We start from the raw sequence: 57416 nt of genomic DNA on the forward strand, positions 1-57416 counted from the left end.
ACGCATTCCGACAAGATCGACTATGTCAGCGTAGAAGAAGATTACGTGGGCGACCCCGCGTGTTTCAGCGAACGCTTGCTGAAATTACCCCGGAACGGACAGCCGTACCGGCCGTCGGTGTCGCTACCCAACATCGTGGCGGAGATTCCGCCGCCGCGCGATACGGTGGAAGTCGTCATCACGGCCAGCGCGATGAAACTCAATCCAGGCTTTCTCGCTGCATGCAACGAGATTGCTGCACGCGCGGTGACGCCGGTCGAATTTCATTTCATGAGCGGCGTGCCCGCCGGCCTCGCGCTCGAGCGAATGCGTCATGTAATCGGACAGGCGGTGCCGCGCGCTTTCGTGCACGGCTTTCACGACTACGCGGGCTACCTTGCGCGCGTGAACCGCTCGGACCTCTTTCTCAGCCCGTTTCCGTTTGGCAATACCAACGGCATCGTGGATGCGGTCACCCTGGGCCTGCCCGGTGTCTGCAGGAAAGGTCCAGAGGTTTTCGAGCGTATCGATGGCGCGTTGTTCGAGCGTGTGAGCATGCCGGCGTGGACCACGGCCGTGGGTACCGAGGCCTACATTGCAGCCGCCGTGCGAATGATCGACGGCCACGAAGAGCGGACAAACCTGCGACGGCATCTCATCGAGATGCGCGCCGTGGAACGTTGCTTCGAAGGAAAGCCGGAGATCTTCGGGGAACGCGTGTTCGAGTTGACACGCACGCGTCGGCAGCATCATGCGCAGGAGCCGGCCCAAGGAATCGTCGAGCAGGTTTGAGGAATCGTTGATAGGACGTGCCGCAGCTTTGGGCGCCCAAGTGAAATCGCGGCATCTCCTGCGAAAGCGGACCGCGACTAGTCAGCTGCTTCACTCGCAGCGGCATCGGGGGGAGCCGCGAGCTTTGCCGGCGCCAGCCAGCTGAACAGGTCCAGCGTTGAGCCATGAAAGGTGCACTCCGCGGCGGCGGCCGTAGTCGACTTTCTCGGCTTACCCGACTTGTCTAACAAGGAGACGGCGGCCGACGCGCTGCCAGCAGACGGCGCTTGCGCAGCAGACGCGCCAGATGCCGTTGCTGCGGCCGAAGCAGCGGCTGGCGAGGTAGCTGCGGAAAGGGTCGAGGAACCGGTCGTCAAACCGGTCGAGGGAGCAGCCGAAGCACGAGCCGAAGAAACCAGCGTTGCGCTTGCGGCCGAAGCCGCCGCATCGGCGGCCATGACTTCCGACGCATTCATCACGTGGTCAATCGATCCTTCCACCACCACGCGTGACCCGTGAATGGCCGCGCCCGTATGCGAGATCTTGAGTGTATCCGTCGACTGTTCTGCCAGCTTGCTTCGCATCAACTGTTCGCATGCGTCCGAGTTCTTGTAGACAGCCGTGCAGGCGGCCAGCAATGTGGCAACAGCCGTCACGCAAGCGATAGAGAGTGTCCGCATCTTCATTGATGTTCCGTTTTTCAAGCCGTCGGCAATTGTAGCTTACGGCCACGTTGAACGGCATCGACGGAAACGCACGCGGCCCGCTGCGCTACGAAACGGATAACTTGACCGTCATGGCCGGCATCGGCATTGTGTTGGCCGGCCTCTTCGCCGATCCCAACTCACGGGCGCGGCAAGGGTGACTAACAGCGCATTCACCGATTCCCTTCGCATGCTCAGTCTTGCCCTCCTCGCGATCGCGGCTTACGCGGCGACCAATATCGACAACCTGTTCGTGCTGTTGGCGTTTCTCGCTGACGCGAAAAGTCCTGGACAACGGCGTCGCGTAATCGCCGGGCAGTGCGCGGGCTCGCTGACCTTGATCGCGGCGTCGGCGCTGCTCGCCCTGATGTTGACGCGCCTGCCCGCCGGCTACGTCGGGTTGCTCGGGTTGTTGCCGATTGGCGTGGGGCTTGCGAAAGCCTGGGAGCGATTCGGGCCGGTGAAGTCCGGGGTAAAGCCGCCCGGGCCAGCCATGGCTGAAAGCAGCGAAACGGGCGTGCAGTCGGCGGATTCGGCAAACGCGAGCCATCCGTCAGACCCGCAACGCGTTACACGTTTTGCCGGAACCGTTGCATCTGCGTCAACCGCGAAGCACACGAATGACACCCTGCCCGCCGAGTCTGCCAAACATGCGGCCGCACCTGAACCTTCCGGCCACGCTCCCTCACCCAGCCGCAGCACGTCCTGGTGGACGGTCGCCTGTGTGGCCGTCGCCAACGGCTCCGACAACCTGGCGGTCTATGTGCCGCTTTACGCAGCTCATTCACATGGCGAAGGCGCACTGATTTCGCTGGTTTTCACCGCGATGATCGCGCTGTGGTGCGCAGGGTCCGTCTGGCTTGTCGAGCACCCGTTGCTTGGCGCGCCGATCCGTCGTTACGGCACTGCATTGCTGCCGTTCATCCTGCTTATCATCGGTGGATCGGTCATTGCAGAGAACGATACATTGCGTATCGTGTTTGGTGTCTAGCGACGGGTCCTTGGCGACTGATTTCTAATGGCGCATGGAGCCAGTCCGCACGGGCGTTTGCGTATCCCTAACATGGCCTACGCGTCAAAACATGCTACGCCCGCAGCCCGCTACAACCCGAACGGGCTACGGGGGCTACCACGCTACAGCAAGCGCTTCAATTCGACGGCGTCGGCGTTTGCGGCTGCACATACGTGCGCACACCGGCAAGCGGTGAACCATAGCCGCCGGCATTCGTGTTATTCGGCAAGCCATTCACTAGCTGTGCGCGCGGATCGGTCGGATTGAGGTTCATCTCCCCGGCCTGTTGGTTGCCGTGCGTAGGATATTCGCTGCCGCGCGCCGCGCCCGGCATCAGGCGAGTGCTGTTTTGCGGCGCATTCATGTCGTCCTGAACGCTCAAGCCCTGTGCGCCGGCGTGGGCGGCGATGCCGCAAACGCCTGCGTACACCAATGCCCGCACTACCCTCGACAGTTTCGATTTCTGTGCCATACCTACCTCCGGCAGAAGTAAACAGTTGAATATCCGCACGCCGACAGGCATTCACCGCAGCAGAGTGCGAAATGCTGAACACATCATTTATACGCGCCGCTTTGACTTTCGGATTCGGAAATCGACTTCCCGAAGCAAGGGGGAAGCAGGAGAGCGGGCGCTAGCGGACCACCCTGTCACCGCGGCATATCCTTATACCGATTGCCCATTTCACGGTGATCGCAATCGCGTTCCATAATGCACGTCATGAACCCAACAAACGCCAACCGTCCTTTCCGAGCCGGTGCGCCCGACCACGCGTCATGCGCCTACCGCACATCCGACGCACCGCGCCCACACCTGCGCCAATCTGCCGCCACTGCACTGTTCACCGTACTGACCACGCTCGCTGCAACGCTCTGTCTGACCGCCTGCACGGCGCCGGCGACGTCGGCCGCAACTTCGTCCGCACAACTCAACCCGTCGACGCTTGACGGCGCAATTTCCGGGCCGCAGCGTGGCGACAAAGCGCGCGAGCGCGACGTCTACCGTCATCCCCAGCAGACATTGCAATTCTTCGAACTCGCGCCGTCGCAGACCGTGCTCGAAATCGCGCCGGGCGGCGGCTGGTACACCGAAATCCTCGCGCCCTATCTGCATGCGCACGGAAAACTGTATGAGGCGGAATATGTCGGGCCGGGTGCGCCATCTGCGGAATCGCAGACGAGCCAGGCCGCTTTCGCGCGCAAACTGGCCGCGACGCCCGCCGTGTACAGCGGCGTCGTCGTCGGGACGCTGCACGATGGGCAATTCAGCGGTTTTCCGGCAAATGGGACCGTGGACCGGGTGCTGACCTTCCGCAATATCCATAACTGGATCGAGGATGGCCAGCTCGATGCGAACCTGCGCGCGTTCTACGCCGCGCTCAAGCCAGGCGGCCTGCTCGGCGTCGAGGAACACCGGGCGGCACCGGGCACATCGCTCGAACAGACGATTCAAAGCGGCTATGTCACGGAAGACTACGTGATCAACCACGCACAGGCGGCCGGTTTTCAGTTCGCGGGACGCAGCGAAGTGAACGCCAATCCGCGCGACACGAAGAATTACCCGAACGGCGTGTGGTCATTGCCCCCAACGTACCGAGGCGGCGACGTCGACCGGGCCCGGTTTGCGGCAATCGGCGAGTCGGATCGCATGACACTGCGCTTCGTGAAGCCCGCGCCGTGACAGAACGACCGGTCATGTTGCGCAGAGAAGCGGAAGACGGCGCTTGACGCCGCCCCGATAATATGGTCCCATCACGTCCTATGTACCGCGCCCAGACCACCCTATCGCTACTACTAGCCCGCTCTACCGGGCTAGGTCTGCTGCTGCGCGCTTCGATCTGAATTTCCTGAAGCATCGCTTGATTCCCCAGTAACTGACCCAGCCCCGGTTTCCGACCGGCGGCCTTGTTATTGTGTTTTCGTCGTCCGGTCGACACCCCGCTTTGTCGAACCCACGGATGATGAAAATGTTGAAAAACCCCGCCACCAAATACACCGAATTCAAGCCCGTCGACTTGAAGGACCGCCAATGGCCGTCGCGCAGCATCACACGCGCGCCGATCTGGATGAGCACGGACCTGCGTGACGGCAACCAGTCGCTGTTCGAGCCGATGGACGCGCAACGCAAAATGCGGATGTTCAAAACCCTCGTGCAGATCGGTTTCAAGGAAATCGAAGTCGCGTTCCCGTCTGCTTCGCAAACCGACTTCAACTTCGTGCGCGAACTGATCGAGGGTGGGCACATTCCCGACGACGTGACGATCGAAGTGCTGACGCAAGCCCGCGACGACCTGATCGAGCGCACTTTCGAATCGCTGCGCGGCGCGCCGCGCGCAATTGTCCACCTGTACAACGCGACCGCGCCCGAATTCCGCCGCATCGTGTTCGGCCTCGAAAAGAGCGGCGTGATCGAACTGGCGCAAAAGGCCGCGCGCACGATGAAGCGGATCGTCGACGCGACGCCGGAAACGAAGTTCACGTTGCAGTACAGCCCGGAAGTCTTCAGTGGCACCGAGATCGAATTCGCAAAAGAAGTGTGCGACGCCGTTTTCGATATCTGGCAGCCGACGCCCGAGAACAAGGCGATCGTCAACTTGCCGGCCACCGTCGAAATGTCCACGCCGAACGTCTACGCGGACCAGATCGAGTGGATGCATCGCCATCTCGCGCGCCGTGAGTCGCTGATCATCTCTGTCCATCCGCATAATGATCGCGGCACGGCGGTCGCAGCGGCGGAACTGGCGGTGATGGCGGGCGCGGACCGGATCGAAGGCTGCCTGTTCGGCAACGGCGAGCGCACCGGCAACGTCGACCTCGTCACGCTCGCATTGAATCTGTACACGCAAGGCATCGATCCGGGCCTCGACTTTTCGAACATCAACGAAGTCGCGCGCACCGCCGAAGAATGCACGCAGTTGCCGATTCACCCGCGTCACCCGTATGTCGGCGACCTGGTATTCACAGCGTTTTCGGGCTCGCATCAGGACGCGATCAAGAAAGGTCTCGCCGTGCAGAAAGCAGACGCGGTCTGGGAAGTGCCCTACCTGCCCATCGATCCGCGTGATCTTGGCCGTACGTACGACTCGGTAATTCGCGTGAATAGCCAGTCGGGCAAAGGCGGCATCGCCTACCTGCTCGAGCAGAGCTACGGTGTCGTGCTGCCGCGCCGCCTGCAGGTCGATTTCAGCTCCGCTGTGCAGCGCTATACCGACGACAGCGGCCATGAAGTCACGCCGTCGCAAATCTGGGAACTGTTTCAGCAGGAATACGTGCGCACCGTGGAGCCGATTCATTACATCGGTCATAGCCTGTCGGAGACCAACGGCCGCGAGCACATCAAGCTCACCGTCGACATCCACGGCAAGCGCCGCGTGCTGAGCGGCGAAGGCAATGGCCCGCTCGACGCCCTCATGCATGCGATCGACGCGCCGGTTCGCGTGCAGCATTATGAAGAACGTGCATTGACGCAAGGCGCGGACGCGCGCGCGGTCGCCATCGCTGAAATGGCGGGTGCCGATGTGGCCGGCAGCGCATTCGGCGTGGGTGTGGACGTCAATCTGGTGACGGCGTCGATCCGCGCAGTCATCAGCGGCGTGAACCGTGCCTATGTCCGTGCGAGTGACGACGCGAAGGCACGTTTCTTCGAGTCCGCATTGAACGATGCGGCAGAACGCGCGACGGTGTGATATCGCGTTGCTTCAACACTTGAGCTGGTGAAAAAAACAGGGCGCCGCGGCGCCCTGTTTTCGTTTGCACTTTGCACGTGCACTTCAGGCATGCCCTTCACACGCCCAGGCGCACGCGACTACTCCGTCCACGATTCCGGCAAACCCTGCGTGAGCGTGGACACGAACTGCGCCGTTTCCGGCTCGCGCGGATGCATGAAAATTTCGCGCGACGGTCCCGCTTCCACCACCGTGCCGTTGTTCAGGAACACCACGTCCCGCGCAATCGTTGCGGCAAGCCGCAGATCGTGGGTGGCCATCAGCATGGTCATGCCTTCGTTGGCGAGTTGCTTGAGCACTTCAACCACTTCCGCCGCGAGGCCCGGATCGAGCGCCGAGGTCGGCTCGTCGCACAACAACACTTCCGGCGACGGCGCCAACGCTCGCGCAATGGCGACACGTTGCTGCTGACCGCCGGAAAGCGTGGCAGGCCACGCATCCGCCTTATGAGCGATCCCGACTTTTTCGAGCAGTTCGTCAGCGCGTACGCGGGCTTTCTCCTTGTCCCACTTCTGCACTGTCAGCAGACCTTCCATGACGTTCTGCCGCACTGTGAGGTGTGGAAACAGCTGGAAGTTCTGAAACACCATGCCGGTGCGGCGGCGAATCGCCAGCACGGCGTCGCGCGAAGGCTTCTGGTCGCGGCTGAATTCCAGCTTCAGATCGCCAAGCTGCAGCGACCCGGACTCCGGAATTTCCAGCAGATTCACGCATCGCAGCAGCGTGCTCTTGCCACTGCCGGACGGTCCCACCAGCGCGGTGACATTGCCCGACGCGAGGTGCAGATCCACCGAATTCAGCACACGGTGGCCGGCGAAATACTTGTCGATTTTTTCCAGTCGGATCATCAGTTGCCTGCCTGGAATAGAGCGTGACGGCCAAATTTGCGCTCGAGCCTTGCCTGCGCCGACGACAACACCGAACTGAACACCAGGTACACCAGCGCGGCCTCGGTATAAAGAATCAATGGCTCGTACGTGACAGACGCGATGCGCTGCGCTGCCTGAAAAACTTCCGGCACGGTCAGCACCGCGGCAAGCGACGTGTCTTTCACCAGCGCGATGAACGAGTTGGACAGCGGCGGCAACGCCACGCGCGCCGCCTGTGGCAGGATCGCGCGACGCAACGCCTGCTCGCGCGTCATCCCCATCGAATACGCGGCTTCCCACTGCCCTTTTGGAATCGACTCGATCACACCGCGAATCACCTCGGAGTTATAGGCGCCCACGTTCAGCGAAAAACCGATGATTGCGGCCGTCAACGGATCGAGCACGACACCGATGTTCGGGAGTCCGTAGAAGATCACGAACAGCTGCACGAGCAACGGTGAGCCGCGAAACAGCCACACATAGAAGCGCACGATCGCAATCGCCCACTTCGGCCCGAACAGCCGGACGAGCGCAACGATGAACGCGAGCGCAAGCCCGATCGCAAACGACGCGAGCGTCAGCGGAACGGTAAAAACAAGCCCCGCGTACAGCAGAGGCCATAACGACTGCGCCATCAGATGCAACCATGCCGGCATGATTCAGACTCGCAAGTGGCGTTTAATTGGAGACGTCCTTGCCAAAGTACTTCTGCGAAATCTTCGCATAGGTCCCGTCTTTCTTCATGTCGGCGAGCGCCTTGTTGATCGCCGCCTGTAATTCGGGACTACCCTTGCGGATCAGCACCGCGGATTTGTCGCTGCTGTCCGCCGAGGTATCCAGCGCGGCGATCTTCACCTTCGCGTCCGGACGGTGCTTCTTGAAGTCGAGGAACGACAGCGAATCGTTCACGGTGGCGTCCACACGTCCCGACGTCAGCAGATCGACCGACTCGTTAAAACCCTGCACGGGGATCACATCCGCGCCATGCGCCGCCGCAATCTTGCCGAAGTTGCTGGTGAGCGTATTGGCCGACTTCTTGCCCTTCAGGTCGTCGAAAGTCTTGATCGTGTTGTTATCCGAACGCACGATCAGCGCCGCATGCGACGTGATGTAGGGGTCCGAGAAATCGTACTTGGCCTTGCGCGCGTCGGTCACGGCCACCTCATTGATGACGGCGTCGTAGCGGTTCACGTCGAGGCCAGCAATCAGGCCGTCCCATTTGCCTTCGACGAACTGCGGCTTTACGCCGAGGCGCTGTGCGATCGCCGTGCCGATTTCGACGTCGAAACCGGTGAGCTTGTTCGACGCGTCGTGGAATGTGAACGGGGCATAGGTGCCTTCCGTGCCGATGCGGAACACGCCGGCGGATTTGATCTGCGCGAGCTCGTCGGCGGCGAAGGCCGAGCTGACCGTCACCGCTTGCAGCAACGCGATGAGCAGAATGGAACGAATCGACTTCATCAGGGGGCTCCGAAAAAATTTGCCAGGTCGGTGGCTTGTCATGTGTCCAGCAGGGCCTGCCGGCATTTTGCGCCCGCAGGGTGGGCGGACTGTAGCAAACGGGCTACGTTTTTACAAAGGATCAGGTTTCCGATCAATATGCGCAGCCGTGCTAAGCCGACAGCCGTGGCCTCTGGTGTAACGTGGAATTGAACTTTACAGCAGATAAGACAAACGCGGGATGCATCGCAACACGGAAACCATGCCGGGCCCGATCAGGGAAAACGCGGGACGCGATTGTAGCCGCAAATGGGAGAACCCCAAAAAAAGCGGCGCCGTGTGTCAGCACGGCGCCGCTCATGAACCTGTACATCGCCCGGACCGCTCACCGCTCCACCGGATGCGGCTCCTTGCGCTTGTTGGCGACGCGGATCGCGTCGAAGTAAGCACCGTTAGGCGGACGCTTCAGATAACGGCCCGCGCCACGCACCGCGCGCAGGTCTCCATCGGTCCATGCAAGGGCGCCGCGCGTGAGCGTATGGTTGGCCACGCCCTGCACCGTCATCCCCTCGAACACGTTGAAGTCCACCTTCTGATGGTGCGTCTTCACCGAAATCGTTTTGCTCGCGTTCGGGTCCCACACCACCAGATCGGCGTCCGCCCCGACCCGCACCGCGCCTTTGCGCGGATAGAGGTTGAAGATCTGCGCCGCGTTCGTCGACGTGATCCGCACGAACTCGTTCGGCGTGAGCCGCCCGGAATTCACGCCGTGATGCCAGAGCACCGCCATGCGGTCTTCCACACCGCCGCAGCCGTTCGGGATCTTCGTGAAGTCTTCGCGTCCCATCGCTTTCTGCGACGCGCAGAATACGCAGTGATCGGTCGCCGTGGTATGCAGCTGACCGGCCTGCAAGCCGCGCCACAACGCCTCGCGATGTTCGGCCGAACGAAACGGCGGGCTCATCACGTGGGCGGCCGCGCGGGTCCAGTCCGGATCGCGGTACACCGCCTCGTCGATCACCAGATGGCCCGGCAACACTTCGCCGAACACGCGCAGGCCTTCACTACGGGCACGCGCGATCGCGTCGACCGCATCTTTTGCGGACACGTGCACGATATACACCGGCACGCCGAGCACCTGCGCAATCCTGATCGCGCGATTGGCCGCCTCGCCCTCCACTTCGGGCGGCCGCGACAACGGGTGCGCCTCGGGTCCGGTAAAGCCTTTGGCCAGCAACTGGCGCTGCAATTGAAACACCAGTTCGCCGTTTTCCGCGTGCACGGTAGGCAGCGCGCCAAGTTCGAGCGAACGCGAGAAGCTGTTCACGAGCACTTCGTCGTCGGCCATGATCGCGTTTTTGTAGGCCATGAAGTGCTTGAAGCTCGACACGCCGTGTTCATGCACCAGCGTGCCCATGTCGCGATAGACCGAGTCGTCCCACCATGTCACCGCCACGTGAAAGCCATAATCCGACGACGCTTTCTCCGCCCAGCCCCGCCACTGCCCGAACGCCTCCATCAGCGATTGCTTCGGGCTCGGGATCACGAAGTCGATGATGCTGGTGGTACCGCCCGACAGCCCCGCAGCCGTGCCGGTGTAGAAGTCGTCGCTCGCCGTGGTGCCCATGAACGGCAATTCCATATGCGTATGCGGATCGATGCCGCCTGGCATCACATACTGGCCACCGGCATCGACGGTGGTCGCGCCCGCCGGCGCTTCCAGGTCCGCGCCGATCTGCAGGATCGTGCCGCCGTCCTGCGGGTCCGCACACAACACGTCTGCACGATACGTGTTCTCCGCGTCGATGATCGTGCCGCCGCGAATCAGGGTCGTCATGTTGCCGCCTCCTTGTGAACTGCTGGTTTTCCTTGCTGACCACCTGCCTGAGCGCTCGTCATTCAGGCGCTCGCGACGCGCGCGCTCGGACCTTTGCTCAACTTCATCCATGCGCTATAGACAATCGACGCCAACGCGAGTCCGACGAACCATGCATACGTATAAAGCGTATTGAAGATTGCCGGCACGTTCGGGAACGCCGCCGGAAACGCGGTATGCAGAAAACCCGGCAGATTCGGCAATACGCCGACGAGAAGCGCCACCACCGCGCCTATATTCCAGCCGCCCGTGTAGCTGTATTCGCCATGCTCGTCGAAGAGCTCACGCTGATCGAGCCGTGTGCCGCGAATCAGGAAGTAGTCGACCATCAGGATCCCGGCGACCGGGCCGAGCAGCGCCGAGTAACCGACCAGCCACGTGAAAATGTAGCCTTGCGTGGTAGCGAGAATCTTCCATGGCATCATCACGATGGCGATAGTCGCCGTTATCATGCCGCCCGTGCGGTACGTAATGCCTTTCGGCCACAGGCTCGAAAAATCGTATGCAGGTCCGACGAGATTCGCGGCGAGATTGCAGCTCATCGTGTCGAGCGTCAGGATGATCAGCGCGACGCCTACGCCGATACCCGTCATGCGGCTCGTCAGATCGATCGGGTCCCAGATGGCCTTGCCATAGATCACCACGGTCGCCGACGTCACCACTACCGAGATCACCGAAAGCAACGCCATTGGCACCGGCAGGCCGATCGACTGGCCGATAATCTGGTCGCGTTGCGTTCTGGCGAAACGCGTGAAGTCGGGAATATTCAGCGCAAGCGTGGCCCAGAAGCCGACCATGGCGGTCAGCCCCGGCCAGAACGTGGCCCAGAACATACCTTCCTTTTTGCCGCCCGGCACGAATTGCGACGGCGCGGACAGCATCGAACCGAGGCCACCCGCTTTCGAGGTGGCCCACCACACCAGCACGACGCACATCACGATCTTGATCGGCGCGGACCAGCTTTCCAGCCAGCGGATCGAATCAGTGCCATGCACGATGAAGTAGATCTGCAATGCCCAGAATGCAAGGAAACACAGCAATTGCGCGACAGATATGTCGAGAAGCGGCAGCGCCGCGCCTTGCAAAGCGTTGCCCGTCAGAATGTTCAGCAACGTGTAGATCGCGCTGCCGCCAAGCCAGGTCTGAATGCCGTACCAGCCGCACGCGACGACCGCCCGCAGCATCGCAGGAAGTTTGGCGCCCTGGGTGCCGAACGACGAACGCACCAGCACCGCATACGGAATGCCGTGCTTAGCGCCCGCATGGCCGATCAGCAGCATCGGCACCAGCACGATCAGGTTGCCGAGCAGCACGGTGAGCACCGCCTGCCACGGCGACATGCCCTCCTCCGTCAAGCCGGCGGCCAGCATGTATGACGCGATATTCATCACCATCCCGACCCAGAGCGCCGCGAAGTGATACCAGCGCCACGTGCGCTGCGCGGCGCTGGTGGGCGCGAGGTCGTCGTTATAAAGACTGCTGCCCTGCGCGCCGGCCGCAAATTGCGCGTCGACGGATTCCGCTGTCTGCTTCATCGAAAGATCTCCGCTCTATCGTTGGGGACCCGCGCGGCTTCTGACGGCGCGTCGAGTCCTTGGGACAACCCATTCAATTCTGTCGAAGGGCGCTGTTTCAAGCCGCCCTGGCGGACGCATGCGCCGGCTCGGCCTGTTCGTTCTCCTGCGTATCTTCACGGGTGCCGGCGCTCACCCGGGCCGGGTTGTTCGGATGCGTCGTCCAGTTCGCGTATTCGCCGCTGTCCACGCGTTCCATCGTGATGCACTGTTCGACCGGGCACACGTGCATGCACAGATTGCAACCGACACACTCGGAGTCCATCACTTCAAAATGACGGACGCCATCTTTTTCTTTCATGATCGCCTGATGGGCCGTGTCCTCGCACGCGATATGGCACAGGCCGCACTGAATACACTTATCCTGGTCGATGCGCGCCTTGATATCGTATTTGAGGTTCAGGTATTGCCAGTCGGTGACGTTCGGCACGGCGCGACCGCGAATGTCGTCGAGCGTCGCGTAGCCTTTCTCGTCCATCCAGTTCGACAGACCGTCCGTCAGGTCGGAGACGATACGAAAGCCATAGTGCATCGCGGCCGTGCACACCTGTACGCTGCCCGCGCCGAGCACCATGAATTCCGCTGCATCGCGCCACGATGAAATGCCGCCAATGCCCGAGATCGGCAGATTTGGCGTTTCCACATCACGCGCGATTTCGGCGACCATGTTGAGCGCGATCGGCTTCACCGCCGGGCCGCAGTAGCCGCCATGCGTGCCTTTACCGTCCACCATCGGCAACGGCGACATTGCGTCGAGATCCACGGCGACGATCGAGTTGATCGTGTTGATCAACGACACGCCGTCCGCGCCGCCCTTGTAAGCCGCGCGCGAGCCGAGCCGGATGTCGCTGATATTCGGCGTGAGTTTCACGAGACACGGCAGCTTCGTGCCTTCCTTCACCCAGCGCGTCACCATCTCCACATACTCGGGCACCTGGCCGACCGCCGCGCCCATGCCGCGCTCGCTCATGCCGTGGGGGCAGCCGAAATTCAGTTCGACCGCGTCCGCGCCGGTATCTTCGACGAGCGGCAGGATCCATTTCCAGTCCGCCTCGTTACACGGCACCATCAGCGAGACGATCATTGCGCGCTCGGGCCAATCGCGTTTGACCTGGCTAATTTCCTTCAGATTGACGTCGAGCGGCCGGTCGGTAATCAACTCGATATTGTTCAGGCCTGCGATGCGTTGGCCGTTCCATTGCACCGCGCCGTAGCGCGAACTCACGTTGACCACATGCGGGTCGAGTCCAAGCGTCTTCCACACTACGCCGCCCCAGCCGGCTTCGAACGCGCGGTTCACGTTGTAGGCTTTGTCGGTCGGCGGCGCGGACGCGAGCCAGAAAGGGTTCGGCGACGTAATGCCGGCAATCGTACAGCGCAGATCGGCCATGTTCGGCTCCTAGGGGACTTGCCTGTTTTTATCCAGAGGTGTGCTGCGTGCTCTTCGTGCCGCTACGCGGCCTTGACGGCAGTGCGGGCAAACTGCGCGTCGATCGCGGCAGCCGCCACCTTGCCGTCTTGCACCGCCTGCACAGTCAGGTCGATGCCGCCCGTCGCCGCGCAATCGCCACCCGCATACACGCCGGCAAGCGATGTCGAGCCATCGGCTTCCACTGCAATGCGGCCGCCGTCCAACGTCAACAATTCGCGCCCGAGACCGACCGGCACGAGCGTCTGGCCGATCGCTTTCAGCACCATGTCCGCGTCGATAACAAAACGCTCCTGCTCGCCCTCGCTCGACGTACGGTCGAATTCGATTCCCGTGACCACGCCGTTGTCGCCGAGCAGCCGCATGGGCGTCGCATGGGTGACGAGTGTGACGCCGCACGTCCGCGCGAAGTCGCGCTCGGCCCAGGTCGCGCTCATTGATTCGACGCCGCGCCGGTAGACCATCGTCACCGACGTGGCGCCGAGCTTGCGGCTCTGCACGGCGGCATCCACGGCAGTGTTGCCGCCGCCGATCACGACGACGCGTCGCCCGACCGGCACCATGCCGAGGTCGCGCGCGCTGCGCACCTGCTCGATGAAGTCCACTGCGTTCATTACGCCTTGCAGGTCTTCGCCCTCCATTGCGAGCGCTCGCACACCGGCCAGTCCAATCGCGAGGAATACTGCATCGTGCTCCTTGCGCAGCGCGTCGAGTTCGATATCACGCCCAAGCGTTACGCCATGCCGGATGTCGATGCCGCCCACCGAGCACAGCCACTCGACCTCCCGCTGCGCGAAATCGTCGACGGTCTTGTAGGCGGCGATACCGTATTCATTGAGGCCGCCGGCCTTCTCATGCGCGTCGTAAATCGTCACGCGATGCCCGGCCAACGCCAGCCGGTGCGCGCATGCGAGCCCCGCCGGCCCTGCACCGACCACCGCCACGTGTCGGCCGGTCAGCGCGGCGCGTTTGAATAACACTTCGCCGCGCGCCATCGCCCAATCCGTGGCGTGTCTCTGCAGCGCGCCGATCGCAACCGGTTCGGCATCCTGATGATTGCGCACGCACGCGCCTTCGCACAGGATTTCCGTGGGGCACACACGCGCACACATGCCGCCCATCGGATTCGCCGACAGAATGTCGAGCGCGGCGCCCTTCAGATTGCCGTTGCCGATCTTGCGGATGAAACTGGGAATGTCGATCCGCGTCGGACATGCGTTCACGCATGGCGCGTCGTAGCAGTAATGACAACGGCTCGCGGCCGCGGCGGCAGCGCTCGCGTCGAGCAACGGCGCAATGTCGGAAAACTCGCACGACAGCTGCTCGGGCGACAGGCGCTGCGCGGCAATGTCGCCGGTTTGCTTGAGGGCCATACACCTTCCTTCTTCGATGTGAGGACTTAGCCGTACGTACCGGTCGCATGAGCGCACCATGACGGCGTGTTTTATCGGCACTTCGTTACGATGAAACTACGGCATCATGAAACCGGCTCACATGCCCGCTCCAGCATCGCATGCAGCAGGACGTTGGCACCGGCTTCGATCCATTCGAACGTAGCGTCCTCGATCTCGTTATGACTGATTCCGTCGACACATGGCACGAACACCATCGAGGTCGGCGCCACCTGCGACAGATAACATGCGTCATGTCCCGCGCCGGACACCATGTTGCGATGCGGATAGCCGAAGCGCTCGGCGGCCGCGCGCACGGACTTCACACAGGCTTCGTCGAACGCGACCGGTGCGTAGTAGAAAATCTGTTCGAGTTGAGTGTCGAGTCCGATGGCATTGGCGATTTCCGCGACTCCTTCACGCAATGCGGCGTCCATCTTCGCCAGCACGGCATCGTCGGGATGACGGAAATCGACGGTCAGGAATACGCGGCCCGGAATCACGTTGCGGGAGTTCGGGTAGACCTGCAGCATGCCGACGGTTGCACAGCCGAACGGCGCGTTATCCAGGCCAATGCGATTCACCAGATCGACCACGCGGGCCGCGCCGAGCAGCGCGTCGCGACGCCGTGGCATGGGCGTGGGCCCCGCGTGGGCCTCCTGCCCCGTCAGCGTGATTTCGTACCAGCGCTGCCCTTGCGCATCCGTGACGACGCCGATGGTCTTATCTTCGGCCTCGAGAATGGGCCCCTGCTCGATATGCAATTCGAACGCGGCGTGCAACGGCCGGCCACCGCACGGCAAATCGCCCGCATAACCAATCCGCCTAAGTTCTTCGCCGATGGTCTTGCCGTCCACGTCCTTGCGCGACAGTCCGTAGTCCAGAGTAAATACGCCGGCGAACACACCTGAGGCAACCATGGCCGGTGCGAAGCGCGAGCCCTCTTCGTTCGTCCAGATCACGACTTCTACCGGATGCTCGGTCTCGATCCCGTGATCATTCAGGCTACGGATCACTTCGAGGCCGCCGAGCACGCCATAAATGCCGTCGAAGCGGCCGCCCGTCGGCTGCGAATCCGCGTGCGAGCCGGTCATCACCGGAAGTGCATCCGGGTTGCGCCCCTCACGGCGCATGAAGACATTGCCCATCTGGTCGACACTGACCGAACAGCCCGCTTCTTTCGCCCAGCTCACGATCAGATCGCGCCCTTCCTTGTCGAGGTCGGTGAGCGCGAGGCGGCATACGCCACCTCTTGGCGTCGCGCCGATCTTCGCCATTGTCATCAGGCTTTCCCATAACCGCTTGCCGTTGACCTTGATCGACGTGTCGGGCTCGGTGTGCTTCAGCGCTTCGGATACCGCGTTCATTCGTCTCGCTCCTTTCGGTGAACCGACATGAAACTCGTGCAACTGGTGCATTCACGGCGGCTTTTGGGGCGTGCCCGCACGACTGCGGTGCACATTTGACGCCTTCGGCAGCCACTTATACAGAGGGCAAACCCCAGGCCGTCGCCCGCTTTCCCAATCCTGTCCAGTTGGACAGGTTGTAGCCGATTAAACCCGCTAAATCAATGCGTTTCGTACGGGGACATTCAGAGCGAGAAGCGTGCCATTGCGCCGCACCACGATCGGTTTTCAGAAAACGATGGTCCGTGTGGCCGCGGTGGCAAACGGCTAGAATGAGGCGCGACGCGGCACCTATGCCGCCGAAGGCAAACATGAGAGACGAGGACGTGGCGGCCAGCCTGCAGGAAAACGACGCAGCACGCGCCCCTTTGCGGCGGCGCAAGGCGCACATTCGCGAGTCGAACGAAGCGCATCTGCTGGCGTGCGCCGAAGCCGTTTTTGCGGAACGCGGACTCGACGGCGCCAGCACCGCGATGATCGCGGAACGCGCGGGCTTGCCGAAAGCCAATGTGCACTACTACTTTCCGACCAAGCTCGCGTTATACCGGCGCGTGCTGGAGGATCTGTTCGAAGACTGGCACCGCGCGGCGGACACGTTCGAATGCAGCGACGACCCGGTCGAGGCAATTGGCGGCTACGTGCGGGCAAAGATGGAGTTATCGCGCCGTCGGCCGCTTGGGTCGAAGGTGTGGGCAAGCGAGATCATTCACGGCGCAGAGCATATGGACGACATACTCACGCAACGTGTCAAGCCCTGGCTCGACAGTCGCGTAAAAGTGATCGACGACTGGATTGCGCGCGGGCTGCTCGCGCCTGTCGATGCGCAGACCCTGATGTATCTTATCTGGGCGACTACCCAGCATTACGCCGATTTCGACGCGCAGATTCGCGCGCTCAAAGGCAAGCGCGCGCTCACGCAGAAGGCTTTCGATGTGACGACCGAGGAAGTGGTGCAGTTGGTGATCCGGGCGTGCGGGGCGGTGTCGCCCCGCGTCGCCCTATCTCAATCGCTCAATAAGTCTCCAGATGCAACCTCCCCTCCCGCTTGAGCTTCGCCCACAGTACGTCCCAATCGAGCTGATGCCGCTCGCCGATCTCCTTCAGCGCCTGTAGCACACCATCTTCCATGCCCTTCAGACCGCACACGTAGATATGAGTGTTGTCGTCCTTCAGCATTTGCGCGACATCCACGGCCCGCTCGCGCATGGCGTCCTGCACGTAGCGTTTGGGCTGCCCCTGCGTGCGTGAAAACGCCAGAGTGGTATCGATGAAATCTTTCGGCAGATTGGTCAGTGGACCGAAATACGGCAACTCTTCTTTCGTGCGCGCGCCGAAAAACAGCATCAATTTACCGGTTGCGCCTTTCAGCCGACGCCGCCTGCGGTATTCCGTCATTGCGCGCATGGGCGCCGAGCCTGTGCCCGTGCAGATCATCAGCAAGTGCGAGTTCGGATGGTTCGGCATCAGGAACGTGCCGCCGAATGGACCGATCACATTGACGGTATCGCCCTTTTTCAGATCGCACAGATAGTTCGAACAGACGCCGTCGATCGAATCGCCGTGCTGCTGCGAGACACGCTTGACGGTCAGCGACACGTTGTTATACCCCGGCCGTTCGCCATCACGCGGACTTGCAATCGAATACTGGCGTGCGTGATGAGCCCGGCCGTCCGTCGTCGCGCCCGGCGGCAGAATGCCGATCGACTGACCCTCCAGCACCGGAAACGGCATCGATCCGAAATCCAGCACGATGTGATGAATGTCGCTGTCGGTCGAATCGTCGGTGAGCCGGTAATTGCCTACGACCGTGGCCGTGGTCGGCGACTTGTGCGTGTAGAGATTCACGTAAGGTTTGGCGGCAGACCAGGGCGGCACCACCGAACCACGCACCGTGTCCACGTCGACACCGCTCGCATCGTCGGGCGCGTCCGCCAATGCGCCCGCACCGCTTTCTTCCGCCACGGGAACGGCCATCGTGTTCTGTTCGGGCAGCACGTCCCACGTGAGCTGCTCGTCCACCGGATACGCATCCGCTTTCAGCACGGTACGCCAGTTGTCGATCGCGCCGGTCGGGCACGGCGGCACGCACGCCATGCAGCCGTTGCAAACCTCCGCCTTCACCACGTAATTGTTTTCGTCGTGTGTGATCGCATCGATCGGGCAAGTCTCTTCGCACGTGTTACAGCGAATGCAGATTTCCGGATCGATCAGATGCTGCCTGAGCACGTCGATCGATACTGGGCCGTTCATGACTTCCTCCACCGTGTATTGCAGCGCATGCGCGCCATGCGCGGTGCGTGCGCGCTGTGGGTGATCAATTGAAGCGCACGTAGTCAAAATTCACCGGCTGCCGGTTCACGCCCATCGCGGGCGGCGCAATCCAGTTGGCGAACTTGCCCGGCTCCGTGACGCAACCCATCAGCGACGCGACGAACGCGCGATCTTCCGCTGACGCGAGCCACTTTCCCTCGTTCGCGGCCCATTCGGTTTCGCTGATCACACGGCCATCCGGCGAAACCCGCGTACCCGCGAACGTGCCGATCTGCCGGTTGAACGCCTTGTGCGGCACCGTCATACGAAAATCGATGCCGGCTTTTTCCAGCACCTTGTTCCAGCGGCCGACACCCGCCACCGAATCCTTGATGTAATCGTCGCGCAGCACTTCATTCATTGCGTTGAGCATCGGCACTTCGCGTTCCACCAGTTTGCCGTCCTGCACGTCGAGCAGCCTGTAGCTCTGCCCATTCAGTTGATGATCGTCGTCGCGCTTGTTTTCCTCGTAGCGACCTTTCAGTCCGGAACTATAGAAAGTCGCCGCGTTGGACGAATGATCGGCGCCGAACAGGTCGATCGTGACCGAGTAGTGAAAGTTCAGGTATCGCTGGATGGTCGGCAGATCGATCACCCCGGCTGCGCGAATCTTCGCGACGTCGTCCGTGCCGAGTTCATTCATCACCTGTGCCGTGCGCTGAATGACGCGCGACACACCCGATTCGCCGACGAACATATGATGGGCTTCCTCGGTCAGCATGAACTTCGTGGTGCGCGCAAGCGGATCGAAGCCCGACTCGGCGAGCGCCGATAACTGGAATTTGCCGTCGCGATCCGTGAAGTACGTGAACATGTAAAACGCGAGCCAGTCCGGCGTTTTTTCGTTGAATGCGCCGAGAATGCGCGGATTGTCGTCATCGCCCGAACGACGACCCAGCAATGCTTCGGCTTCCTCACGACCGTCACGGCCAAAGTAACGATGCAACAGATAGACCATTGCCCACAGGTGCCGCCCTTCCTCGACGTTCACCTGGAAAAGATTACGCAGGTCATACATGGAAGGCGCGGTCAATCCGAGGTGGCGCTGCTGCTCGACGGAAGCCGGCTCCGTATCGCCTTGCGTGACGATGATCCGGCGCAGATTCGCGCGATGCTCGCCCGGCACGTCCTGCCACGCGGCTTCGCCCTTGTGTTCGCCAAAGTGAATCTTGCGGTCCTGCTCGCCCGGTGTCAGAAAAATGCCCCAGCGGTAGTCCGGCATCTTCACGTGATCGAAATGCGCCCAGCCGCCCGCGTCCACACTGACGGCCGTGCGCAGGTATACATCGTAGCCGTGCGAGCCTTCCGGGCCCATATCGCCCCACCATGACAGGAAGTTCGGCTGCCACTGTTCGAGCGCGCGTTGCAGTGCGCGGTCGTCGGCGAGGTTGACGTTGTTCGGAATCTTTTCGCTGTAGTTGATCGTGGACATGGTCGGTTTCCTGTTCGGGAAGCTGCAGTGCTGGAGAAGGAGAGGCACGTGTTCGGGCAGTCGGTTCAGCGCTGTTTCGCGAGGCGCGGTACAGCAATCAGACGCGCGAGACGTCGAACTGCGCCTTGCTGCCTTTGCCGTAGACCTTGAGCGCGCCTTTCTCGCCCACTGCGTTAGGCCGGTTGAAGATCCAGTTCTGCCACGCGGTCAAACGGCCAAAAATGCGCGTTTCCATTGTTTCGGGACCGTTGAAGCGCAGATTCGCTTCGAGGCCGGTGAGCGCATCCGGCGACATGGCCGCGCGCTCTTCGAGTGCGATACGGATTTCATCGGTCCAGTCGATGTCGTCGGGCGACGCGGTGACGAGGCCCAGACGTTCGGCCTCGACGGGCTTCACGGGCTGGCCGATCTTCGAGCGCACGGCGTCGAGCGGCTCGCTTTCGTCGTAAAAGCGCCGCGCGAGCCGCGACTGGTGCGTAACCATTGGATAGAGACCAAAGTTGACCTCCGACAGCGTAATAGCCGGCTCCTCGTCCTCGTTGCCCGGCAGCGCCGCCATGTACGTGCGATCCGCTGCGAAGGCCAGTTCGGCGAAAGTGCCCGCGAAGCATGAGGCCGGCTCGATCAGCGTGAACAGCGATCGCGACGACACGTCGATGCGCGCGAGCGTCCGGCGCAACATCCCGATGGTTTCGCGCACGAACCAGTGGTCTTTGTGCTGCATCAAGGTTGCGTCGACGGCGAGCAGATTGCGTGCATCCCCTTCGGTCCTGAAGACCCACGTGCCGACTTCCAGTTCGTTGGTGCGCAGCGAGAGGATCGCGTCGTCCAGTTCGCGAGCGAACCGCAGCGGCCACCAGCTCGCGCCGGCAGCGACGATCGCGTCGATCTCCGTGGGCTCTCCGCTTTGCGGCGCCTTCGCCGTGAACGTGGCAATGCGTTTGTCACGATCGATCGTGACGTCGAGCGTTCCATATGTCAGCCCGTCCTCGCGATCCGTGCGCTCGATACGTGTAAGCGCAATGCCCTGCGCGTCGGCCGGACGATCGCTCTGTTGTGCAAGTTCGAGCGCGCGCGCCTGGATTGCCTGATCGAACTGGTTGGGCTTGACGACTTCATCGACAAGACGCCAGGCTTTCGCGCGTTCGCCGCGCACGCCTTCCACGACGGTGCAGAAAATGTCGGCGCGGTCGTGGCGCACCTTGCGCTTGTCCGTCACGCGCGTCAGGCCGCCGGTGCCCGGCAGCACGCCAAGCAGCGGTACTTCCGGCAATGATACGGAGGACGAACGATCGTCCACCAGATAGATTTCGTCGCACGCCAGCGCGAGTTCGTAGCCGCCGCCCGCGCAAGCGCCGTTCACCGCGGCGAGAAACTTCAGACCTGAATGGCGCGACGAATCTTCGAGGCCGTTGCGCGTTTCATTCGTGAATTTGCAGAAGTTGACCTTCCACGCATGCGACGACAAACCCAGCATGAAAATGTTGGCGCCCGAGCAGAACACGCGATCCTTCAGGCTCGTCAGCACGACTGTTCTGACTTCGGGATGCTCGAAGCGGATTCGCTGAATGGCGTCGTGCAGCTCGATGTCGACGCCGAGGTCGTACGAATTCAGTTTGAGCTTGTAGCCGTCGCGAATGCCGGCATCTTCCGCGATATCGATGCCAAGCGTCGCGACCGGTCCGTTGAACGTGAGTTTCCAGTGCCGGTACTGCGACGGATCGGTGCGGTAATCGACGGCCGCGAGCGCGGTTTCTGCTGTGGACATGGGGCGTCTCCTGACTGGACGATACAAACTTTGTCTTTTTGAACAATAGTGCATCGTCCAACCCATGTAAAGCACTTTAGTGCATATAGCAGAGTAAACCCTGAACTGTACTACCTGTCACTCAGGGCGCACCTCATCCGGTGACTCTGCGGCCAGCCGGGCGGCCAAACGGTCGCGCAGTTGCAGGTAAGCGTCGGCGAGCGTCTTTTCGCTCGTGTCAAAGGTGATGTCGGCGCGGCCGTACAGTTCGCTGCGCCCTGCCAGGATGCGCTTCAGGTCGTCCATCGCCTCCTTGTTGCCGGACATTGGCCGCAGGTCGCCCTGCGCAACCACGCGGCGCATATGTTCCTCGGGCGTGGCCTGCAGCCATACCGTGAAGCAATGCGAAAGCAACAGGTTGAACGTGCCCGATTCGGACACCAGTCCGCCCGGCGACGCGATCACGGCGCGCTGGTGCTCGTTGATCACCGCCTCCAGCGCGCGGTGCTCGTAGCGCCGGTAAGCGCTCGCTCCGTAAAGCGAATGGATTTCCGACGGAGGGCACCCGGCCATCTGTTCGATTACGCGCGTCAGCTCGACAAAGGGCACCTTGCGCTCCTGCGCAAGCATCCGGCCAAGCGTGGATTTTCCGGCGCCACGAAGTCCGATCAGCGCGATCCGGTCCTTACGATGCGGGTCGCGCGGCGCTTGCGCGAACATGTCGGCGAGCGCCATCCGCGCTCGCTGCAACGCCGCCTGATCACGGCCCTGCAGCAGTTCCCGAATCAACAGCCACTCAGCCGATGCCGTGGTTTCGTCGCCGATCACCTCCGCGAGCGGACAGTTCAGCGTGGCCGCAATCTGCCGCAAGACCAGCACCGACGCATTACCGACACCCGACTCCAGATTGGCCAGGTGTCGCTCGGACAACCCGGTCTCGGTTGCCAGCGTCTTGCGCGTCATGCCGCGGCGCGCGCGCAGAAGCCGCACGCGCTCGCCCATCGCCGTCAGAAAAGGATTGCGCTCTTCGCGTTCGGCGCCCCGCTCGGACCGCTCGGCGCGCGATGGGTCTTCATCGGCTGGAGCCATCAGCGGCGAAGGAGTGTCATTCTGGTTCATGTTTTACTACCTCTAGACAGCTACGTATGTACTATAGTGCTTGACACGCACCAGGTGAACGGTTAATTTTCGCCCAACACCTGATGCAATAACAAACGCTGTCTGAAGAATATCTGGTGCACCCGCAGCGTAACGCAGACAGCGCGGGAGACCGCGCGACGTTTCACGGCATTGATCGAGGCGCGTGCCCTATGCCAACCCGGAGGCTCACATGTCCCCACATGACTTCCAGCGCCTGATCTCGGGCGTCACCGAGCAGATCGCCGGCCGGCCACTCGACGCGCACCTCGCAACGTGGCTCAACCAGACTTATCCGGCCGGTGGCGCCGCGTTCCGCGATCTTGCCGACGTCTGCCGCACCGGCGTGGCCGATGGCTGGTTATGCACGCGTGAAGGCGGCGGCATCCGCTATGGCCGCATCTTCAAGGCGTTGCCCGACACTCACGGCTTTTCCGTCGACGTGGTCGATATGAACAATATTGCCGGTCCGCATCACGCGCATCCGCATGGAGAGATCGATCTGATCATGCCGTTGACCGAAGGCGCGACGTTCGACGGCCACCCGGCTGGCTGGTGTGTGTATGGACCCGGCTCCGCGCATCGTCCGACCGTGGCGAATGGACAGGCGCTCGTCCTCTATCTGCTGCCGCAAGGCGCAATCGAATTCACTCCCGCTTGAGCACCAACATGACCGAACTGCTGAAAAACTACGTGGGCGGGCAATGGATCGCCGGTTCCGGGGACGGCGTGACGCTGACCGATCCCATCACGGGCGACGCGCTCGTGCGGGTCTCCAACCAGGGCATCGATCTCGCGCAAGCCTTCAAGTTCGCGCGCGAGCGCGGCGGCAGCGCACTGCGCGCGCTGACCTACGCGCAACGTGCCGCGCTGCTTGGCGACGTCGTCAAACTGCTGCAGTCAAAGCGCGACGACTATTTCGCCATCGCCACCGCCAACTCGGGCACCACGCACAACGATTCCGCCGTGGATATCGACGGCGGGATCTTCACGCTGTCTTACTATGCGAAGCTCGGCGCGTCGCTCGGCGACGTGCACGCGCTGCGCGACGGCAACGCGGTTTCGCTCAGCAAGGATCAGTCGTTCAACATGCAACACGTGCTGACACCCACGCGCGGCGTCGCACTTTTCATCAACGCGTTCAACTTTCCGTCGTGGGGACTGTGGGAGAAAGCGGCGCCCGCGCTGCTCTCCGGCGTGCCCGTCATCGTGAAGCCTGCCACGGTGACAGCGTGGCTCACGCAACGCATGGTGGCCGACGTGGTCGATGCGGGCATTCTGCCGCAAGGCGCACTCAACATCCTGTGCGGCGGCTCGGCTGGCCTGCTCGATCAGGTACAGGCGTTCGATGTCGTGTCGTTCACCGGTTCGGCGGAAACGGCCGCCACGCTACGCGCACATCCGGCCTTCGTTGAACGCGGCGCGCGGCTGAACGTCGAAGCGGACAGTCTGAACAGCGCGATTCTTTGCGCCGACGCCATGCCGCAGACACCCGCGTTCGATCTGTTCATCAAGGAAGTGGTGCGCGAAATGACCGTGAAGTCCGGTCAGAAATGCACGGCGATACGCCGCGCATTCGTGCCGGAAGCCGCCCTCGAAGCCGTGCTGGACGCGCTCAAGACGAGGCTTGCGGCGATCACCGTGGGCAATCCGCGCAACGACGCGGTCCGCATGGGTTCACTCGTGAGCCGCGAGCACTATGAGAACGTGCTCGCTGGTATTGCCGCGTTGCGCGAAGAAGCCGTGCTCGCTTACGATGGCCCGGCATCAGCGCTGGTCGATGCGGCCGCAAGTCCAGACGCCGGTAGGGGCGCCTGTGTGGCCCCGCATCTATTCGTCGTCCACGATCCCGACAATGCAACCGTGTTCCACGACGTCGAAGTATTCGGCCCTGTCGCCACGGTCGCGCCTTATCGCGTCACTGATAAGGAGACCGGATTACCTGAAGCGCACGCCGTCGAACTCGCGCGACGCGGCCCGGGTTCGCTCGTCGCGTCGATCTATTCGAACGACGACGCCCATCTAGGCCGGCTCGCGCTCGAACTCGCCGATTCGCATGGACGTGTGCATGCGGTCTCGCCTTCGGTCCAGCAGAGCCAAACGGGCCACGGCAACGTGATGCCGATGTCGCTGCATGGCGGCCCCGGCCGCGCAGGCGGCGGCGAAGAACTCGGCGGGCTGCGGGCACTTGGCTTTTATCACCGGCGCGCAGCGATTCAGGCGCCCGCCGAACCCATCGCAGTACTCACGCAAGTGACCCAGCTACCCAGCGTGTGATGGGCGCACACACGCCAGGGACCACCACGTACACGAGCTTGCCCCACGCGGATCACGAGCGCAAAACAGCCGGACCGCCCCCATCGATTGGAGGAGACATATGGAAGCCCTGCTGGAAACGGCCGCGACCCAGACCGCCGTCGCGGTCGAGCCGCCGCCCGCGCTATTCAATTTCGCGGCCTATCTGTTCAGGCTGAATGAGTCGCGTGGCGCGAAAACTGCCTATATCGACGACACGGGCACCACCACCTATGCCGCCCTCGAAGAGCGCGCGCGACGCTTTGCGACGGCGTTGCGCACACTCGGCGTGCATGCAGAAGAGCGGGTGCTGCTCGTGATGCTCGATAGCGTGGAGTTGCCCGTCGCCTTTCTCGGCGCGCTGTATGCGGGTGTCGTGCCGGTGGTCGCCAACACACTGCTCACGCCGGCCGACTACGTGTACATGCTCACGCATAGCCACGCGCGCGCGGTGATCGCGTCCGGTCCGCTCGTGGCGAATGTCACGCAGGCATTGAACACCGCGGAACACGACGGTTGCCAGTTGATCGTCTCCCAGCCGCGTGACGGCCGGTGGGACGGCCAGCCGGACGGCGAGCCGCGCCACGCACCGCTGATGGGCGATCTGATCGATGCAGCGACGCCTGCCGCCAGAGCGTGTTCCACCGGCTGCGACGACATCGCCTTCTGGCTGTATTCGTCAGGATCGACCGGCAAACCGAAGGGCACGGTCCACACGCACGCCAATCTGTACTGGACCGCCGAGTTATACGCAAAGCCGATACTCGGCATTGTCGAAAGCGACGTGGTGTTCTCCGCGGCCAAGCTGTTCTTTGCCTATGGGCTAGGCAACGGCCTGACGTTTCCCCTGTCGGCCGGCGCAACCGCGGTGCTGATGGCCGAACGCCCGACCGCCGACGCTATTTTCACGCGCCTTGTCCAGCATCGCCCCACCGTTTTCTACGGCGTGCCGACGCTCTATGCAAGCATGCTCGTGTCGCCGAATCTGCCCGCACGCGCCGACGTGGCGATGCGTGTCTGCACGTCGGCCGGAGAGGCATTGCCGCGCGAAATCGGCGAGCGCTTCGCCGCGCATTTCGGTTGCGACATTCTCGACGGTATCGGTTCGACCGAAATGCTGCACATCTTCCTGTCGAATCGCGCGGGCGCAGTCGAATACGGCACCACGGGCCGCCCGGTGCCCGGATACGAGGTGGAGCTTCGCGACGAGACGGGTCGTCCGGTGCCGGATGGCGAAGTGGGCGATCTGTTCATCAAGGGCCCGAGTGCCGCGCTCATGTACTGGAGCAATCGCGAGAAGTCGCGCGCCACGTTTCTGGGCGAATGGATTCGTAGCGGCGACAAATACCAACGGCTGCCGAATGGCTGTTACGTCTACGCCGGTCGCAGCGACGACATGCTGAAAGTCAGCGGACAATACGTGTCGCCGGTCGAAGTGGAAATGGTGCTCGTGCAACATCACGCGGTGCTCGAAGCGGCAGTGGTCGGCGTCGATCATGGCGGCCTCGTCAAAACGCGCGCATTTGTCGTGCTGAAGCAGGCATTCGCCGCGTCTGAGATACTCGCGGACGAGTTGAAGGCGTTCGTCAAGGAACGGCTTGCGCCGCACAAGTATCCGCGCGATATCGTGTTCGTCGACGATCTGCCGAAAACCGCGACCGGAAAAATCCAACGCTTCAAATTGCGCGAACTGACCTAGGGTAATCCATGCAGAAACACGTTGACACCGCCGCTCGCGATTCTGTCGCGAGTGCATTCGCTGAATTGCCGCCCACGTCATCGCACGGCCCGCTGCGGATCGAATACTGCTGGGTGAACGAGACTGCGGCGCGTGCGCCATTCGCTGTATTTCTGCACGAAGGGCTCGGATCTGTTTCAATGTGGCGCGACTGGCCGCAAAGCCTCTGCGAGCGTCTGGGCATGCGCGGGCTTGTCTATTCGCGGCCGGGGTATGGACGCTCGACGCCGCGCGCACCTCATGTGAAATGGCCAGTCGACTTCATGACCGCGCAAGCGCGCGACATTCTGCCGGCGCTGCTCGACGCACTCGACATCAGCGCGCACGAACGTCAGCAGATGTGGGTGATCGGCCACAGCGACGGTGGCTCGATCGCACTGCTTTACGCGGCGTTGCTTCCCGATGCACTTGCCGGCGCCGTGGTCATTGCGCCGCATGTTTTCGTCGAAGACCTTTCGGTGCAGAGCATCGCGCAGGCCAAACAACTGTTCGAGGAAACGGATCTACGCAGCAAACTCGGACGCCACCACGCCGACGTGGATTCCGCGTTCTACGGCTGGAACGATATCTGGCTGAATCCGGACTTCAGGCAGTGGTCGATCGAGAACGAGCTGGCGTCGATCCGCAAGCCGCTGCTCGCCCTCCAGGCTCATGACGACCATTACGGCACGATGGCGCAGGTCGACACGATCGCCAGACGCGTGCCGCAAGCCCGCGTCGTCAAGCTCGACGGCGGCGGGCACTCTCCGCATCGCGATGCGCCTGATGCATTGAACGACGCCATCATCCGCTTTATCCCCAGCGAAAGCTGACGAAGCCCGCCATCGCAACATGGCACCGGGCAACGCGCGCCGTTGCTCCGCTGCGCCCCTGCAGCACTGCCTGCCTATCAGCGCATTTCGGGCGCCGATCGTTCAATTCCCCACTTTTCACAAAATCCACAAATCTGCAAATCTTCACAAAACTTACACAGGTCAGCGACTAATCTTGCGCATCGCTCACCTGGGCACCTCCCTGCCCGGACGCATATTCCCATGCCGGAGACACTGCCATGTCCGTTATGCCGTATGCACTCGGCCCCCTGCATCGCAAACGCAGGGTTGGCCCGGTCGTAAGCCTGACGCTCTGCGCGCTGCTCGCCGCATGCAGTCACGACGATAAAGCGCCGGACACGAGTGCAGTGGGTTCGGCCCAGCGCAGTGACGACAACCCCGCAACAAACAGCAACACCGCCGTCGTGCTGACCGCGAACCCTTGGGCACCGGAGCCCACGTCCTCGCCGGCCGCACTCGCCAATCAAAGCCCGGCATTGCCCGCTCCGGGCACCGACACGGCAATGTCTGCCGCCGCCTCGGCGCCCCTCGCACCGCCTGTCATCCACACCGTGGATTGAGTTTCGCGCCCCCGCGACGCGTGATCCAGTCTCGCGCGCCGTGTGCCTCGTTCCTCCACCGAAGATTGAAAGCCATCACCATGACATCGAAAAATCGCCGTGATTTTCTGCGCTCCGCCGCGCATGCAGCCGGTTCCGCCACCGCGTTGAGCATGTTGCCGCTGGGCATCCGCAACGCACTCGCCATCCCCGCGAATAACAGGACCGGGACGATCCGCGACGTCGAACACATCGTTGTACTGATGCAGGAAAACCGTTCATTCGACCACTATTTCGGCACGCTGAAAGGCGTGCGCGGGTTTGGCGACACGCGCGCGATCAACCTGCCGAACGGCAAGCCGGTCTGGCATCAGCCGCTCGCCGCCGGTGTCGGCGAAGTGTTGCCGTTCCATCCGGGCGCGCCGAACCTCGGTCTGCAGTTTCTCCAGGATCTCGCGCACGACTGGAACAGCACCCATGCGGCCTGGAATGGCGGACGCTATGACCAGTGGGTGCCGCAAAAAGGCACCACGACGATGGCTTACCTCACACGCGACGACATTCCGTTTCACTACCAGCTCGCCGACGCGTTCACGATTTGCGATGCGTACCACTGCTCGCTGATGGGCCCGACGGACCCGAACCGCTACTACATGTGGAGCGGCTGGGTAGGCAACGACGGCTGCGGCGGCGGCCCGGTGATCGACAACTCGGAACTCGGCTACGGCTGGTCCACGTATCCGGAAGTGCTGCAAAACGCGGGCGTTACGTGGAAGATCTATCAGGACATGGGCACCGGTCTCGATGCCAATGGGTCGTGGGGCTGGACCTCGAACCCGTACATCGGCAATTACGGTGACAACTCGCTGCTTTACTTCAACCAGTATCGCAATGCGCAACCGGGCAATCCGCTGTATGACAATGCGCGCACCGGCACGAACGCGGCAAAGGGTGACGGCTACTTCGACATTCTGAAACGCGACGTGCAGAACAACGCGCTGCCGCAAGTGTCGTGGATCGTCGCGCCGGAAGCGTATTCGGAGCATCCGAACTGGCCGGCCAATTACGGCGCGTGGTACATCGACCAGGTGTTGCAGATCCTCACGTCCAATCCGGAGGTATGGAGCAAGACGGTACTGCTGATCAACTACGACGAGAACGACGGCTTCTTCGACCATATGTCGCCGCCCTTCGCGGCTGCATCGAGTACGAACGGTCTTTCGACGGTGCCCGTCACGAACGAAATCTATCCAGGCAGTTCGAGCAACGCGGCCGGACCCTACGGGCTCGGTCCGCGCGTGCCGATGCTCGTCGTCTCGCCGTGGTCGAAAGGCGGTTATGTGTGCTCGGAACTGTTTGACCATACGTCGGTGATCCGCTTCATCGAAAAGCGTTTTGGACACGATCACAATCTCGGCGAATCGAACATTACGCCGTGGCGTCGCGCGGTATGCGGCGATCTGATGTCGGCGTTCAACTTCAGCAATCCGAACGCCAGCATGCCGGCGTTACCGGGCACGAGCGGCTATGTACCGCCGGATCAGAACCGTCATCCCGACTACGTGCCGGTGCCGCCGCTGGTGCAAGCGGTGCCGAAGCAGGAACCCGGCGTGCGCCCCGCCCGCGCGCTGCCGTATGAAATGTTCGTGCGCGCGAGCACCGAAGGCTCGTCGAACAAGCTGACCTTGCGCTTCATCAACACCGGACGCAAGGGCGTGGTGTTTCTCGTCTACGCCGCCAACAGCCTGAATGCACCGCTCAGCTATACGGTAGAAGCCGGCAAGCGTTTGCAGGATCAGTTGCCGCTGAATCCGGACGGTAGCTACGATTTCACGGTCTACGGTCCGAACGGGTTCTTGCGCCGTTTCGCGGGCAAAGCCGTCACGCGGAACTGGTGGAGCGGCTCGGACGTCGCGCGTCCGGACATTGCCGAAGGCTACGACGTATCGAACGGCAACCTCCAGTTGCGGCTTGAAAACACCGGAAGCGCGCGTTGCCAGTTCACGATCGTCAATGCGTATGACGCGAACCATGTCATCACGCACTCGGTGCGTGGCGGCGATACGGAGCAGATTTACCTCGATCTGCGCAGCGTGCACGGCTGGTACGACCTGGCCGTTACCGTCGATACGGACCCGCTGTTTGCACGCCGTCTTGCAGGCCACGTCGAAACCGGCAACGCAAGCATGAGTGATCCGGCGCTCGGCGGCTAAGCCTGCCTTCGCCGATCCTCGACGCTGTCTGTCCGCCTCGGCAACAGAACGGCTGCTGTGAACCGCAGTGCGGTCCAGCGGCCGTTTTTTCAGCGTGATTCGCGTTTGCCGATCAGCGATCTAGGCGGCCACGGCAGCGCTCATCGCATTGCGCTCGCGGGCCTTCGCATGAAGGCTCTGCACGATATGCTCGGCATCGCGCGCAACGCCGGAGAAGCGACCCGATCCCCACGTGTGCAGCCACGGCAGGCCGACGAAGTACAGGCCGTCGATCGGTGTGACGCCGCGCACGTGCGCCGGATAGCCGCGTCCGTTGAAGACGGGCAGATCGAGCCAGCTAAAGTCCGGCGTGAAGCCAATACACCAGACAATCGCCGCAATGCCGCTCGCAGCGAGTTCGAGCGTGGTGCGCTCTTCGGCCGGACGCCAAACCGGTTCGTATGCGACACCGGGCGGCGCATCGATGGCGTGCTTCTCGATGAAGAGGTCGATGCTCGCGTTGATGCGGTTATACGTATCGTCGGCTGCGTCGAGATTCGCGCCCAACGTGGGTGCGAAATGGAACTGGCCATCGCGCAGATCTTCGAGCTTGCCGAACAGTTCCATGCCCTCGGCCGCGAACTTTCGCAGATCGATATCGCGGCCGCCGTCGCGACCCGTGACGTAGTGATTGGTGTTATCACGCACCCCTTCGCGCAACGGATGTTTTTCCACCGGCATGTCGTAGTACTGCATGTCCGCGAGCCAGTCCACGACATCACGCCCACGATAAAAGCGCGCACAGCGCGGCGCCTCGCCGACTGCGAGCACCACTTTGCGTCCTGCCAGATGCAGGTCTTCCGCGATCTGCGCGCCGGACTGACCCGTGCCGACCACCATCACCGCGCCTTGCGGCAATGACTGCGGATTGCGATAAGCGGACGACTGGATCTGCACGATGCTGGCCGACAGGCGCTCCGCAAAACGCGGAACGATCGGCGTGTGATAGCCGCCTGAGGCGACCACGATCTGGTCGGCCGTGAACTCGCCCTGCGTCGTCGACACTGCATAGGCCCCATCGTCGCGGCGCTTTACGCGCCTGACTTCCGCATGTTCGATTACAGGCGCATTCACATGGCTGATGAAGCCGTCCAGGTACGCGATGATCTCGTCCTTCTTCATGAAGCCATGCGGATCGTCGCCGCGATACGGGTAGCCCGGCAGCGCGCACTGCCAGTTCGGCGTGACGAGACAGAATGTGTCCCAGCGCTGCTCGCGCCACGTATGCGTGAGGGTCTTCTTTTCCACGACGAGATGATCGATGCCGGCCTGTTTCAGGTAATAACTGACCGACAGACCCGCCTGGCCGCCGCCGACCACGATCACGCTGTAGTGGCTTCTGCTGGTGACCGGATGTGCTGGATTCGACATGATGCGTCCTCTGAAAAAATAACGCCTAGCTGAATTCAATGACCTTGACCGTCGCCTCCGGCCGATCGCCAAAGCGTTGCGCGTCGCGTTCGATCTGCGCGAGCTGGTCCAGCGCCGCCGAACAGGCAAAGCCGTACTTCGCGCGAACGCGTTCGGATGCGATGCCCAACGCCTGCCGTGAACGCTCGACGAAATCGTCGAGCGGATAAGCCTCACCCGGCGTGAAAAAATCGCCGATCACGAGCGACGGCGAGTAGCAGATAGCCTCCTCGCCATCGGGCCACTGAATGCGAAAGTGCATGACAGGCATGACAAAACCTCGTTCGATGAAACTGTTGAGCGCAAGCGGCCGGGCGCTTTATTTCGCCAGAGCCGCGTGGTACGCCTGATACGCCTGATACGCCTGCACATGACGCTGCGCGCTCGCCGTCCAGCTGTAGCGGGCCAGCAAGTCGGGCACGGCATGATTGAAGTCGATGGCGTTGGCCCCGTTCGCCGGTCTTATCGCGTTCAGCAGCGCAGTCGCAATGGACACCACATCGACAGGATCGGCCCAGATGCAGGTGTGCTCATCGAGATACTCGGTGAATGGAGCAATCTTCGACGCCACGACCGGCGTGCCGCTCGCGAGGGCTTCGAGCACCACGAGACCGAACCCTTCACGCAGCGACACCATTGAAAGCACGTTCGCGCGCCGAAACAGTGCAGGCATCAGGGCATCGTCGAGCGGGCCAGTCACGACTACGCTTTGTCGTGGACCGATTGAGAGACCGAGAGTCGACGCACGTTGCAACAAGGTCCGTGAATACGCGTCGTGATCGAGAAGACTCGCGCCGCCTGCAATGACCAGTTGCGCGTCGGGCACGCGGCGTCTCACGAGCGCAAATGCTTCGAGCAGCGCCAGCGTGTTCTTGCGCGCCTCGATGCCGCCGACAGCCAGCACAACGGGCCCCTCGCCAATCCTGCAGCGCTGTGAAAGCAGCGAATCGTGCTGGTCCTTGCGCGCGGAGAACCGCTCCCGATTGACGCCGTTGGCGACCGTCACCGCGTTTATGCCATGCGTGTCGCGCATTTCGCGCGTCCACATGTCGCTCACGCATAACACCTGATCCGCGTCTTCGTAAGCACGCCGTTGCCACGCTGCGAGACGCGGATTGTCGAAGTGATCGAGGTGATGCACCGTGCGCAGGAAGCCGCGTATCAGGCCTTCGGCCTTCAATTCGGCCAGTGCGTTGCCACTGATGCTGTCCTGCGCGTGCAGAACATCGAACGACGACGCGTGATGCTTTAGCGCCCTCCTCAATGCGTCGAGCCGTGCTTCCACCATCGCGACCGTGTCGCCTTGCGGCAAGACGATGCGCGCGTACACCACGCGGCATGGCGGCTGCCGGAATAGCACTTCGCTGGCTGTGGCCGGTACGAACACCGTGACATCGTGGCCGAGCGACGTTAGTGCGCTCGCCAGTTCAAGCGTGTGCACGACGCCGCCGCGCGGATTGACCGAATGAGTGAGCAATCCGATCCGAAGGGCCTTCATCACGCACTGCCCTGCGCGGCAATGAACGGCTCACGCCGAAAGTCCCACAGCAACGCGACGTCGTCCCGTTGCTGGAGCACCACCTGGCGCGTCGCGTCGACCGTGCCGATCACCGCGCAGTCCAGCGAGCGCGCGGCGAATCGCGCCTGCACGGCAGCGACATGCTCGTCACGCACGCTCAGCAGATAGCCATAGCTCGGAAACGCCGTCAGCCACCGCTCAAAAGCAATGCCCGCCGGCCGAGGAATACGATCGAGGTCGATGCGTGCGCCCGCGTTCGAACATTCGAGCAACATCAGCGCGGTGCCGAGCGTGCCCGCCATGCTGATATCCTTCGCCGCATCGCACAGTCCGCTTTCCGCGAGTTGCGGCAACAGGTCGAGATCGTCGCGCAAACGCTGCGACGGCGCGCCCACCGAAGCATTCCAGAACGGATAAGGCTCGGCGAACTGCCCGCGCAGATCGACCGCCATCAGCACACTATCGCCCGGCTTCGCATTGAAACTCGTCAGCAATGCTTTTGCCCGTCCCACGATCGACACCGCCAGTTGCGATGCATCGCTGCGGGTGTTCGTATGGCCGCCGACAATCGGCACGCCATACGCGACAGAAGCTGCCGCCATACCTGCCAGCACTTCTTCGGCCGCGCCGCTACCGGGACTCCACAACGCATCGACGACGGCAAGCGGGCGGCCGCCCATTGCGTAGATATCGCTGACGTTGACCATCACGCTGCTATAGCCTGCGAACCACGGCATCGCAGTCACGAAGTCACTGACCATGCCTTCGATCGCGAACAGCAGATAGCCGTCGCCGTCGGCCAGTGCGGCGCAATCGTCGCCCAGCGCAACCGCTTGCGCGAGATCGCGCGCGCCGCCGGGCAGCCGGCGCGCGAGCGAGCCGACCACGCCGGCGATATCGGTTTTGTGACGAAAGCCCCGGCTTTCCCGCAACGCGGCCACGAGATCGGCGACACTCATGCCGCGCTCCGCTCAGGCGTCCGTTCCCGCGCTTCGAGACGGGCCGGCGAATGCGTGACGAAACCGCCATAGGGCGTCGTACACGGCGGATAAGCAGCCAATTGCGCCTGCATCAGATGATGCGGGCGGCCAAGCAGCGTTTCCTCGGCCAGCACGTCCCAGTGCATCGCACGAAAGAGCGGCACGTTCTGACTTTGCACATGAGCGAGAAAGGTCTCGCACCCGAGCGCATGCGCACTGCTCACCGCGAGGCGAATCAGCGTCGCGCCGATCTTGCCGTAGCGCCTGAACGCCGCATGCACCGCGAGCCGCGAGCCGAACCAGACGTTGCCCGCGTTATCGTCGCGATGAATTCGCACCGTGCCGACCACCTGCTCCGGCATCCCGGCCACGCAACTGAGCGCGACCAGCTGCTGCGCGTGCCTGTCGACGTCGTCACGGTCGTCGCCGATAAAAATGCCCTGCTCGATACAGAACACTGCGCGCCGCAGCTTGTGAGCCTGTTCGGCTTCCCATTCGAGCGTGGTCCACTTGATACGGAATTCGCTCGGCGCATAGGGCGTGAAAACCACCTCGCCGTCGAGCGCCGCGCCCGCAATCGCTTCGCCGAACATGGTCACGCCTCGTAGGAAGAAAGCGACGAACAGGCGCCGCATTTGCCGCAGCCTGCCTTGATCTCGGACGAACGCATCGCCGCGGCGTTGAGCATGCCGCCAAGCGGCATCAACACCGACTTCATGAATTCGGGCGTGGGCGCCGGATGATCCTCGAGCGGCGTGCCGCTGATCGGCACGAACGGAACGACGAACGGATAGACGCCCAGTTCGATCAATTCGCGCGACATGGCAAGTATCGCTTCGGCGCTATCGCCCAGTCCCGCGAGAATATACGTGCTCACCTGCGCGCGGCCGAATACGGCGACGGCAGCCTTGAACGCCTCCATGTAGCGCGAGAGCGGCACACTCGCCTTGCCCGGCATGATGCGTTCACGAAGCGCGGGCGTCACCACTTCGAGATGCATGCCCAGCGTGTCGATACCGCTCGCTTTCATGCGTGCGAACCAGCGGTCGTCGTCGGGCGGCTCGCATTGCGCCTGGATCGGCAGGTCGACCGCGGCCTTGATTGCGAATGCGCTTTCGCAGAGAATCCGCGCGCCGCGATCCGGCGTGGCCGGTGTTCCGGTCGTCAGCACCATGTGCTTTACGCCGTCGAGCAGGACGGCCGCACGCGCCACTTCCGCGAGCTGTTCCGGTGTCTTGCGCGCAATCGTGCGGCCTGCCGCGAGTGACTGACCGATCGCGCAGAACTTGCAGCTTTTACGCCGGCTTTCGTAGCGAATGCAGGTTTGCAGCACCGTGGTGGCGAGCACATCCGCACTGTGCAGCGCCGCGATATGCGAGTACGGCACGCCGTCGAGCGTCTGCATGCTGTAAAAACGCGGCGCTTTCGGGAAGCTGATGTTCGCAATCGGAATCGTGCCGCGCAACAGCGCGCTCGATCCATTCGCGTCGGGTGTCTGTGCAACGAACGGCGAGTGCCATGCAGTACTCGTATGGACCGGCACCATGATCGTCACGCCATCCACGGTGACGGCCTTGTGATCCGATGGACCCGCGCCGCCGCGCCGGCTCGCCGCCCCCGCATCCGGTGACACGAGCCGCAAACCGGCCGACTGCAGTTCAGTCATCAATTGCCGGCTCTCTGCCGACAGCGTCTCGCTGGGGTTCATCGCACCATCCTTCGGTTGGTTGAAAATCGGCGTGTGCCGGCGTGGTCCATACCGGCATCGGCGAGACGGTTTCCGCGGGCCGGCGATTGATCGCCAGGCTCAGCAACTCGGGGCGCGCATAGTGGCCCACTGAATCCATCATGCGTTTGCGTTTGGTGATGAGGCTCATGTCGAGATCGGCGATCACCATGCCTTCGCCCTCCCGCAATGGCGCAGCGAGATGCTGCCCTTCCGGCGACACAATGGCCGTATTGCAGCCGCCACGCAGCGCCTTCTGCAGATTCGTGTCCGGCGTCACCGAGGCAATCTGCGCGTCGCTCAGCCAACCCGTTGCATTTACCACGAAGCAACCCGATTCCAGCGCGTGATGCCGGATGGTCACCTCGATCTGCTCCGCGAAGATCGGCCCGACCAGCGAACCCGGAAACTGGCTGCAGTGAATTTCTTCATGCTGCGTCATCAGCGCATAGCGCGCGAGCGGGTTGTAATGCTCCCAGCACGCCAGTGCACCCACCCGCCCGAGCGCCGTGTGCGCGACCTTCAGGCCGGCCGCATCGCCCTGCCCCCAGATCATCCGTTCATGAAACGTCGGCGTGATCTTGCGGCGCTTGAGCACGATCTGCCCGTCCACGTCGAACACAAGCTGCGTGTTGTACAGGCTGCCGTAATCGCGCTCGTTCACGCCGAGAACGACCACCATCTGGTGCAATCGCGCCTGCTCGGCGACTGCCTGAGTGACGGGGCCAGGGACGACCACCGCTTCGTCGTACAGCTTCATGTGATCGGCACCCGAGGCGACCGGCGCTCGCACGAATGAAAAGTACGGGTAATACGGCACGAACGTCTCCGGAAAGACGATCAGCTGCACGCCCTCGCGGGCCGCCTTGCCGATCGCTTCGCAGACCTTCTCGAGTGTGCCGCCGCTGCGCTCGAAATCCGGCGCGATCTGCACGGCCGCGGCGCGCACCACACGCTTGCCGGTCGGTTTGTCGGACATAGTGGTCACGCGCCTCCCGTCAAACCGTCCACGTGTGGATGATCAACGCATTGTCCTTGCGGTGAAGCAACTGGATGTCGAGCACGTCGAGCGGGCTGATCGGACGGATACCCTCGATCAGCGACGCTTCGCCATGCCCATACAACGCCTGCAACGCGAAACGGCATGCGTACACCTTGCCGCCTTCTTCCATGAACTTCATCAACTGCTTGTTGAAGTTGAGGTGGCCGGGAAACGCCTCGTCGCCGAGTGTCGGAAAGCCGCGTTGCAGACCGAGCGTGACGCCCGGCCCATAAAGCAGCACCGACGTGTCGAAGCCCTTGCGCTGCAAACGCGTGGCCTGCAGCAGATTGACGAAACCAATCGACCCTTCGAACGCAACGGTATGGAATGTGACGAGCGCTTTTTCTCCGGGTTCGGCTTTGACATCCTCGAAGACCTTCTCTTCGTAGTCGACAAGGTAATCGCCTTTCTGATGCAGCGGTTTGTTGACGGCTGGCATGACACTCTCCGATCAGGGTTGCTAAGGAAAAGAAGGCACACGTCGTTCGCCGTGTGTGCTTCTGTCAATGCAACGGTTGTGCCATTGATGGCCCTGCCGGATGCGATCAATCAGCAATCAATTCCGCCTCGATTCGAACTCCGACATCATTTTTTTTGGCGCGAAGGTTGCATGGGAACGGGACGTCACGATGAAACGTATTGCGCGGCCGGCCACCGCACCAGCCGGGTGCGAGCAGAAGCGTCGGGCGAGTCGGCATGGTGCAGTCATTCACCACGGGCGATCAATCCGGTCATTGATCGCATCGAAATGCGATCAATGTTTTCTACCTCTGTCAAAGACGTCACTCACGCAATGAGCAGCCCGACACATCACTGGATCAAACGTCTTGCCGACATCCGCAAGCCGGCCTATCTCGCGATTCCCGATCTGATCGAAGAAGACCTTGCGACCGGACGGCTGCGTCCGCGTGACCGCTTGCCGGGTTTGCGCGACCTCGCGGAAGAACTTTCGCTGAACTACACGACGGTCGCGCGCGCGTATGCGGAAGCGAGAAAGCGTGGCCTGCTCGATTCGCGCGCCGGCAGCGGCACATTCGTGCGCGGCCGTACCGCGACGTTGCCGCTTGCCGGCGGCAGCAGCATCGAAATGTCGATGAACACGCCACCGGAGCCGCCCGACTGCGCAGCGCGGCTGCGCGATTCGGCGGCGCGGCTCATGGCCGACAGTGATCCGTATGCGTTGCTGCGCTATCAGGATTTCGGCGGCTCGCCTGCCGACAAGGAAGCCGGCGCCGAATGGCTGCGCCGCCGGGTTCCGCATTGCGACGCGCAGAACGTGCTGGTGTGCCCGGGCATTCATAGCGCGCTGGTGGCGCTCGTTTCGCAACTCGCGAGACCGGGCGGCACGATCTGTCTCGACACGCTGGCGTATCCCGGCATCAAGGCGATTGCCGCGCAACTCGGCGTGCGTTTGCAGGCCCTGCCTCGCGACGACGAAGGGCCGCTCGCCCATGCGTTCGAGGCGCTTTGCAAGACCGACAAACCTAGCGCGTTCTACTGCAACCCCACGTTGCAGAATCCGAGCACGCTCACGCTCACGCACAAGCGCCGCGAAGCGCTTGCCGACGTCGCACTGCGCTATAGCGTGCCGATCATCGAGGACGATGCGTATGCGATGCTGCCGCACGGCGCGCCCGACCCGCTCGCGAGTTTCGCGCCCGAACTGACCTACTACGTGACGGGTATGTCGAAGTGTTTCGGCGCGGGGCTGCGTGTCGCGCATCTGCATGCACCCACGCCTCGGCAGGCGCAGAGGCTGGCTGGCGCGTTGCGTGCAACCACGGTCATGGCCAGTCCTTACACCGTCACGCTCGCCACGCAATGGATTGCGGACGGCACCGCGCTCGACATGCTCAACGCGATTCGCAACGAGTCGCGCGCGCGCCAGGCGATCGCCGCGCGCATGCTCCACGCGTGGTCTTACGACACGCATCCGGACAGCTTTCATTTGTGGTTGCCGGTGCCGGTTGCAAGCGGCTGGAGTGTGTCCGAACTCGCGTTGCAGTTGCGCAATCAAGGCATTGCCGCCGTGGCCGGCGCTGCGTTTTCCACCGACGGCAACCCACCCCATGCGATGCGTGTTTGCCTTGGCGGCTCGAAGACGCGCGACGAATGTGCCGAAGCGTTGCATGTGATCGCGGAGACGCTCGACCATCCGCATCATCTGCACTCGCCAGTGATGTAGCGCGTCACGCCAGTCGTTGCGCGCCGCCGTTAACTTCACATGAATACAGCGAAAAAATAATTCAGTTGCGTCGCGTGCCGCCCCACGCGCGATTGCGTCGCACATGGAGTGAGTTGAAAGCTTCGACCGCTCAAGTCGACGCCGCGCGCGCCGTATACAGCTAGTGGGGCGACGGCCTCTCCGGTTACGGCCGGCTGCTCGCTGTTCGCGCCAGCCATCCCGTCCCGACATGCCTCACTCCCCCGCAAGCTCGACAGCGTCGGTCGACTATGCGGCGGTACACACCAGGCTGGACTCAATGACCTTAAAGGAATCGTTGTGAAGTTTTATCGAAATCTGAAGATTGCGGTCAAGTTGGCGCTGCTCGGCGCCGTGCTCCTTGCGGCAACGATGATCGTGGGTCTCGAAGGTTGGCACGCGTTGTCGAGGACGCACGCATTGCAGATCGAGTCGGCGCGCACGTTGAGTCAGTATGCTCAGGCTGCCGACACCGCGCGGGTCGCTCAGGTCGAATTCAAGAAGCAGGTTCAGGAATGGAAGGACCTGTTATTGCGCGGCGCGGATCAGGCCGCCTTCACGAAATACCGCGACGCGTTCAACAAGGAAAGCGGGACGACGCATGCCGCGCTGCTGCAACTGAAGGACCAGTTCACCGCACTCGGCGTGAATACGGACGGCGTGGACAGCGCGCTTGCGACACACAGTTCGTTGCAGAACAGCTACCTTGAGGCGCTCAAGCATTACGACGCGGCTGATCCCAATAGCGCGCACGTGGTGGATGGTCTCGTCAAAGGCATCGACCGCGCGCCCACCGCTGCGATCGACGACATCGTCGCCGCCGTCATGCGTCAGGCGCATGATTCCAACGTGCGCACCACGGCGTCCGCTGAAAGCGCGTACACGCTTGCCACGGTGCTGCTGCTGTCGGTCGTGATTGCGTCGCTCGGCGTGGGCGCGTTCGCAGTCTGGTTCCTGAGCCACGCCATTACCGCTCCGGTGAAGCAGGCCGTGGGCGTCGCACAAGCCGTCGCGGCGGGCGACCTGCGCGCCGACGTTATGGTGCAAAGCGAGGATGAAACCGGACAGTTGCTGATCGCGCTCAATGAGATGAATCAGCGCTTGCGTCATATCGTCAGCGAGATTCGCGAAGGAGCGAACACGATTTCGTCGGCCACGCAGGAAATCGCGGCGGGCAACCTGGACCTGTCGGCACGCACCGAAGAACAGGCGGCGTCGCTCGAAGAAACGGCCGCGTCGATGCAGCATTTCACCGACTCCGTTCAACGCAACGCAAGCAACGCGCGCGAAGCCACCGCGCTCGCGCAAACCGCCGCACAAGCCGCACGCGAAGGCGGCATCGTGATGACCGACGCGGTGCGCACGATGGGTCAGATCGATGCGGCATCCAAACGTATCGTGGATATCATCGCGGTCGTGGAAGCCATTTCGGCGCAAACGAATATTCTCGCGCTGAACGCGGCCGTCGAGGCGGCGCGCGCCGGCACGCAAGGTCGCGGCTTTGCGGTAGTCGCGAGCGAGGTGCGCAGTCTCGCGCAACGTTCCGCCGACGCCGCCCGCGAAATCAAGACGCTGATTCGCGAGTCGGTCGCAACGATCGACGCCGGCACGCAACTGATCAACCGGGCGAACCTGACCATGAACGGTGTGGTGGAAAGTGCGGGCAGCGTGACGCGCATCATCGAGTCGATCGCGACGGCGAGCGTCGATCAGGCGCAAGGCATTGCGGAAGTCAACGACGCGGTCACGCAGATGGATCAGGTCACGCAAAGCAACGCGGCGCTGGTCGAGCAGGCAGCAGCAGCGGCAGACGCCGTGCAGAACAAGGCATCCGGCCTCGTGCGCAGCGTCAGTTTCTTCAGGCTGGCGGCCTGAGGAGTGCGTCACGCGGCAGTACGTGGCGTGCCGTAGTGCACATCGGCACGGTGCGGCGCACGCCGAATGGCATTCGGCAGAACCCGGGCGGTGCGCACTCGCCGCGCGGCCATGTCGAAGCTCATTCGTATTTACGCGGAACGCGTGCACACGGCGGGTTTCTTCCATACCATTCGGGGTTAGATCTTCTCTCTGAGTCCGCGCCGATGCGATCCCCTCCATCGGCCTTGCGTGGAGCGTGGTACCCGATGGAATTCGATACGAAAGTGGCGATTATCGTGCTGGACGATCTCGCCGTCTGGCAAAAGCTGAACGTAACCGCGTTTCTCGCCACCGGCATTGCGGGTGCCGCACCCGAAGCAATGGGCGAGCCTTATGAAGACGCGGCAGGCCGCCGCCACGCGCGTTTGCTCGGTCAGCCAATGATGGTGTATCAGGCGGACAGCGCCGGCCTGCTGCGTGCGTTCCGTCAGGGCATTGAACGCGAACTGACGCGCGCCGTCTATGTGCGCGCGATGTTCTCCACCGGCCATGATGCCGCGAATCGCGAGGTGTTCCGCGCGGAGGCCGCCGATACGCCAGACCTCGTCGGCCTCGCCGTGCGCGGTCCGAAAAAGGCTGTCGACAAAGCGGTGAAAGGTCTTTCGTTGCACGGCTGACGCGCGCGTGCATCACACTCAGGCGTCGGGACTCGGGCCGCGCTCCAGGTACGTGGTCAACGCGATATAGCTGCGTGTACCGGTGAATCCCTCAATTGCATGAATGCGGCCGAGCAGTTGCTCGAGTGACTGCGTGTCGCGTGTGCGGACTTTGAGGAGCATTGCGCTTTCGCCCGTCACCGTGTGGATTTCCTCGACATCGGATAACTCCTCGAGCGCGAGCAACTGCCGCGTCACGGCCCAACTCGTCGTGTCCACGTGCACGAACGCGAGCAAAGGCCGGTTCAGTTTCGCCGCGTCGAGCGCGGCAACCGTGCCTTTGATTACGCCGTCTTTCTTCAGGCGACGCGCGCGTTCATGCACGGCAGGTGCGGACAGGAACAACAACTTGCCAAGTTCCGCGTAGGTGCGCGTCGCGTCCTCGGCGAGGAGTGCGAGCAGTTTGCGGTCGGTGTCGTCGAGCGTGGCGGGCGCTGAGCGCGCGCGTGGCGTTTTCGGCGCGCCGCTTGCGCCGGCTGACTGACGCGGCGCGGTTCTGTCACTTGCGGTCATCTTCAGGACAACGGGGTTGGCGCGCCGCCAGCTTGCCGGACGAGTCCGGCGCGCAGCGCCTGGCGAATGACCTTGCCGGTTGCCGTCATCGGCAGGCTATCGACAAAGCGGATTTCGCGCGGATATTCATGCGCGGCGAGCCGTGTCTTGACGTGCTGCTGGATCTCGCGCACCAGCGCTTCATCGCCGGTATAACCCGCGTTGAGCACCACGAACGCCATCACGATTTCCGTGCGTTCGCGGTCCGGTGCGCCGATCACCGCCGCCATCGCGACTGCCGGATGACGCAGCAAGGAATCCTCAATCGACGCCGGTCCGATGCGATACCCCGCGCTCGTGATCACGTCGTCACCACGGCCTACGAAGCGGATAAAGCCGTCCGCGTCACGCGTGCCGAGGTCGCCCGTGACGAGATACTTGCCGCGATATTTCTCACGCGTGGCGGGCTCGTTTTGCCAGTAGCCGAGAAACATGACCGGGTCGGGCGCCGCCACGGCGATATCACCGATCGCGCCTTGCGGCAACTCGTTGCCCTGGGCGTCGATGATCGCGACTTGATGACCCGGCACCGCGCGGCCAATCGCACCGAAGCACGGCTCGAAGAGCGCCGCGCACGAGGACACCACGACGTTGCATTCGGTTTGCCCGTAAAACTCGTTGATCGTGACGCCCAGCGCGTCACGTCCCCACGCGATCAGTTCCTCGCCGAGCGATTCGCCGCCGCTTGCCACCGATCGCAGCGCGAGACTCCACTGTTGCGGACGTTCAACGCCGCGCATCATCTTGAGCGCCGTGGGCGGCAAGAAAGTGTGGGAGACCGCGTGACGCGCCATCAGATCGAACGCGGCCTGGCCGTCGAATTTCGCAAAGCGTCGCGCAAGCACCGCAACGCCGTGATGCCACGACGGCAGCAGGACGTCGAACAGGCCGCCGATCCAGGCCCAGTCGGCCGGCGTCCACATCAGCGTGGCATGAGCGGGAAAGCCCTGTTGCGACATCTCCACGCCAGGCAGATGCCCAGGCAGCACGCGATGCCCGTGCAACGCACCCTTGGGTTTGCCCGTGGTGCCGGACGTGTAGATGATGACCGCGGGGTCGTCGGCGCCGGTGTCCGCCGCGGTGAATCCGGCAGGAGCGTGATTCAACGCGTGCCAGAAAGAAGTGACAGGCGCCTCCGGGTCAGCGTCGTTGTGGGTGGCGTCCACGTTGAACACGCTGCGCAGCGCTGGCAGTGAGCCGCGTATTTGGTCCAGCTTGCGCACGCCCGCGTTGTCGGTGATCAATGCCACCGCGCCGCTGTCGGCGAGACGATGTTCGATCGCGTCGACGCCAAACAGCGCGAAGAGCGGCACCGCGATCATGCCGGCCTTGTACGCGGCAAGATGCGCGACCGCCGTTTCGATGGACTGCGACAGAAAGATGCCGATGCGGTCGCCGCGTTGCGCGCCCGACTGCAGCAGCGCGTTCGCGAAACGGTCGGACAACTCCTTCAACGTATCGAACGTGTAGCGCGTCGCGTTGCCGTCGGCGTCTTCGTAGATCAATGCGAGCCGGCCCGAACCATCGGCCCATTTGTCGCACACGTCCACGCCAATGTTGTAGCGCGCGGGAATCTGCCACGCGAAGTTGGTCGTCAACGAATCGTAGGTCTGGCCGTCCAGGTTCATTGTGTCTCCTTCATGCGTGCGTTTGTCCGCTCTCGCGCCTGGTGTGTGATGCGCGTTCAAGGCGCTGCGTCGTCCTGCAAACCCGCGGGCGCCTGGTAGCGCGGAAAGCCGTTGTATTGAATCGTACGCTCGGCGGGCGGTAATGGCCATGAATGGCGCGCGTTCGGCACGCCGCCGTCCACGCGTATCACCGTGCCGTTGATGAACGCGGATGCCTCGGACAACAGGAACACCGCCGCGCTCGCCAGTTCCGATTCGGTGCCGAAGCGTTGCAACGGCACTTTCTGTTTCAGCGATCGCAGCAGTGCCCGGTATGCTTCGTCGTAACTGTCCATTCCGGCCGACGCGATCCAGCCCGGCGCCACCGCGTTGACCCTGACGCCGGCGTGGCCCCACTCGCACGCTGCCGTTTCCGTGAGGTTCCACACGCCGCCGCGCGCCGCGCCGGAATGTCCCATGCCAGGCATGCCGCCCCAGATGTCGGCGAGCATGTTGACGATCGCGCCGCCGTGGCTTTGCATCCATTGCGTATAACACTCGCGCGACATCAGAAACGTGCCGTGCAGGTTGTTGCGTACCACCGCGTCCCAGCCATTGAGCGAAATCTTTTCGAGCTTTGCGGGAAACTGGCCGCCCGCGCAATTGAAAAGCCCGTCGATCCGGCCCAGTTCAGCAACGATTCTGCCGACAGTGTCACGAACCTGCTGCTCGTTGCGGATATCGCACGGATAAACGCGATGCCCGCCTGACGGCTCGCCGTGGTCTTGCGCGAGCTCCGCGCGCACGGTGTTCAGTTTCTCTTCGCTGCGGCCGATCAATGCGATCCGTGCGCCTAGCGAGGCCAGTTCGTGAGCCGTGCAGCGGCCTAATCCACTGCCCGCACCGGTGACGACGATCACCTTCTCCGCGAAGAGCCCCTCACGGAAAACCGAGCGATACCCGGTCGCGTGTTGCGACATGGGCTGCTTACCCTGGTGCTCATTGTGCTGCTTGTCGTGCGGGGACGCAGTAGGCATGCGGCGGTCTCCTCCATTAACTGCGTTGCGGTTTTTTGAGTGTAGCTCAAGTTATGCGTTGGCGTCGCGCTGCAAACATTTATTTTTTTACGCAGGCGCCGTGTTTTTCATCCTTACATCGCCTGCTCACTTGAGCTAGACTCAACTCAATTACACCCTTTAGTTCAATGCCTGATTCGGCCCATTGTCGCCATGACCACCTCTTCAGTTTCCAGGCGCGTACCCGTCCAGGCCCGTTCCGGGCAGCGCCTCAAAGCCATTCTCGATGCCGCGCGGCAGGTGTTCTCCGAGGTCGGTTACGCATCGGCCACGATGACGGAAATTGCGCGGCGCGTCGGTGTGTCGGAGGCGACGATCTTCACGTACTTCGCGAGCAAGCGCGATCTGTGCGTGCGGGTGCTGGTCACCTGGTACGACGAAATCATCGCGCAGGTGGAAGCCGAGTTGCCGTATATCGTCGGCACGCGCAGCAAGTTTGCGTATCTCGTGCGCACGCATCTGTATCGCCTCACGGTCGACGGCACCGGGCTGTGCGCGTTGATCCTGTCCGAAGGCCGTGAAAAGGACGACAAATTCGGCGACGTAATCGTCCAGCTTCAGCGCCGCTATACCGCACCGATGATGAGCGTGCTGGCCGAAGGTGTCGCAAGCGGCGACATTCGTCGCGACATGCCGCTCGGTTTGCTGCGCTCGGCGGTGTATGGCCCGATGGAACACGTGCTGTGGGACGCGGTGCGCAAGGACGCGCAGGTCGATATGGAAGCAACGGCCGCGTCGCTGGGCGATCTGCTGTGGCAAGGACTCGTTCCACCCGACTCGAAGTATGCTGCGCTCGACCGGCTGCGCAGCGATGTCGTGAGCGCCGTCAGGCGGTTCGAGACGGCCACCGCCAAATGACGCGCCGCGCGGATCACGCCGATGCGGTGCGGTTCGCGGCGCCCCGGCCGCTGCCGCGCGCCTGCTCCAGCAGGAATTCGATCAACGTCGACGCCGCCCGCGTGTGATGCCGGTTCGGCATGTAGAGCATGAACATGTTCGTGCCGAAAATGCTCAGGCGCCATTCGTCGAGCGCGGTCGTCACGTCACCGCGCTCGATGTCTTCGTGCACCACGTAGTCCGGTAAAAGCCCCACGCCGAGACCGGCGAGCACCGCTTGCCGCAGGAACAGAAAGTTCTCCGAAATGAGCGTGGGCTCCAGCAGCACTTCGTGCCGCTCGTCGCGCAGATAGGCGGCCACGCGCAATTGCCGGCCGACCACCGCTGCGGTAATGAGTGGCGCGGTGCGCAGATCGTCGAGCCGCACGGGTACGCCGTGGCTAACCGCGTAAGCGCGCGATGCGCAGGCCACGTAGCGCACCGAACCCATATCACGCGCGACGAGGTTCTGCGGCGGCTCGGACATGACGCGCACCGCGATGTCCACCTCGTCGCGCAACAGGTCCTCGACGCGGTTTTCGAACATCACGTCCAGCATGATGCCGGGATAAAGCCGCTTGAACGCAATCAGCCAGTCGGACATCACCAGTTGCCCGTAACCGCTCGGCACGCTCAAACGCACCCTGCCCTGCAGGCTTTGACCGAGGGTCGTCACCGACTCGCGCGCCGCCAGCAGTGCGTTCTGGATCGCGCGGCCGTGTTCGTACAGTTGCAGACCAATCTCGGTCGGCTCCACGCGCCGCGTGGTGCGTCTGACGAGTTGCAGGCCGATGGAGCGCTCGAGCTGGTTCAGGTGGTAGCTGACATTGGCGCGGCTCATCTTCAGGCGCCGCGCGGCTTCACTCAGGTTGCCGGCGTCGAGAATGTCCACGAGTAAGGTTAGGGAATTGACATCCATCGAGTGCGGCCTTTGTCAAAATATCCTTGACAGTCTGTCAATGGCTGCTGGGATTGTCAATTCAGCTTGACCCAATGAAAATGGACCGAACAATGTCGATGTAGCGCGCGCCAGGAGACGACCCGATGAAAACCACTTTTTCCGCCGATGCCCCGGCTAACGTCGTCACGCATGAAGCGCGTGGCAAGGTTCTGCTCGTCACGATCGATCACCCGCCCGTCAACGCGCTGTCCGCCGATGTACGGCGGGGCCTCCTCGCCGCCGTCGAGGCCGCGGAGAAAGATAGCGCCGTCGAGGCCGTGCTGCTGATCGGCGCCGGACGCAATTTCATCGCAGGTGCCGACATTCGCGAATTCGGCAAGCCGCCGGTTCCGCCCATGCTGCCGGACGTGTGCCATCGCATCGAGGCCTGTACGAAGCCGGTGATCGCCGCGATCCACGGTGCGGCGCTCGGCGGCGGTCTGGAAGTGGCGCTCGCGGCGCATTACCGGATTGCCGTCGAAGGCGCAAAGCTCGGCCTGCCTGAAGTCCAGCTCGGTCTCCTGCCGGGCGCGGGCGGCACGCAACGCACACCCCGCCTGATCGGCGCGCAGGCGGCGCTGGATCTGATCCTGAGCGGGCGTCACGCCAGCGCAAAGGAGGCGCTCGCACTCGGCCTGATCGACAGGCTCGGCAGCAGCGACGACATCCTCGCCGAAGGCCTCGCCTACGCGCATGAACTGCTGGCCGCGCAGGCTCCGGTGCGTCGCACGCGCGAGGCCGCCGCATTGAGCGACCGCGCGGCGAGTCTTGCCGCTGTCAACGCCGCGCGCGCGGAAACAGAGAAAAAGTCGCGCGGCCTGTTCTCGCCGCTGAAAATCGTCGACGCGGTGCAGGCCGCCATCGAACAGCCTTTCGAAGAGGGCATCAAACTGGAGCGCGCGCTGTTTTTGCAATGCATCGACAGCCCGCAACGCGCCGGACTCGTTCACGCGTTCTTTGCCGAACGCGAGGTGCTGAAAGCGCCGGAAACGCGCACGGCCAGGCCGCGCGCGATCGAATCGATCGGCGTGGTGGGCGGCGGCACGATGGGCGCGGGCATTGCCGTGGCGGCGCTCGACGCAGGCCTGCCTGTCACGATGATCGAACGCGACGACGCTTCGCTCGCGCGCGGACGCGCGCACATCGAAAAAGTCTACGACGGTCTGATCGCCAAGGGCCGCATGAGCGCCGATAACAAAGCCGCGCGCATGGCGCGCTGGACCGGCAGCACGTCTTACGACGCGCTTGCGCAAGCCGATCTGGTGATCGAAGCCGTGTTCGAAGATATCGCGGTGAAACAGGCCGTGTTCGCCGAGCTGGACCGTGTCTGCAAAGCCGGCGCGGTGCTCGCCACCAATACGTCCTATCTCGACATCGACGCGATCGCTGCCAGCATTTCCCGTCCCGCCGACGTGATCGGGCTGCACTTCTTTTCGCCCGCCAACATCATGAAGCTGCTCGAAGTAGTGGTGCCGAAACAGGTCAGTGCCGACGTCGTGGCCACCGCGTTCGAACTCGCGAAAATGCTGCGCAAGACGCCGGTGCGCGCGGGCGTATGCGACGGCTTCATCGGCAATCGCATTCTCGCCGTATATCGCAGCGCTGCCGACGCGATGATGGAAGACGGCGCGTCGCCCTATCAGATCGACGCCGCCGTGCGCGCGTTCGGCTTTCCGATGGGGCCGTTCCAGGTGGTCGATCTCGCCGGCGGCGACATCGGCTGGGCCGCGCGCAAGCGCCGTGCACCTACCCGCGATCCGCGGGCGCGCTACGTGCAGATCGCCGACCGTCTGTGCGAGCGCGGCTGGTTTGGCCAGAAGACCGGCCGTGGCTTTTATCTGTATGAGCCGGGCTCGCGCAGCGGCAAGCCCGATCCGGAAGTGGAAGCGATTATCGACGCCGAGCGCGAGCGCGCCGGCGTCAAACCGCGCAGCTTCACGGACGATGAAATCATCCGCCGCTACATGGCCGCGATGGTCAACGAAGGCGCGAACGTCGTGCACGAAGGCATTGCGTTGCGTCCGCTGGATGTGGACGTCACGTTCCTGTACGGCTACGGCTTTCCGCGCTATCGCGGCGGCCCGATGAAATTTGCGGACATGGTCGGTCTGCCGACCATTCTCGCCGACATTCGCGAGTTCGCCGAAGAGGACGCGCTATTCTGGAAGCCGTCGCCGCTGCTGGTCGAACTGGTCGAGCGCGGCGCTGACTTCGCGAGCCTGAACCAGACGGCCTGACGTCTCGCGCTGCTCATGCTCCGCACGCGATTGAGCCGCCCTTTAGCGGCTTTTCGCGGTCTTCGCCGTCCCGCGACCCAACCCGATCCTTCCCGGCCGGCGGTCACGTTCGCCGCCAGCCGCTTCAACATGGACGATGCCATCCGCTATGGACCTGAACTTCACCGCCGAAGAAGAAGCCTTTCGCGCCGACGTGCTCGCCTTCCTGCGCGAGCACCTGCCGCAACGTATCGCCGACACGGTGCAAGGCGGACGCCGCCTCACGCGCGAGGACATGGCGCAATGGCATGCCATTCTGAACCGACAGGGCTGGCTCGCGAATCACTGGCCAAAAGAATACGGCGGACCCGGCTGGAGCCCGGTGCAAAAATTCATCTTCGAAAATGAATGTGCGCTCGCCGGTGCGCCGCGTATCGTGCCGTTCGGCGTGAACATGCTCGGACCTGTGCTGATCCGGTATGGCAGCGATGCACAGAAACGCCACTGGCTGCCGCGCATTCTCGACGGCTCGGACTGGTGGTGCCAGGGCTATTCGGAACCGGGCGCGGGCTCCGATCTGGCGTCCGTGAAGACCACCGCGGTGCGCGGCGTGGATAACCAGGGCGAGCATTACCTCGTCAACGGGCAGAAGACGTGGACTACGCTCGGCCACTACGCGAACATGATCTTCTGCCTCGTGCGCACCGCCACCGACGTGCGCAAGCAGGAAGGCATCAGCTTCCTGCTCATCGACATGAACACGCCGGGCGTGGAAGTGCGTCCCATCATCACGCTCGACGGCGAGCACGAAGTCAACGAAGTCTTTTTCACGGACGTGCGTGTGCCGGCCGCAAATCTCGTCGGCGAAGAAAACAAAGGCTGGACCTACGCCAAATATCTGCTCACATACGAACGCACCAATATCGCGGGTGTGGGTTTTTCCGTCGCCGCGTTGAACCGCCTGCGCAGGATCGCCGCACAGCAGAAACGCCACGGCCGCCCGCTTGCCGACGACCCGGCGTTCGCCGCGCGCATGGCGCGGGTCGAGATCGATCTGGAGAACATGAAGACCACCAACCTGCGCGTGATCGCGGCGGTGGCCGGCGGCGGCGTGCCCGGCGCGGAAAGCTCGATGCTCAAGATTCGCGGCACGGAGATTCGCCAGGAGATCTCGTCGCTGACGCGGCGCGCGATGGGCCCGTATGCGGCGCCCTTCGTCGAGGAGGCGCTGCACGATGGCTACGAGGGTGTGCCGGTCGGACCGGACGAAGCCGCGAGCGCCGCGTCTCAGTACTTCAACAATCGCAAGCTGTCGATCTTCGGCGGCTCGAACGAAATCCAGAAGAACATCATTTCCAAAATGATCCTCGGACTGTAAGGCGGACCTCATGAATTTTCAGCACACCGAAGATCGCCGCATGCTCGCGGACACGCTCAACCGGTTCATCGGCGAACAATATGGCTTTGCGACACGCGAGCGCATCGCGCGCTCGCCGCTGGGTTTTAGCGCTGAAATGTGGAATCGTTTTGCGGAGTTCGGCATTGTCGGCGCGTTGTTCGATGAAGCGAGCGGCGGTTTCGGCGGAGCAGGCTTCGACATCGCCGTGGTGTTCGAAAGCCTCGGGCGCGGGCTCGTGGTCGAACCGTTTCTCGACACGTTGATCGTCGGTCAGGCGATCGCGCGCAGCGGCACCGACCAGCAGAAACAGGCGCTTGCCGGTCTGATCGATGGTTCGCGGATCGCCGCCCTCGCCCACGGCGAACCGGGTGGTCATTACGAACTGGCGCATGTCACGACGCGCGCAGAACGTTGCGGCGCCACATGGCAATTGAACGGCGCAAAAGCGGTGGTTCAGCATGGCGAAAACGCGTCGTTCTTTCTCGTTTCCGCCCGCACGAAAGGCGCCGACGACTACGCCGAAAACGGCGTGACGCTCTTTCTCGTTCCACGCGACACGGACGGCGTCAGCGTGCGCGGCTATCGCAAGATCGACGGTGGGCGCGCCGCTGAAGTGAGCTTCGCGAATGTCCCGCTCGGGGACGACGCCGTGCTCGGCGCCGTCGACGCGGGCTTCGCCACGCTCGAATATGCGATTGCGTGCGGCGTGCTCGCGCTGTGCGCGGAGGCCGTCGGCGCAATGGATGTCGCGAAAGACTACACACTCGACTATCTGCGTACGCGCAAGCAGTTCGGCGTGCCGATCGGCAGCTTTCAGGCGTTGCAGCATCGCATGGCCGACATGCTGCTCGAAATCGAGCAGGCGCGTTCAGCGGTAATCAACGCGGCTGCCGCGGTAGGCGCTGAGCGCAACGTGCGCGAGCGCGCGGTATCGGCGGCCAAATACAGCATTGGACGCATTGGGGCGCTCGTGGCAGAGGAATGCATCCAGTTGCACGGCGGAATCGGCATGACGTGGGAACTGCCGATGGCGCACTATGCAAAGCGGCTCGTGATGATCGATCATCAACTCGGCGATGAAGACCACCATCTCGAACGTTACGTGGCGCTCGGGCGGCAATGACTGTGAGAGCGGCGCTTTTGGTGTCACACTCCATGCGCTGACTGCGCGGCCGGCCAAGTGAGTGAGTGCTTGAGCCAGGCCGACTCAGTCGTTCGATACCGGAGGACATTGCAATGGCACACGGCGAGCACAAGTACCGCGTCTCAGTTGAATGGACGGGTAACGAAGGAAGCGGCACATCGGGATACCGCGCATATAGCCGCAATCACATCATTCGCGCAGACGGCAAGCCGGAGATACCGGGGTCGTCGGATGCCGCATTTCTCGGCGACGCTGCGCGCTGGAATCCGGAAGATCTGCTGCTCGCGTCCGCGTCAGCGTGCCACAAGCTCTGGTATCTGCACCTGTGCGCGGAAGCGGGCATCGTGGTGGTCGCTTACGTCGACGACGCCGAAGGGACGATGCTCGACAGTCCGCAGAATGGACGCTTCACGGAGATCGTATTGCGGCCTCGAGTCGTGATTCGCGCCGGCGGGAATCGGGAGTTGGCGGTGCAACTGCATCACGCGGCTCATAAGAAATGCTATGTGGCGAATTCGGTAAATTTTCCGATTCGGTGTGAGCCGAAGGTGGAGGTTGGTTTGGGGTAGTGGTGAATCTGCACGCGTCAAGAGCATGCGCGGATAAGCAACCAACTGCGAGTAGCACGGCGACGGCTAGCTTCACGGCGCTCCAGTAGTCGAGCACAACCCCGCCGCCGCAGGCGTAAAGTTGACTGACGTCGTTATCAATGTCCATTCCACCGTCTGGGACTTCCCACTCGCTAGCGCTATCTATAAACGCGTCAACCCGACTGCAATGGTCTTCGGGCACTGACGCGGTATTCGATTCTCCGCCACGCTTCTAGTTACCGCGCGTAGGTGCAGCGCAACGACCTTCGTTTTGCGCGACATCAACGGGGATAGTCGTTGGGACACGCAGGCAGCATTCGCGGGCGCAAGGACGCCCAACGGACGAGGTCTCACCGCCACTGGGAGGCCAATAGGGCGAAGGCCTCCAGCTGATTCCGCGTTGCACGTGATCCAGGCGCAAAGCAAAGCGCAGATTGCCGACCTGTTGCGAAGATCCGTAAATGATCGGTAAGAAAACGTAAGGCATAATCACGGCATCTCAAAATTCACTGCGTCAAACAATGAAAAATCAGGCTCTTGAGGGTCTGCGGGGCGTTGCCGCCGTCATGGTGATTCTGTCTCATCTAACGCTTGCCTTCTGGCCGAATACCCAAGTCAACATCATCCATACCCCGCATGGCGCATGGCAGGACTGGGTATTTAACTCGCCGTTGACCGTCTTATTCAGCGGAAACTTTGCAGTCTGCATATTTTTCGTCATGAGTGGATACGTGTTGACGGCCAAGTTCTGGCAAACCGGCGATTCAAAAGCTATCGCCGATCTGTTTGGCCGCCGATACTTTCGCCTGATGCCGCCCGTGCTGCTCTCGATCCTCATTGGTTATGCGCTCCTTCTGGCCGGCGCAAATCTCGCACACGCACCGGGCGCGCCCGTATGGCTAAGCTGGGCCTACACCGCTCCAACGTCGATTACGCGCGCGCTCGACGACGGTCTATGGCGCGCGTTTCTGCTCGATGGAGCCGACTCCTATAACCCCGTTGTCTGGACGATGAAGTATGAGTTTCTGGGCTCACTGATAACTTTCGCATTCTGTCTGTTGGCCGCTCGGCTCCAGAGGCGAGCGCTCGTGTATATCGTCGCGGTTGTCGTCCTTACCACGTGCGTCAATGCCGGGGTCTATTACGCCTGTTTCATCGCTGGCATCTGGCTGGCAGACGGCAAACGGAAGCCGACCGGCGGCATGACCGCGTGTGTGACGTTGCTGCTGGCTCTGTGGCTCGGAGGCAGCACGCCTGGCTCTTACTCGCATAAGGTCTTCGAGTTCCTGACCATCACCGCGAACGGACAGATCACCGACTTCGTACACATAGGCAATGCGATTGCCAGCACCTTAACTGTATGGATCGTGCTGACCAACGCGTCAGTCGCGGCCTTCCTTTCGAGGTTCAAAGAACTCGGACGGCGCTCTTTCTCCCTCTATCTGATTCATCTGTCGGTGCTGGTCAGTGTCGGATTATGGATCTACGCCAGATTCGTGACGATGCATCTCGATACCTACGGACGCGTGGCGGCTGCGGCGGCCACTCTCCTGCTCTCATACATTCTCGCTGGCCTGTACGCGACGTGGGTCGATGGACGATCCATCGCGTTCTCACGCTTCGCCGCGGATTTCATCTTCTTGCCGCGACACCAGCGTGCCGCAGCGGCGACGAGTGCCAAACCGCGCGATGCCATGTCCGATCACTCAGAGGCGGCTTGAGAATCAGATGCGGTGATGGCAATCGCATTGTCGCCGGGGGGAGCATTTTTTTGTTCGTTCGCGAATTGGCTCACGTGGATCTTGGTGAGGCGTCTATAGCAGATGACCCGTGCCCACACAGGTACGCGCCTTTCGAACGCACGCGACGCGTTATGTGCACACCTTCTACATGCTTCTGTTCGAGCCTGGGAGTTTCGCGACACTATCAACGTTCTGCGGTCGTTGAGATGGCTCTTCAGGGGCCGCCCGTGCGGCATTCTCTTCAGCTGATGGAGAAAGGGACGTTGGAAGTCCCTAGTTTGATTCTCAAGTATGTGTTCAGGTGACCGCCCATAGAAAAAGCCGCAACACCTTACGGCGTGCGGCTTTGATCTTGGTCGGGGCGAGAGGATTTGAACCTCCGACCACCTGCACCCCATGCAGGTACGCTACCAGGCTGCGCTACGCCCCGAACAGCTAAAAATTATAACAGACACTTCATTCGAATAGAACTGCTCTGCGTGAACAAAGCGCTTGATGCCTCGATTAACTGCCCAGCAGATCAATCACGCCCTGCAGTTCATTGCGCAACTGATCGACGTCCACTGCTACAGTAGACGTCGACGCTGCGACCGCAACGCCCTCGCCCTCTTCGATTGCCGCAGCCGGCGCACCGTGCGCGCCGCCGCCATGAGAATCGAGCCGGTTACGCGCGCCGTTGATCGTAAAGCCCTGCTCGTACAGCAACTCGCGGATTCGCCGGATCAGCAGCACCTCGTGATGCTGATAGTACCGGCGATTGCCGCGCCGTTTGACCGGCCTCAACTGCGTGAACTCCTGCTCCCAGTAGCGCAACACATGCGGCTTCACACCGCATAGTTCGCTAACCTCACCAATCGTGAAGTAGCGCTTCGCCGGAATCGGAGGCAAGACGACTTTTTCGATCGTCGCTGTCATCGTCAGTTAGCCGTCGTGGTGGGTTGCGCAGGAACGCGCCAGTCGATCAGCGCGTGAAGCTCGCCTCGGCGCCATTCTCAACCAGCGCCTTCAGCTTTTGACTTGCATGGAACGTGACGACACGGCGCGCAGCAATCGGGATGGCTTCGCCCGTCTTCGGATTTCTGCCGGGACGCTGCGGCTTGTCGCGCAACTGGAAGTTGCCGAACCCCGACAGCTTCACACTGTCGCCGCTCTCAAGCGCATCGCGAATCACCTCGAAAAACGCTTCGACCATGTCCTTCGCTTCCCGCTTGTTGAGCCCGACATTGTCGAACAGCAACTCGGCAAGCTCCGCCTTGGTAAGCGTCGGCGTTTCAGTGGGAACGACGGCGGGTGATGTCGGAATGTCGCGGATCATGGCGCTACGTTGCGCCGTAAGAAGGGCTTCGAAATCACTCGAGTTCATTTCATTCATATCTATCAAATGGCGCGCCAAGCAGAAAACAATGGATGCGGAAACAGCCGTGCAATTGTTAAATGCGGGTTATCCGCGCAACCGTGCGCCATATACTCGAGCCAGACGTTCCACAAGAGTTTGAATAGCCAGATCGACCGTTTCATCCTGAAGGGTTCCGCCAGTATCTTGCAAGGTCACACGGAACGCAAGGCTTTTCTCGTGAGCGGCCAGGCCACCGGAAGTGTTTGATTTTGGACGGAATTCGTCAAAAAGTGCAACCCTCTGAACGGTCTTGCAGGCAGGCTCGGACTGAGCCTTGTGAAGCTCGTCCAGCAGCGCCTGAGCCTCGATTTTCTGATCGACGACAACCGCAATATCACGACGCACCGGCGGGAATCTGGACACATCCGACGGGATAGGCAATACGCGCTGCATTAATGCTTCTGCTTCGATTTCAAACAGAATCGGCGCGTGCGGTAAATCATATTTTTGCATCCAGCGCGGGTGCAATTCGCCAATCCAGCCGACTGCGCGTCCATTCAACTCGACACGCGCGCTGCGCCCCGGATGCAGCGCCGGATGTTCCGCCTTCACGAAGCGCGCGACCGCCGGTGCAAGCAACGCTTCCAGATCGCCCTTCACGTCGAAGTAATCGACCCCGCGCGTCGGTGCGCCCCACTGCTCGTCGAGCGCGGGACCGTAGGCGAGCGCACCGATCATCTTCGGCTGAGCGAAACCTTCGACAGTCAACTCACCGGCCTTGATCGACGGATCATGCAGGAACACGCGGCCCGCTTCGAACACACGGACGCGATCCGCCGCGCGGCGGTTCAGGTTCGTGCGCAAAACGTTGATCAGGCTGCCGAACAGCGTGGTACGCATGACGGACAGCTGGCTTGCAATGGGATTAAGCAGACGTACGGGCTTGTCGTTGCCGGCAAAGTCGCGTTCCCATTCGGCGTCGACGAAACTGAAATTGACCGTCTCCGCGTAGTCGCGCGCGGCGAGCGCGTGACGGATCATGTGGATCGAGCGCTGCGTTTCGTTGGTCGCGCGCATCTCGCTTGTCGCGACCGGCGGCCGCGCCGGAATTTTCTCGAAGCCGTAAATGCGTGCGACCTCTTCGATCAGGTCTTCTTCAATCTCGATATCGAAGCGGTAAGACGGCGGCGTAACCGAGAAGGTCTCGCCGTCGAGTTCGAACGCAAGGCCGAGGCGCTTGAAAATCTGCGCGATTTCGTCGGCGCCGATCTTGATACCGATGATGCGGTTCGCGCGCGACACGCGCATCTTCACCGGCTCGCGATGCGGAAGGTTGACGATCTGGTCGTCCACAGGACCGGCTTCGCCGCCGCAGATGTCGAGGATCAGTTGCGTGATGCGCTCGATGTGCTCGACCGTGGTCGCATAGTCGACGCCGCGTTCGAACCGATGACCTGCGTCCGTCGAAAAGTTGTATTTGCGCGAGCGGCCACGAATGCTGTCTGGCCACCAGAACGCGGCTTCCAGGTAGATGTTAGTGGTATCGAGCGTAACAGCCGTGCTGTCACCACCCATGATGCCCGCGAGACTTTCGATGTGCTGTTCGTCGGCGATCACGCCAACGGTTTCGTCCAGCTCGACGGTATTGCCGTTCAGCAGCTTGAGCGTCTCGCCCTTGCGAGCCCAGCGCACGTCCATGCCGCCGTGGATCTTGTCGAGATCGAACACATGCGACGGTCGGCCGAGTTCGAGCATCACATAGTTCGAGATGTCGACGAGCGCCGAGATGCTGCGCTGGCCGGAACGTTCGAGACGCTCGACCATCCACGCCGGCGACTTCGCGCGCGCATTCACGCCGCGAATCACGCGACCGGAAAAACGGCCGCACAGATCAGGGGCCGAGATGGTGACCGGCAGCGTCTCGCTGAGTTTGACTGGCGCGGGCTTGATCTCGAGCGGACGCAGCGGCGCGCCGGTGATTGCCGACGTTTCGCGCGCCACGCCGAACACGGACAGACAGTCGGCTTTG

Annotated in this window: 50 protein-coding genes and 1 tRNA gene (2 of these 51 cut by a window edge); 21 read left to right on the forward strand and 30 right to left on the reverse strand. The window is 62.4% G+C overall.

The features are described 5' to 3' along the window. On the forward strand, positions 1–771 hold the 3' end of the coding sequence (locus tag AAGS40_RS09400) for a glycosyl transferase family 1 (protein WP_345811006.1). The gene continues 1125 nt to the left of window position 1, outside the view; the window shows 771 of its 1896 coding nt (coding positions 1126–1896); its start codon lies off the left edge, out of view; the stop codon is at positions 769–771. Between the two features lie 77 nt (positions 772–848). Here AAGS40_RS09400 and AAGS40_RS09405 read toward each other — a convergent pair whose 3' ends face one another. Further along, positions 849–1436 (reverse strand): hypothetical protein, encoded by a 588-nt coding sequence (locus AAGS40_RS09405; RefSeq protein WP_345814342.1) that lies wholly within the window; start codon positions 1434–1436, stop codon positions 849–851. A gap of 47 nt (positions 1437–1483) precedes the next feature. On the opposite strand from AAGS40_RS09405, the gene AAGS40_RS09410 reads away from it, so the two are divergent. Both AAGS40_RS09410 and AAGS40_RS09415 read left to right on the forward strand, forming a co-directional pair. Beyond that, positions 1484–1615, forward strand: a complete 132-nt coding sequence (locus AAGS40_RS09410; RefSeq protein ID WP_345811007.1) for a hypothetical protein — start codon at positions 1484–1486, stop codon at positions 1613–1615. Between the two features lie 29 nt (positions 1616–1644). Next, positions 1645–2445 carry a cadmium resistance transporter gene (locus AAGS40_RS09415; RefSeq protein WP_345811008.1) on the forward strand — a complete coding sequence of 267 codons (801 nt, stop codon included), beginning with the start codon at positions 1645–1647 and terminating at the stop codon, positions 2443–2445. A gap of 157 nt (positions 2446–2602) precedes the next feature. Here AAGS40_RS09415 and AAGS40_RS09420 read toward each other — a convergent pair whose 3' ends face one another. After that, positions 2603–2938: a hypothetical protein gene (locus AAGS40_RS09420; protein ID WP_345811009.1), complete on the reverse strand. Its 336-nt coding sequence runs from the start codon at positions 2936–2938 to the stop codon at positions 2603–2605. 246 nt (positions 2939–3184) lie between these two features. Here AAGS40_RS09420 and AAGS40_RS09425 point away from each other — a divergent pair, with 246 nt between their 5' ends. Together AAGS40_RS09425 and leuA are read left to right on the forward strand one after the other, a co-directional pair. Continuing rightward, positions 3185–4144 carry a methyltransferase gene (locus AAGS40_RS09425; protein WP_345811010.1) on the forward strand — a complete coding sequence of 320 codons (960 nt, stop codon included), beginning with the start codon at positions 3185–3187 and terminating at the stop codon, positions 4142–4144. A 286-nt stretch (positions 4145–4430) separates the two neighbouring features. Then, positions 4431–6149: a 2-isopropylmalate synthase gene (leuA, locus tag AAGS40_RS09430; RefSeq protein WP_345811011.1), complete on the forward strand. Its 1719-nt coding sequence runs from the start codon at positions 4431–4433 to the stop codon at positions 6147–6149. Between the two features lie 119 nt (positions 6150–6268). Here the strand turns inward: leuA and AAGS40_RS09435 are convergent, their stop codons facing one another. The 8 genes from AAGS40_RS09435 to AAGS40_RS09470 form a co-directional block, all read right to left on the reverse strand. Continuing rightward, positions 6269–7036, reverse strand: a complete 768-nt coding sequence (locus AAGS40_RS09435) for an amino acid ABC transporter ATP-binding protein (protein ID WP_345811012.1) — start codon at positions 7034–7036, stop codon at positions 6269–6271. Further along, positions 7036–7713: an amino acid ABC transporter permease gene (locus AAGS40_RS09440; protein WP_345811013.1), complete on the reverse strand. Its 678-nt coding sequence runs from the start codon at positions 7711–7713 to the stop codon at positions 7036–7038. Before AAGS40_RS09440 ends, AAGS40_RS09435 begins: the two co-directional genes overlap by 1 nt. A 22-nt stretch (positions 7714–7735) precedes the next feature. Continuing rightward, entirely contained in the window at positions 7736–8518 is a 783-nt protein-coding gene (locus AAGS40_RS09445) for an amino acid ABC transporter substrate-binding protein (protein WP_345811014.1), read from the reverse strand. A 364-nt stretch (positions 8519–8882) separates the two neighbouring features. After that, on the reverse strand, positions 8883–10334 hold the full coding sequence (hydA, locus tag AAGS40_RS09450) for a dihydropyrimidinase (protein WP_345811015.1): 1452 nt from the start codon (positions 10332–10334) through the stop codon (positions 8883–8885). A gap of 62 nt (positions 10335–10396) precedes the next feature. Further along, the gene (locus AAGS40_RS09455; protein WP_345811016.1) at positions 10397–11908 is read right to left on the reverse strand and encodes an NCS1 family nucleobase:cation symporter-1; all 1512 of its coding nucleotides are present in this window, start codon (positions 11906–11908) and stop codon (positions 10397–10399) included. A 97-nt stretch (positions 11909–12005) separates the two neighbouring features. Then, positions 12006–13337, reverse strand: coding sequence for an NAD-dependent dihydropyrimidine dehydrogenase subunit PreA (gene preA / locus AAGS40_RS09460; RefSeq protein WP_345811017.1), 1332 nt, complete (start codon positions 13335–13337; stop codon positions 12006–12008). 62 nt (positions 13338–13399) lie between these two features. Next, positions 13400–14749, reverse strand: coding sequence for an NAD(P)-dependent oxidoreductase (locus AAGS40_RS09465; RefSeq protein WP_345811018.1), 1350 nt, complete (start codon positions 14747–14749; stop codon positions 13400–13402). 104 nt (positions 14750–14853) lie between these two features. Continuing rightward, the gene (locus AAGS40_RS09470; RefSeq protein WP_345811019.1) at positions 14854–16134 is read right to left on the reverse strand and encodes a Zn-dependent hydrolase; all 1281 of its coding nucleotides are present in this window, start codon (positions 16132–16134) and stop codon (positions 14854–14856) included. 350 nt (positions 16135–16484) lie between these two features. On the opposite strand from AAGS40_RS09470, the gene AAGS40_RS09475 reads away from it, so the two are divergent. Next, positions 16485–17222, forward strand: a complete 738-nt coding sequence (locus tag AAGS40_RS09475; protein ID WP_345811020.1) for a TetR/AcrR family transcriptional regulator — start codon at positions 16485–16487, stop codon at positions 17220–17222. Here AAGS40_RS09475 and boxA read toward each other — a convergent pair. From boxA to AAGS40_RS09495, 4 genes are all read right to left on the reverse strand, one after another. Beyond that, positions 17185–18423, reverse strand: a complete 1239-nt coding sequence (gene boxA, locus AAGS40_RS09480) for a benzoyl-CoA 2,3-epoxidase subunit BoxA (protein WP_345811021.1) — start codon at positions 18421–18423, stop codon at positions 17185–17187. The genes AAGS40_RS09475 and boxA overlap by 38 nt on opposite strands. Before the next feature lie 64 nt (positions 18424–18487). Further along, positions 18488–19915 carry a benzoyl-CoA 2,3-epoxidase subunit BoxB gene (boxB, locus tag AAGS40_RS09485; protein ID WP_345811022.1) on the reverse strand — a complete coding sequence of 476 codons (1428 nt, stop codon included), beginning with the start codon at positions 19913–19915 and terminating at the stop codon, positions 18488–18490. 97 nt (positions 19916–20012) lie between these two features. Next, a complete protein-coding gene (boxC, locus tag AAGS40_RS09490; RefSeq protein WP_345811023.1) occupies positions 20013–21683 on the reverse strand; it encodes a 2,3-epoxybenzoyl-CoA dihydrolase in 1671 nt (556 codons plus the stop codon). A gap of 117 nt (positions 21684–21800) precedes the next feature. Continuing rightward, complete coding sequence (locus AAGS40_RS09495; RefSeq protein ID WP_345811024.1) at positions 21801–22781, reverse strand: helix-turn-helix transcriptional regulator; 981 nt, start codon at positions 22779–22781, stop codon at positions 21801–21803. 211 nt (positions 22782–22992) lie between these two features. Between AAGS40_RS09495 and AAGS40_RS09500 the strand changes: the two genes are divergently transcribed. The 6 genes from AAGS40_RS09500 to AAGS40_RS09525 all read left to right on the forward strand — a co-directional run bounded on the left by AAGS40_RS09500 (position 22993) and on the right by AAGS40_RS09525 (position 30417). Further along, positions 22993–23460, forward strand: a complete 468-nt coding sequence (locus tag AAGS40_RS09500) for a DUF4863 family protein (RefSeq protein ID WP_345811025.1) — start codon at positions 22993–22995, stop codon at positions 23458–23460. 8 nt (positions 23461–23468) lie between these two features. Then, positions 23469–25076: a 3,4-dehydroadipyl-CoA semialdehyde dehydrogenase gene (locus AAGS40_RS09505; RefSeq protein ID WP_345811026.1), complete on the forward strand. Its 1608-nt coding sequence runs from the start codon at positions 23469–23471 to the stop codon at positions 25074–25076. A gap of 100 nt (positions 25077–25176) precedes the next feature. Continuing rightward, entirely contained in the window at positions 25177–26793 is a 1617-nt protein-coding gene (locus tag AAGS40_RS09510) for a benzoate-CoA ligase family protein (protein WP_345811027.1), read from the forward strand. 8 nt (positions 26794–26801) lie between these two features. Then, positions 26802–27644 (forward strand): alpha/beta hydrolase, encoded by an 843-nt coding sequence (locus AAGS40_RS09515; protein ID WP_345811028.1) that lies wholly within the window; start codon positions 26802–26804, stop codon positions 27642–27644. A gap of 239 nt (positions 27645–27883) precedes the next feature. Then, positions 27884–28225, forward strand: coding sequence for a hypothetical protein (locus AAGS40_RS09520; protein WP_345811029.1), 342 nt, complete (start codon positions 27884–27886; stop codon positions 28223–28225). 80 nt (positions 28226–28305) lie between these two features. Next, positions 28306–30417 carry a phospholipase C, phosphocholine-specific gene (locus tag AAGS40_RS09525; protein ID WP_345811030.1) on the forward strand — a complete coding sequence of 704 codons (2112 nt, stop codon included), beginning with the start codon at positions 28306–28308 and terminating at the stop codon, positions 30415–30417. Between the two features lie 120 nt (positions 30418–30537). Here the strand turns inward: AAGS40_RS09525 and AAGS40_RS09530 are convergent, their stop codons facing one another. The 8 genes from AAGS40_RS09530 to AAGS40_RS09565 are packed head-to-tail and all read right to left on the reverse strand — an operon-like array spanning position 30538 to position 37572. Next, positions 30538–31827, reverse strand: coding sequence for an MSMEG_0569 family flavin-dependent oxidoreductase (locus tag AAGS40_RS09530; RefSeq protein WP_345811031.1), 1290 nt, complete (start codon positions 31825–31827; stop codon positions 30538–30540). Between the two features lie 25 nt (positions 31828–31852). Beyond that, positions 31853–32137 carry an MSMEG_0570 family nitrogen starvation response protein gene (locus tag AAGS40_RS09535; RefSeq protein ID WP_345811032.1) on the reverse strand — a complete coding sequence of 95 codons (285 nt, stop codon included), beginning with the start codon at positions 32135–32137 and terminating at the stop codon, positions 31853–31855. A gap of 48 nt (positions 32138–32185) precedes the next feature. Next, positions 32186–33364, reverse strand: a complete 1179-nt coding sequence (locus AAGS40_RS09540) for an MSMEG_0565 family glycosyltransferase (protein ID WP_345814344.1) — start codon at positions 33362–33364, stop codon at positions 32186–32188. After that, positions 33364–34344, reverse strand: a complete 981-nt coding sequence (locus tag AAGS40_RS09545) for a sll0787 family AIR synthase-like protein (RefSeq protein ID WP_345811033.1) — start codon at positions 34342–34344, stop codon at positions 33364–33366. The genes AAGS40_RS09540 and AAGS40_RS09545 overlap by 1 nt, the downstream gene beginning before the upstream one ends. Beyond that, positions 34341–34958 carry an MSMEG_0567/Sll0786 family nitrogen starvation N-acetyltransferase gene (locus AAGS40_RS09550; protein ID WP_345811034.1) on the reverse strand — a complete coding sequence of 206 codons (618 nt, stop codon included), beginning with the start codon at positions 34956–34958 and terminating at the stop codon, positions 34341–34343. The genes AAGS40_RS09545 and AAGS40_RS09550 overlap by 4 nt, the downstream gene beginning before the upstream one ends. A 2-nt stretch (positions 34959–34960) precedes the next feature. Then, the gene (locus AAGS40_RS09555; protein ID WP_345814347.1) at positions 34961–36031 is read right to left on the reverse strand and encodes an MSMEG_0568 family radical SAM protein; all 1071 of its coding nucleotides are present in this window, start codon (positions 36029–36031) and stop codon (positions 34961–34963) included. Further along, complete coding sequence (locus AAGS40_RS09560) at positions 36024–37070, reverse strand: Nit6803 family nitrilase (protein ID WP_345814348.1); 1047 nt, start codon at positions 37068–37070, stop codon at positions 36024–36026. The genes AAGS40_RS09555 and AAGS40_RS09560 overlap by 8 nt, the downstream gene beginning before the upstream one ends. A 19-nt stretch (positions 37071–37089) precedes the next feature. Next, positions 37090–37572 (reverse strand): MSMEG_0572/Sll0783 family nitrogen starvation response protein, encoded by a 483-nt coding sequence (locus AAGS40_RS09565; RefSeq protein WP_345811035.1) that lies wholly within the window; start codon positions 37570–37572, stop codon positions 37090–37092. A gap of 354 nt (positions 37573–37926) precedes the next feature. On the opposite strand from AAGS40_RS09565, the gene AAGS40_RS09570 reads away from it, so the two are divergent. From AAGS40_RS09570 to AAGS40_RS09580, 3 genes are all read left to right on the forward strand, one after another. After that, a complete protein-coding gene (locus tag AAGS40_RS09570; protein ID WP_345811036.1) occupies positions 37927–39318 on the forward strand; it encodes a PLP-dependent aminotransferase family protein in 1392 nt (463 codons plus the stop codon). Positions 39319–39636: 318 nt separating this feature from the next. Then, on the forward strand, positions 39637–41211 hold the full coding sequence (locus AAGS40_RS09575) for a methyl-accepting chemotaxis protein (protein WP_345811037.1): 1575 nt from the start codon (positions 39637–39639) through the stop codon (positions 41209–41211). Positions 41212–41459: 248 nt separating this feature from the next. Continuing rightward, the gene (locus tag AAGS40_RS09580) at positions 41460–41870 is read left to right on the forward strand and encodes a DUF2000 domain-containing protein (protein ID WP_345811038.1); all 411 of its coding nucleotides are present in this window, start codon (positions 41460–41462) and stop codon (positions 41868–41870) included. Between the two features lie 18 nt (positions 41871–41888). Here AAGS40_RS09580 and AAGS40_RS09585 read toward each other — a convergent pair whose 3' ends face one another. Genes AAGS40_RS09585 through AAGS40_RS09595 form a run of 3 tightly spaced genes read right to left on the reverse strand, consistent with a single transcriptional unit; the run spans position 41889 to position 45048 of the window. Further along, complete coding sequence (locus AAGS40_RS09585) at positions 41889–42422, reverse strand: Lrp/AsnC family transcriptional regulator (RefSeq protein WP_345811039.1); 534 nt, start codon at positions 42420–42422, stop codon at positions 41889–41891. 2 nt (positions 42423–42424) lie between these two features. Then, a complete protein-coding gene (locus AAGS40_RS09590) occupies positions 42425–44089 on the reverse strand; it encodes an acyl-CoA synthetase (RefSeq protein WP_345811040.1) in 1665 nt (554 codons plus the stop codon). 56 nt (positions 44090–44145) lie between these two features. After that, on the reverse strand, positions 44146–45048 hold the full coding sequence (locus AAGS40_RS09595; RefSeq protein ID WP_345814349.1) for an SDR family oxidoreductase: 903 nt from the start codon (positions 45046–45048) through the stop codon (positions 44146–44148). 249 nt (positions 45049–45297) lie between these two features. On the opposite strand from AAGS40_RS09595, the gene AAGS40_RS09600 reads away from it, so the two are divergent. After that, positions 45298–46002 (forward strand): TetR/AcrR family transcriptional regulator, encoded by a 705-nt coding sequence (locus AAGS40_RS09600; RefSeq protein WP_345811041.1) that lies wholly within the window; start codon positions 45298–45300, stop codon positions 46000–46002. A gap of 13 nt (positions 46003–46015) precedes the next feature. On the opposite strand, the gene AAGS40_RS09605 is transcribed toward AAGS40_RS09600, so the two are convergent. Next, positions 46016–46939, reverse strand: a complete 924-nt coding sequence (locus AAGS40_RS09605) for a LysR family transcriptional regulator (RefSeq protein WP_345811042.1) — start codon at positions 46937–46939, stop codon at positions 46016–46018. A 125-nt stretch (positions 46940–47064) separates the two neighbouring features. Here AAGS40_RS09605 and AAGS40_RS09610 point away from each other — a divergent pair, with 125 nt between their 5' ends. From AAGS40_RS09610 to AAGS40_RS09630, 5 genes are all read left to right on the forward strand, one after another. Continuing rightward, positions 47065–49197: a 3-hydroxyacyl-CoA dehydrogenase NAD-binding domain-containing protein gene (locus AAGS40_RS09610; RefSeq protein WP_345811043.1), complete on the forward strand. Its 2133-nt coding sequence runs from the start codon at positions 47065–47067 to the stop codon at positions 49195–49197. A gap of 148 nt (positions 49198–49345) precedes the next feature. Beyond that, entirely contained in the window at positions 49346–50554 is a 1209-nt protein-coding gene (locus AAGS40_RS09615; RefSeq protein WP_345811044.1) for an acyl-CoA dehydrogenase family protein, read from the forward strand. Between the two features lie 10 nt (positions 50555–50564). Then, positions 50565–51698 (forward strand): acyl-CoA dehydrogenase family protein, encoded by a 1134-nt coding sequence (locus tag AAGS40_RS09620; RefSeq protein ID WP_345811045.1) that lies wholly within the window; start codon positions 50565–50567, stop codon positions 51696–51698. A 113-nt stretch (positions 51699–51811) separates the two neighbouring features. Next, complete coding sequence (locus AAGS40_RS09625) at positions 51812–52288, forward strand: OsmC family protein (protein WP_345811046.1); 477 nt, start codon at positions 51812–51814, stop codon at positions 52286–52288. Positions 52289–52830: 542 nt separating this feature from the next. Next, on the forward strand, positions 52831–54030 hold the full coding sequence (locus AAGS40_RS09630; RefSeq protein WP_345811047.1) for an acyltransferase: 1200 nt from the start codon (positions 52831–52833) through the stop codon (positions 54028–54030). Positions 54031–54404: 374 nt separating this feature from the next. On the opposite strand, the gene AAGS40_RS09635 is transcribed toward AAGS40_RS09630, so the two are convergent. From AAGS40_RS09635 to pheT, 4 genes are all read right to left on the reverse strand, one after another. Further along, a tRNA-Pro gene (locus AAGS40_RS09635) sits at positions 54405–54481 on the reverse strand. Positions 54482–54555: 74 nt separating this feature from the next. Further along, positions 54556–54966 (reverse strand): MerR family transcriptional regulator, encoded by a 411-nt coding sequence (locus tag AAGS40_RS09640; RefSeq protein WP_345811048.1) that lies wholly within the window; start codon positions 54964–54966, stop codon positions 54556–54558. Between the two features lie 46 nt (positions 54967–55012). Beyond that, complete coding sequence (locus AAGS40_RS09645; RefSeq protein ID WP_345814350.1) at positions 55013–55423, reverse strand: integration host factor subunit alpha; 411 nt, start codon at positions 55421–55423, stop codon at positions 55013–55015. Between the two features lie 69 nt (positions 55424–55492). Then, positions 55493–57416, reverse strand: partial view of a phenylalanine--tRNA ligase subunit beta gene (gene pheT / locus AAGS40_RS09650; protein WP_345811049.1) — the 3' portion only. Its footprint extends 512 nt past the window's final position; 1924 of the gene's 2436 nt are visible here — the last part of the coding sequence; its start codon lies off the right edge, out of view; the stop codon is at positions 55493–55495.

The organism is Paraburkholderia sp. PREW-6R, assembly GCF_039621805.1.
GTDB lineage: Bacteria > Pseudomonadota > Gammaproteobacteria > Burkholderiales > Burkholderiaceae > Paraburkholderia.

Excerpts from the sequence above, each read along its gene's own strand:
- AAGS40_RS09405 (WP_345814342.1), bottom strand. The coding sequence starts at position 1,436 with ATGAAGATGCGGACACTCTCTATCGCTTGCGTGACGGCTGTTGCCACA.
- AAGS40_RS09415 (WP_345811008.1), top strand. The coding sequence starts at position 1,645 with ATGCTCAGTCTTGCCCTCCTCGCGATCGCGGCTTACGCGGCGACCAAT.
- AAGS40_RS09420 (WP_345811009.1), bottom strand. The coding sequence starts at position 2,938 with ATGGCACAGAAATCGAAACTGTCGAGGGTAGTGCGGGCATTGGTGTAC.
- AAGS40_RS09425 (WP_345811010.1), top strand. The coding sequence starts at position 3,185 with ATGAACCCAACAAACGCCAACCGTCCTTTCCGAGCCGGTGCGCCCGAC.
- leuA (WP_345811011.1), top strand. The coding sequence starts at position 4,431 with ATGTTGAAAAACCCCGCCACCAAATACACCGAATTCAAGCCCGTCGAC.
- AAGS40_RS09435 (WP_345811012.1), bottom strand. The coding sequence starts at position 7,036 with ATGATCCGACTGGAAAAAATCGACAAGTATTTCGCCGGCCACCGTGTG.
- AAGS40_RS09440 (WP_345811013.1), bottom strand. The coding sequence starts at position 7,713 with ATGCCGGCATGGTTGCATCTGATGGCGCAGTCGTTATGGCCTCTGCTG.
- AAGS40_RS09445 (WP_345811014.1), bottom strand. The coding sequence starts at position 8,518 with ATGAAGTCGATTCGTTCCATTCTGCTCATCGCGTTGCTGCAAGCGGTG.
- hydA (WP_345811015.1), bottom strand. The coding sequence starts at position 10,334 with ATGACGACCCTGATTCGCGGCGGCACGATCATCGACGCGGAGAACACG.
- AAGS40_RS09455 (WP_345811016.1), bottom strand. The coding sequence starts at position 11,908 with ATGAAGCAGACAGCGGAATCCGTCGACGCGCAATTTGCGGCCGGCGCG.
- preA (WP_345811017.1), bottom strand. The coding sequence starts at position 13,337 with ATGGCCGATCTGCGCTGTACGATTGCCGGCATTACGTCGCCGAACCCT.
- AAGS40_RS09465 (WP_345811018.1), bottom strand. The coding sequence starts at position 14,749 with ATGGCCCTCAAGCAAACCGGCGACATTGCCGCGCAGCGCCTGTCGCCC.
- AAGS40_RS09470 (WP_345811019.1), bottom strand. The coding sequence starts at position 16,134 with ATGAACGCGGTATCCGAAGCGCTGAAGCACACCGAGCCCGACACGTCG.
- AAGS40_RS09475 (WP_345811020.1), top strand. The coding sequence starts at position 16,485 with ATGAGAGACGAGGACGTGGCGGCCAGCCTGCAGGAAAACGACGCAGCA.
- boxA (WP_345811021.1), bottom strand. The coding sequence starts at position 18,423 with ATGAACGGCCCAGTATCGATCGACGTGCTCAGGCAGCATCTGATCGAT.
- boxB (WP_345811022.1), bottom strand. The coding sequence starts at position 19,915 with ATGTCCACGATCAACTACAGCGAAAAGATTCCGAACAACGTCAACCTC.
- boxC (WP_345811023.1), bottom strand. The coding sequence starts at position 21,683 with ATGTCCACAGCAGAAACCGCGCTCGCGGCCGTCGATTACCGCACCGAT.
- AAGS40_RS09495 (WP_345811024.1), bottom strand. The coding sequence starts at position 22,781 with ATGAACCAGAATGACACTCCTTCGCCGCTGATGGCTCCAGCCGATGAA.
- AAGS40_RS09500 (WP_345811025.1), top strand. The coding sequence starts at position 22,993 with ATGTCCCCACATGACTTCCAGCGCCTGATCTCGGGCGTCACCGAGCAG.
- AAGS40_RS09505 (WP_345811026.1), top strand. The coding sequence starts at position 23,469 with ATGACCGAACTGCTGAAAAACTACGTGGGCGGGCAATGGATCGCCGGT.
- AAGS40_RS09510 (WP_345811027.1), top strand. The coding sequence starts at position 25,177 with ATGGAAGCCCTGCTGGAAACGGCCGCGACCCAGACCGCCGTCGCGGTC.
- AAGS40_RS09515 (WP_345811028.1), top strand. The coding sequence starts at position 26,802 with ATGCAGAAACACGTTGACACCGCCGCTCGCGATTCTGTCGCGAGTGCA.
- AAGS40_RS09520 (WP_345811029.1), top strand. The coding sequence starts at position 27,884 with ATGTCCGTTATGCCGTATGCACTCGGCCCCCTGCATCGCAAACGCAGG.
- AAGS40_RS09525 (WP_345811030.1), top strand. The coding sequence starts at position 28,306 with ATGACATCGAAAAATCGCCGTGATTTTCTGCGCTCCGCCGCGCATGCA.
- AAGS40_RS09530 (WP_345811031.1), bottom strand. The coding sequence starts at position 31,827 with ATGTCGAATCCAGCACATCCGGTCACCAGCAGAAGCCACTACAGCGTG.
- AAGS40_RS09535 (WP_345811032.1), bottom strand. The coding sequence starts at position 32,137 with ATGCCTGTCATGCACTTTCGCATTCAGTGGCCCGATGGCGAGGAGGCT.
- AAGS40_RS09540 (WP_345814344.1), bottom strand. The coding sequence starts at position 33,364 with ATGAAGGCCCTTCGGATCGGATTGCTCACTCATTCGGTCAATCCGCGC.
- AAGS40_RS09545 (WP_345811033.1), bottom strand. The coding sequence starts at position 34,344 with ATGAGTGTCGCCGATCTCGTGGCCGCGTTGCGGGAAAGCCGGGGCTTT.
- AAGS40_RS09550 (WP_345811034.1), bottom strand. The coding sequence starts at position 34,958 with ATGTTCGGCGAAGCGATTGCGGGCGCGGCGCTCGACGGCGAGGTGGTT.
- AAGS40_RS09555 (WP_345814347.1), bottom strand. The coding sequence starts at position 36,031 with ATGACTGAACTGCAGTCGGCCGGTTTGCGGCTCGTGTCACCGGATGCG.
- AAGS40_RS09560 (WP_345814348.1), bottom strand. The coding sequence starts at position 37,070 with ATGTCCGACAAACCGACCGGCAAGCGTGTGGTGCGCGCCGCGGCCGTG.
- AAGS40_RS09565 (WP_345811035.1), bottom strand. The coding sequence starts at position 37,572 with ATGCCAGCCGTCAACAAACCGCTGCATCAGAAAGGCGATTACCTTGTC.
- AAGS40_RS09570 (WP_345811036.1), top strand. The coding sequence starts at position 37,927 with ATGAGCAGCCCGACACATCACTGGATCAAACGTCTTGCCGACATCCGC.
- AAGS40_RS09580 (WP_345811038.1), top strand. The coding sequence starts at position 41,460 with ATGGAATTCGATACGAAAGTGGCGATTATCGTGCTGGACGATCTCGCC.
- AAGS40_RS09585 (WP_345811039.1), bottom strand. The coding sequence starts at position 42,422 with ATGACCGCAAGTGACAGAACCGCGCCGCGTCAGTCAGCCGGCGCAAGC.
- AAGS40_RS09590 (WP_345811040.1), bottom strand. The coding sequence starts at position 44,089 with ATGAACCTGGACGGCCAGACCTACGATTCGTTGACGACCAACTTCGCG.
- AAGS40_RS09595 (WP_345814349.1), bottom strand. The coding sequence starts at position 45,048 with ATGTCGCAACACGCGACCGGGTATCGCTCGGTTTTCCGTGAGGGGCTC.
- AAGS40_RS09600 (WP_345811041.1), top strand. The coding sequence starts at position 45,298 with ATGACCACCTCTTCAGTTTCCAGGCGCGTACCCGTCCAGGCCCGTTCC.
- AAGS40_RS09605 (WP_345811042.1), bottom strand. The coding sequence starts at position 46,939 with ATGGATGTCAATTCCCTAACCTTACTCGTGGACATTCTCGACGCCGGC.
- AAGS40_RS09610 (WP_345811043.1), top strand. The coding sequence starts at position 47,065 with ATGAAAACCACTTTTTCCGCCGATGCCCCGGCTAACGTCGTCACGCAT.
- AAGS40_RS09615 (WP_345811044.1), top strand. The coding sequence starts at position 49,346 with ATGGACCTGAACTTCACCGCCGAAGAAGAAGCCTTTCGCGCCGACGTG.
- AAGS40_RS09620 (WP_345811045.1), top strand. The coding sequence starts at position 50,565 with ATGAATTTTCAGCACACCGAAGATCGCCGCATGCTCGCGGACACGCTC.
- AAGS40_RS09625 (WP_345811046.1), top strand. The coding sequence starts at position 51,812 with ATGGCACACGGCGAGCACAAGTACCGCGTCTCAGTTGAATGGACGGGT.
- AAGS40_RS09630 (WP_345811047.1), top strand. The coding sequence starts at position 52,831 with ATGAAAAATCAGGCTCTTGAGGGTCTGCGGGGCGTTGCCGCCGTCATG.
- AAGS40_RS09640 (WP_345811048.1), bottom strand. The coding sequence starts at position 54,966 with ATGACAGCGACGATCGAAAAAGTCGTCTTGCCTCCGATTCCGGCGAAG.
- AAGS40_RS09645 (WP_345814350.1), bottom strand. The coding sequence starts at position 55,423 with ATGAATGAAATGAACTCGAGTGATTTCGAAGCCCTTCTTACGGCGCAA.